The 57671-nt window shown below is 68.2% G+C and carries 40 protein-coding genes and 6 pseudogenes (2 of these 46 running past the window's edge); 30 read left to right on the top strand and 16 right to left on the bottom strand.

Translation table 11 applies throughout. From position 1 onward, the window contains the following. The 6 genes and pseudogenes from ACFV6V_RS02940 to ACFV6V_RS02965 form a co-directional block, all read left to right on the top strand. Window positions 1–1167, top strand: partial view of an APC family permease gene (locus tag ACFV6V_RS02940; protein ID WP_385558170.1) — the 3' portion only. It extends 882 nt beyond the left edge of the window; only the last 1167 of its 2049 coding nucleotides appear in the window; its start codon lies off the left edge, out of view; its stop codon occupies window positions 1165–1167. Between the two features lie 72 nt (window positions 1168–1239). Then, window positions 1240–2568 carry a class I SAM-dependent RNA methyltransferase gene (locus tag ACFV6V_RS02945; protein ID WP_385558173.1) on the top strand — a complete coding sequence of 443 codons (1329 nt, stop codon included), beginning with the start codon at window positions 1240–1242 and terminating at the stop codon, window positions 2566–2568. 427 nt (window positions 2569–2995) lie between these two features. Then, window positions 2996–3881: pseudogene (locus tag ACFV6V_RS02950) on the top strand (DUF5655 domain-containing protein). A 391-nt stretch (window positions 3882–4272) separates the two neighbouring features. Continuing rightward, complete coding sequence (locus tag ACFV6V_RS02955) at window positions 4273–5826, top strand: AAA family ATPase (protein ID WP_385558176.1); 1554 nt, start codon at window positions 4273–4275, stop codon at window positions 5824–5826. Further along, entirely contained in the window at window positions 5826–6689 is an 864-nt protein-coding gene (locus tag ACFV6V_RS02960; protein WP_385558179.1) for an HNH endonuclease, read from the top strand. The genes ACFV6V_RS02955 and ACFV6V_RS02960 overlap by 1 nt, the downstream gene beginning before the upstream one ends. A gap of 212 nt (window positions 6690–6901) precedes the next feature. Next, window positions 6902–7333 (top strand): hypothetical protein, encoded by a 432-nt coding sequence (locus ACFV6V_RS02965; RefSeq protein ID WP_385558182.1) that lies wholly within the window; start codon window positions 6902–6904, stop codon window positions 7331–7333. Between the two features lie 115 nt (window positions 7334–7448). Here the strand turns inward: ACFV6V_RS02965 and ACFV6V_RS02970 are convergent, their stop codons facing one another. Continuing rightward, complete coding sequence (locus ACFV6V_RS02970) at window positions 7449–8270, bottom strand: class I SAM-dependent methyltransferase (RefSeq protein ID WP_385558185.1); 822 nt, start codon at window positions 8268–8270, stop codon at window positions 7449–7451. 610 nt (window positions 8271–8880) lie between these two features. Here ACFV6V_RS02970 and ACFV6V_RS02975 point away from each other — a divergent pair. Beyond that, window positions 8881–9117, top strand: a pseudogene (locus tag ACFV6V_RS02975) (LysR family transcriptional regulator); the annotation flags it as partial. A gap of 113 nt (window positions 9118–9230) precedes the next feature. Here ACFV6V_RS02975 and ACFV6V_RS02980 read toward each other — a convergent pair. Together ACFV6V_RS02980 and ACFV6V_RS02985 are read right to left on the bottom strand one after the other, a co-directional pair. Beyond that, window positions 9231–9587, bottom strand: a complete 357-nt coding sequence (locus ACFV6V_RS02980; protein WP_385558365.1) for a hypothetical protein — start codon at window positions 9585–9587, stop codon at window positions 9231–9233. Between the two features lie 24 nt (window positions 9588–9611). Continuing rightward, entirely contained in the window at window positions 9612–10151 is a 540-nt protein-coding gene (locus ACFV6V_RS02985) for a CHAT domain-containing protein (RefSeq protein WP_385558358.1), read from the bottom strand. 629 nt (window positions 10152–10780) lie between these two features. Between ACFV6V_RS02985 and ACFV6V_RS02990 the strand changes: the two genes are divergently transcribed. Further along, entirely contained in the window at window positions 10781–11062 is a 282-nt protein-coding gene (locus ACFV6V_RS02990; protein ID WP_385558188.1) for a lantibiotic dehydratase, read from the top strand. Window positions 11063–11564: 502 nt separating this feature from the next. Here the strand turns inward: ACFV6V_RS02990 and ACFV6V_RS02995 are convergent. From ACFV6V_RS02995 to ACFV6V_RS03010, 4 genes are read right to left on the bottom strand one after another with little or no spacing between them, the layout of a single operon-like run. Then, window positions 11565–12401 carry a phosphoadenosine phosphosulfate reductase family protein gene (locus ACFV6V_RS02995; protein ID WP_385558191.1) on the bottom strand — a complete coding sequence of 279 codons (837 nt, stop codon included), beginning with the start codon at window positions 12399–12401 and terminating at the stop codon, window positions 11565–11567. Continuing rightward, entirely contained in the window at window positions 12398–16003 is a 3606-nt protein-coding gene (locus ACFV6V_RS03000; protein WP_385558194.1) for an ATP-binding protein, read from the bottom strand. Before ACFV6V_RS03000 ends, ACFV6V_RS02995 begins: the two co-directional genes overlap by 4 nt. Before the next feature lie 2 nt (window positions 16004–16005). Beyond that, a complete protein-coding gene (locus ACFV6V_RS03005) occupies window positions 16006–17112 on the bottom strand; it encodes a DUF4007 family protein (protein WP_385558197.1) in 1107 nt (368 codons plus the stop codon). Between the two features lie 58 nt (window positions 17113–17170). Continuing rightward, window positions 17171–18346 carry a cysteine desulfurase family protein gene (locus ACFV6V_RS03010; RefSeq protein WP_385558200.1) on the bottom strand — a complete coding sequence of 392 codons (1176 nt, stop codon included), beginning with the start codon at window positions 18344–18346 and terminating at the stop codon, window positions 17171–17173. A 744-nt stretch (window positions 18347–19090) separates the two neighbouring features. Between ACFV6V_RS03010 and ACFV6V_RS03015 the strand changes: the two genes are divergently transcribed. Together ACFV6V_RS03015 and ACFV6V_RS03020 are read left to right on the top strand one after the other, a co-directional pair. Then, window positions 19091–19606, top strand: coding sequence for a hypothetical protein (locus ACFV6V_RS03015; protein ID WP_384941534.1), 516 nt, complete (start codon window positions 19091–19093; stop codon window positions 19604–19606). Window positions 19607–19632: 26 nt separating this feature from the next. After that, the gene (locus ACFV6V_RS03020) at window positions 19633–20940 is read left to right on the top strand and encodes a DGQHR domain-containing protein (protein WP_384941532.1); all 1308 of its coding nucleotides are present in this window, start codon (window positions 19633–19635) and stop codon (window positions 20938–20940) included. A 109-nt stretch (window positions 20941–21049) separates the two neighbouring features. On the opposite strand, the gene ACFV6V_RS03025 is transcribed toward ACFV6V_RS03020, so the two are convergent. Together ACFV6V_RS03025 and ACFV6V_RS03030 are read right to left on the bottom strand one after the other, a co-directional pair. Next, window positions 21050–21694: a class I SAM-dependent methyltransferase gene (locus ACFV6V_RS03025; protein WP_384941530.1), complete on the bottom strand. Its 645-nt coding sequence runs from the start codon at window positions 21692–21694 to the stop codon at window positions 21050–21052. A 128-nt stretch (window positions 21695–21822) separates the two neighbouring features. Further along, window positions 21823–22629: a serine/threonine protein kinase gene (locus ACFV6V_RS03030; RefSeq protein ID WP_385558205.1), complete on the bottom strand. Its 807-nt coding sequence runs from the start codon at window positions 22627–22629 to the stop codon at window positions 21823–21825. Between the two features lie 710 nt (window positions 22630–23339). On the opposite strand from ACFV6V_RS03030, the gene ACFV6V_RS03035 reads away from it, so the two are divergent. From ACFV6V_RS03035 to ACFV6V_RS03070, 8 genes and pseudogenes are all read left to right on the top strand, one after another. Beyond that, a complete protein-coding gene (locus ACFV6V_RS03035; RefSeq protein WP_385558208.1) occupies window positions 23340–23546 on the top strand; it encodes a helix-turn-helix domain-containing protein in 207 nt (68 codons plus the stop codon). Window positions 23547–23797: 251 nt separating this feature from the next. Further along, window positions 23798–24658 carry a tyrosine-type recombinase/integrase gene (locus ACFV6V_RS03040; RefSeq protein ID WP_385558211.1) on the top strand — a complete coding sequence of 287 codons (861 nt, stop codon included), beginning with the start codon at window positions 23798–23800 and terminating at the stop codon, window positions 24656–24658. Between the two features lie 1594 nt (window positions 24659–26252). Next, window positions 26253–27472, top strand: a pseudogene (locus ACFV6V_RS03045) (arginine deiminase). 66 nt (window positions 27473–27538) lie between these two features. Continuing rightward, window positions 27539–28540, top strand: a complete 1002-nt coding sequence (argF, locus tag ACFV6V_RS03050) for an ornithine carbamoyltransferase (protein WP_385558214.1) — start codon at window positions 27539–27541, stop codon at window positions 28538–28540. A gap of 303 nt (window positions 28541–28843) precedes the next feature. Continuing rightward, on the top strand, window positions 28844–29542 hold the full coding sequence (locus ACFV6V_RS03055; protein WP_385558217.1) for a hypothetical protein: 699 nt from the start codon (window positions 28844–28846) through the stop codon (window positions 29540–29542). Window positions 29543–29627: 85 nt separating this feature from the next. Continuing rightward, window positions 29628–31072: pseudogene (locus tag ACFV6V_RS03060) on the top strand (YfcC family protein). A gap of 193 nt (window positions 31073–31265) precedes the next feature. Beyond that, window positions 31266–31460: a hypothetical protein gene (locus tag ACFV6V_RS03065; RefSeq protein WP_385558220.1), complete on the top strand. Its 195-nt coding sequence runs from the start codon at window positions 31266–31268 to the stop codon at window positions 31458–31460. A 496-nt stretch (window positions 31461–31956) separates the two neighbouring features. Beyond that, entirely contained in the window at window positions 31957–34356 is a 2400-nt protein-coding gene (locus ACFV6V_RS03070; protein ID WP_385558223.1) for a phosphoketolase, read from the top strand. A gap of 589 nt (window positions 34357–34945) precedes the next feature. On the opposite strand, the gene ACFV6V_RS03075 is transcribed toward ACFV6V_RS03070, so the two are convergent. Beyond that, window positions 34946–35635 carry a CBS domain-containing protein gene (locus ACFV6V_RS03075; protein WP_385558226.1) on the bottom strand — a complete coding sequence of 230 codons (690 nt, stop codon included), beginning with the start codon at window positions 35633–35635 and terminating at the stop codon, window positions 34946–34948. An 8-nt stretch (window positions 35636–35643) separates the two neighbouring features. Continuing rightward, window positions 35644–35868, bottom strand: a pseudogene (locus tag ACFV6V_RS03080) (alcohol dehydrogenase catalytic domain-containing protein); the annotation flags it as partial. Between the two features lie 257 nt (window positions 35869–36125). Here ACFV6V_RS03080 and ACFV6V_RS03085 point away from each other — a divergent pair. Together ACFV6V_RS03085 and ACFV6V_RS03090 are read left to right on the top strand one after the other, a co-directional pair. Next, window positions 36126–36429: pseudogene (locus tag ACFV6V_RS03085) on the top strand (bifunctional acetaldehyde-CoA/alcohol dehydrogenase); the annotation flags it as partial. Between the two features lie 67 nt (window positions 36430–36496). Then, a complete protein-coding gene (locus tag ACFV6V_RS03090; RefSeq protein ID WP_385558229.1) occupies window positions 36497–38221 on the top strand; it encodes a GAF domain-containing protein in 1725 nt (574 codons plus the stop codon). Between the two features lie 170 nt (window positions 38222–38391). Here ACFV6V_RS03090 and ACFV6V_RS03095 read toward each other — a convergent pair whose 3' ends face one another. Next, window positions 38392–38856, bottom strand: a complete 465-nt coding sequence (locus tag ACFV6V_RS03095) for a pyridoxamine 5'-phosphate oxidase family protein (RefSeq protein WP_385558232.1) — start codon at window positions 38854–38856, stop codon at window positions 38392–38394. A gap of 147 nt (window positions 38857–39003) precedes the next feature. Then, window positions 39004–39330, bottom strand: a complete 327-nt coding sequence (locus ACFV6V_RS03100) for an STAS domain-containing protein (protein ID WP_361281858.1) — start codon at window positions 39328–39330, stop codon at window positions 39004–39006. Window positions 39331–39721: 391 nt separating this feature from the next. On the opposite strand from ACFV6V_RS03100, the gene ACFV6V_RS03105 reads away from it, so the two are divergent. Next, window positions 39722–40447 (top strand): response regulator, encoded by a 726-nt coding sequence (locus ACFV6V_RS03105; protein WP_385558235.1) that lies wholly within the window; start codon window positions 39722–39724, stop codon window positions 40445–40447. Window positions 40448–41071: 624 nt separating this feature from the next. Here the strand turns inward: ACFV6V_RS03105 and ACFV6V_RS03110 are convergent. Further along, on the bottom strand, window positions 41072–41941 hold the full coding sequence (locus ACFV6V_RS03110) for a universal stress protein (RefSeq protein WP_361281854.1): 870 nt from the start codon (window positions 41939–41941) through the stop codon (window positions 41072–41074). 351 nt (window positions 41942–42292) lie between these two features. Between ACFV6V_RS03110 and ACFV6V_RS03115 the strand changes: the two genes are divergently transcribed. From ACFV6V_RS03115 to ACFV6V_RS03125, 3 genes are all read left to right on the top strand, one after another. Then, entirely contained in the window at window positions 42293–43162 is an 870-nt protein-coding gene (locus ACFV6V_RS03115) for a universal stress protein (RefSeq protein WP_385558240.1), read from the top strand. A 285-nt stretch (window positions 43163–43447) separates the two neighbouring features. Continuing rightward, on the top strand, window positions 43448–44083 hold the full coding sequence (locus ACFV6V_RS03120; RefSeq protein WP_385558243.1) for a hypothetical protein: 636 nt from the start codon (window positions 43448–43450) through the stop codon (window positions 44081–44083). A gap of 153 nt (window positions 44084–44236) precedes the next feature. Next, a complete protein-coding gene (locus tag ACFV6V_RS03125; RefSeq protein WP_385558246.1) occupies window positions 44237–45133 on the top strand; it encodes a universal stress protein in 897 nt (298 codons plus the stop codon). 460 nt (window positions 45134–45593) lie between these two features. Here ACFV6V_RS03125 and ACFV6V_RS03130 read toward each other — a convergent pair whose 3' ends face one another. Continuing rightward, window positions 45594–48653: a glycosyl hydrolase gene (locus ACFV6V_RS03130; protein WP_385558249.1), complete on the bottom strand. Its 3060-nt coding sequence runs from the start codon at window positions 48651–48653 to the stop codon at window positions 45594–45596. A 365-nt stretch (window positions 48654–49018) separates the two neighbouring features. Between ACFV6V_RS03130 and ACFV6V_RS03135 the strand changes: the two genes are divergently transcribed. The 6 genes from ACFV6V_RS03135 to ACFV6V_RS03160 all read left to right on the top strand — a co-directional run bounded on the left by ACFV6V_RS03135 (window position 49019) and on the right by ACFV6V_RS03160 (window position 56589). Beyond that, complete coding sequence (locus ACFV6V_RS03135) at window positions 49019–50029, top strand: LacI family DNA-binding transcriptional regulator (RefSeq protein ID WP_385558360.1); 1011 nt, start codon at window positions 49019–49021, stop codon at window positions 50027–50029. A gap of 434 nt (window positions 50030–50463) precedes the next feature. Further along, complete coding sequence (locus ACFV6V_RS03140; RefSeq protein ID WP_385558252.1) at window positions 50464–51762, top strand: extracellular solute-binding protein; 1299 nt, start codon at window positions 50464–50466, stop codon at window positions 51760–51762. A gap of 112 nt (window positions 51763–51874) precedes the next feature. Then, complete coding sequence (locus tag ACFV6V_RS03145; RefSeq protein ID WP_385558255.1) at window positions 51875–52822, top strand: carbohydrate ABC transporter permease; 948 nt, start codon at window positions 51875–51877, stop codon at window positions 52820–52822. After that, the gene (locus ACFV6V_RS03150) at window positions 52819–53757 is read left to right on the top strand and encodes a carbohydrate ABC transporter permease (RefSeq protein WP_385558258.1); all 939 of its coding nucleotides are present in this window, start codon (window positions 52819–52821) and stop codon (window positions 53755–53757) included. The genes ACFV6V_RS03145 and ACFV6V_RS03150 overlap by 4 nt, the downstream gene beginning before the upstream one ends. Before the next feature lie 62 nt (window positions 53758–53819). Further along, window positions 53820–55232 carry a GH1 family beta-glucosidase gene (locus ACFV6V_RS03155; RefSeq protein ID WP_385558261.1) on the top strand — a complete coding sequence of 471 codons (1413 nt, stop codon included), beginning with the start codon at window positions 53820–53822 and terminating at the stop codon, window positions 55230–55232. Between the two features lie 724 nt (window positions 55233–55956). Further along, window positions 55957–56589, top strand: a complete 633-nt coding sequence (locus tag ACFV6V_RS03160) for a phosphatase PAP2 family protein (RefSeq protein WP_385558263.1) — start codon at window positions 55957–55959, stop codon at window positions 56587–56589. Between the two features lie 7 nt (window positions 56590–56596). On the opposite strand, the gene ACFV6V_RS03165 is transcribed toward ACFV6V_RS03160, so the two are convergent. Then, a protein-coding gene (locus tag ACFV6V_RS03165) for a glutamate-1-semialdehyde 2,1-aminomutase (RefSeq protein WP_385558266.1) crosses the window boundary here: on the bottom strand, window positions 56597–57671 show its 3' portion. Its footprint extends 260 nt past the window's final position; only the last 1075 of its 1335 coding nucleotides appear in the window; its start codon lies beyond the right edge, outside the window; it ends in the stop codon at window positions 56597–56599.

The following is a 57671-nucleotide window of genomic DNA, read 5'->3' on the forward strand; positions in this document are numbered from 1 at the left end:
GACCTGATCCAGAACGGCACCCCGGTCGGCTCGGGCTACGTCCAGAACCCGGTCATCTCCCAGGTGGCGGCCGCGGTCTTCGGCAACGGCACCTTCTTCTTCGTCGTGCTCGCCGCCGCCACCGCCCTGGTGCTGTTCCTGGCCGCGAACACCGCGTACAACGGCTTCCCGCTGCTCGGCTCGATCCTGGCCCAGGACCGCTACCTGCCGCGCCAGCTGCACACCCGCGGCGACCGGCTCGCCTTCTCCAACGGCATCGTGCTGCTGGCGGGCGCCGCGATCCTGCTCGTCTGGGTCTACGGAGCCGACTCCACCAAGCTGATCCAGCTCTACATCGTCGGTGTGTTCGTCTCCTTCACCCTCAGTCAGACCGGCATGGTCCGGCACTGGAACCGCCATCTGGCGACCGAGCGGGACCCCGCCAAGCGCCGCCACATGATCCGCTCCCGCGCGATCAACGCCTTCGGCGCCTTCTTCACCGGTCTGGTGCTGGTGGTCGTGCTGGGCACCAAGTTCACCCACGGGGCGTGGGTGGCCCTGCTCGGCATGGTGATCTTCTACGGAACGATGACGGCGATCCGCAAGCACTACGACCGCGTCGCCGACGAGATCGCCGCCCCGGACGAGCCGACCGACGACACCGTGCGTCCCTCCCGGGTCCACTCCATCGTGCTCGTCTCCAAGGTCCACCGCCCGACGCTGCGCGCCGTCGCCTACGCCAAGCTGATGCGCTCCGACCGGCTCGAGGCGGTCAGCATCAATGTGGACCCGGCCGAGACCAAGGCCCTCAAGGCCGAGTGGGACCGGCGCGGCATCAACGTGCCGCTCAAGATCCTCGACTCGCCCTACCGCGAGATCACCCGGCCGATCATCGAGTACGTGAAGAGCCTGCGCCGCGAGAGCCCGCGGGACGCGGTCAGTGTGATCATCCCCGAGTACGTCGTCGGCCACTGGTGGGAGCACCTGCTCCACAACCAGAGCGCGCTGCGGCTCAAGGGCAGGCTGCTGTTCACTCCGGGCGTCATGGTCACCTCCGTGCCCTACCAGCTCCAGTCGTCCGAAGCGGCGAAGGCGCGTGCCAAGAAGCGCCAGGACTGGAACGCTCCGGGCGCGGTGCGCCGCGGTCCCGTGAACGAGCGCTCCAAGGAGTCCAGCACCAAGGCGTGAGGCCCTCGCGCACCCACGTAGACTGGTGGGCTGTCGTAGTCGCACCCCCTTGCCCTTGGAGTCCTCCCCACCATGCAGAACGCACCTGAGTCTTCGCTCGTCGGGGAGGAGTACGAGGTCGAGATCGGCCCCGTCGCACACGGCGGTCACTGCATCGCCCGCACCGACGAGGGCCGGGTGCTGTTCGTCCGGCACGCCCTGCCCGGCGAAAAGGTCGTGGCCCGCGTCACCGAAGGCGATGAGGGCTCCCGCTATCTGCGCGCCGACGCCGTCCGCGTACTGGAGCCGTCCAAGGACCGCGTAGAGGCGCCCTGCCCGTACGCGGGCCCGGGCAAGTGCGGCGGCTGCGACTGGCAGCACGCCAAGCCCGGCGCGCAGCGCCGCCTCAAGGGCGAGGTCATCGCCGAACAGCTGAAGCGTCTCGCCGGCCTCACCCCGGAGGAGGCGGGCTGGGACGGCACCGTGATGCCCGCGGAGGGCGACAAGCTCCCCGCCGGCGAGGTGCCCGCCTGGCGCACCCGCGTCCAGTACGCCGTCGACCCCTCCGGCCGTGCCGGCCTGCGCCGCCACCGCTCGCACGAGGTCGAGCCGGTCGACCACTGCATGATCGCCGGGCCCGGCGTGAGCGAACTCGGCATCGAGCAGCGCACCTGGGAGGGCATGGCCTCGATCGAGGCCATCGCCGCCACCGGCTCCCAGGACCGCCAGGTGATCCTCACCCCGCGCCCCGGCGCCCGGCTGCCGATCGTGGAGCTCGACAAGCCGGTCTCGGTGCTGCGCATCCACGAGAAGGACGGCAGCGTCCACCGCGTCCACGGCCGCCCCTTCGTACGCGAACGCGCCGACGACCGCACCTACCGCGTCGGCATGGGCGGCTTCTGGCAGGTCCACCCGAAGGCCGCCCAGACCCTCGTCGAGGCCGTGATGCAGGGTCTGCTGCCCCGCAAGGGTGACACCGCCCTCGACCTCTACTGCGGCGTCGGCCTGTTCGCCGGCGCCATCGCCCAACGCGTCGGCGAGAAGGGCGCGGTGCTCGGCATCGAGTCCGGCAAGCGCGCGGTGGAGGACGCCCGCCACAACCTCCAGGACCTCCCGCGGGTCCGCATCGAGCAGGGCAAGGTCGAGTCCGTCCTCCCGCGCACCGGCATCACCGAAGCCGACCTCGTCGTCCTCGACCCACCCCGCGCGGGCGCCGGTCGCTCCATCGTCGAGCACATCTCGGGCCTCGGCGCCCGCCGCATCGCGTACGTGGCCTGCGACCCGGCCGCGCTGGCACGGGACTTGGCGTACTTCGGCGAGTACGGGTACCGGCCGCGGACGCTGCGGGCGTTCGACCTGTTCCCGATGACGCACCACGTGGAGTGCGTGGCGATCCTTGAACCCGTGCGGGAAGGCGTCTGACCTGCGGTTTTGCCAGTGCGCATTATGTGTACTGTGGGCGTTACGGGCGATATCTTGACGCTCGTTTGACGCTCGTTTTGACGGGGTGTCAGGTGCTTGGGGGTGGCGGTTTGCCGGCCTCGGAGCACCTAGCCCGAAGACCTTGGCAGACGGTTGAGGCCGTCGGTCGATCCCGTTTGCGGGGCTGCGCCGCACGGTCGCCCCGGCCGTTGATCGTGCTGGCGCGGCGGGTGCCTATGGGACTCGAATCGGCCACACGGGGCAACCCCCCACTCTATCAATCTCGGTAGGCATCACGAGCGCGGTCGGGGAGGCGTCCGACTGTTGGGCACGTGCTGCTCTTACGGGACCGTGCAATCCTGATGGCTCCGCCGGAAACAATTCGGGCTCCCTCACCGTTGTGGCCTGCGGAGCACGAGCTATGGGGGTGGCGGGGCTGAGGCTGTTCGACGTGGCCGGGGGGAGCGCGGTGGAGATCGCGGCACGCCCGGCAGAGGTGGAGCGTCACCTGCAGGATCTGGTCGAGGCGAACATGGAGTCCATGCTGGGGGTCCGGTTCCTGGCCAGCGAGTACAGCACCGGACCTGTGCATCGCGGACGGATCGACTCGCTGGGGCTGGACGAGAACGGCTCGCCGGTCGTGGTCGAGTACAAGCGAGGCCGACGCCGGCGTCATCACCCAGGGATTGTTCTACCTGGCGTGGCTAACCGACCACCGGGCCGAGTTCCAGCAGTTGGTCCGGGAGCGTCTCGGGGCGGACGTCGCTTCACAAGTGCTGTGGAGCAGCCCTCGGCTGATCTGCGTCGCGGAGGACTACACCCGCTACGACCTTCACGCCGTGCGCGAGATCCGACGCACCATCGACCTCGTCCGCTACAGCTACTTCGGCACAGGGCTGCTCGCCCTCGAACCGGTGGCCAAAGCGACAGCCGGGGCACAGGAGCGCAGCGAGCAGCGTCGCCGCCGACCGAGTGCGTCGGTCGGCATGCGTGAGGACCCCATCGCCGGGCTGCGCAACGCGCTCGACGAACTGCTTCAGGGGCTGGGAGGGGATGTGAGCAGCGTCGACCGCAAGCAGTACCGCGCGTACCGGCGGTTGCGGAACTTCGCATGCGTCAGTCACGCCCACCGGCAGGAGGTCGTGGTGACGCTCCACCTTGACCCCAAAGATGTGGACCTTGTTGGGGGCTTCACCAGGGATGTCAGCCAGATCGGCCACCACGGCACTGGTGATGTCGAGGTCCGTCTTCGGACGGCGGGCGATCTGGGTCGCGCTGAGCCGTTGCTCCGGATGAGCTACGAGGCTGCCTGAGAACCTGCTGGTGCTGAGCCGGTAGGTGTCCTCCCTGTGTCGCGATGATCAGGAAGGGTGGCGGTGTCCTTCCATTCTGCGGAGAATCCGTGATTTCCGAATTCTCGGATGGAGTGATAGCCCCGGAGGGACGCCAACGCCAACCCAGGAACGGCACCCTTCGGGGCCGTGAAGCCAACAGCTCGTGCCCCATCGTGACGACGCAGCGGCCCCGCTCCCCTTCCTCTGCTCTTTTGACCGCCTCCTCACCCACCTGGTCCCCGCCTCCGCCGCCGATGACATCGCCCTCCTCGCCGACCGCCTCACCGGGCCTCTGACCTCCATGAATGGGCGTGAGAGGCCGCCCGTAGGATCGGCGTAGCCGTCCGGCTGCAGGGGCGGGTGCGGAAGCGTGGAGAAGAGGGGGGCCGCCGTGCGGTTCATGATCATCGACCGTGACGACCGCATGCCGGCCGAGTCTGGCCCGGTCGCGGTCTTGGTGCGGGATGCCTGGGACGACTTCGGGTGGCGCACCATGTTCCACCTGTGGGTCATAGACGCCCGCGGCCGCCACGAGATCGGCCCGGTGAAGATCGGCGCGCTGGGCATGAGCCTCCGCGCCGAGACGGTCGTCCAGCCCCCGGAAGAGTTCACCAGGATTCCGGGGGAGTATTTCTCCGTCGGGCAGGACGACACCTACTACGAGCGCCTCGCCGGCCTCGGCGACGGACTGCGCATCGCCGTCCTCGCGGGCCTTAATGACATGGCCTTCGACGAAGACGTCTTTCAGCTCGCCCAGGGCGAGGAGGTCACCCGCACCGCGCTGTGGCGGTTCCTGCGACCAGCCGCGATCGAGGAGCAGTTCCGCCGCATCGCCCGCGGCGGCGCCCGCACGGCCTCCTTCGACGTCACCTATGTCACGCCCGCCTTCGGCGGTGACGGCCTTGCGCTGTCGTTCAGGGTCACACGCGAGGTGCTGCCACCCAGCAACATCCACGTCCTGACCGGCCGCAATGGTGCAGGCAAGTCCGTGCTGGTCAACCGCCTCGCCCGCGCCGTCGCCGACCTCGAACCCCACCCGGCCGAGGTGGGGCGGATCCTGGAGGAAGACCGCGGAGGCCGGCGCTCCTTCGCCAATCTCGTCAGCGTCTCCTTCAGCGCCTTCGACGACCTGCCCCACCTCCCCGACAGCGATACCTTCCCCACCGTCCACGTCGGCCTGCGCATCCCCTCCGCGACGGGGGCACACCGGATGAAGTCGCCGTCTCAGCTCAAGCGGGACTTCGCCGACAGCATCGAAGCCTGCCTGAACGGCGAGCAGGCCGTGCGCTGGACCGAAGCCCTGCGGACCCTGTCGTACTCCGGCAGCGGGCTGCTGGAGGAGGACTGGCTGGCCTCCTTCGCCGCCATCGGCAGCACCGCCCGCCGCCGTACGGCCGCTCGCAAACTGTTCGCCTCCCTCAGCTCCGGGCACAAGGTTGTCCTGCTGACCGTGACGCGGCTCGTCGAGCATGTTGGCGAGCGCACCCTGGTTCTGATCGACGAACCCGAAACCCACCTGCACCCGCCGTTGCTGTCGGCGTTCATACGGGTCCTGTCCGACCTGCTCACAGACCGCAACGGGCTCGCGATCGTCGCCACCCACTCCCCAGTCGTTTTGCAGGAAGTCCCTGCCCACTGCGTGTGGAAACTCCGCCGCTACGGTGACCGCCTCGCCGCCGACCGGCCCACCATCGAAACCTTCGGCGAGAACGTCGGCGTCCTCACCCACGAGGTTTTCGGCCTGGAAGTCACCGACACCGGGTTCCACCGCGACCTGAGCGTCCTCGTCGATGAAGGACTCACCTACGAGACCATCGTCGACCGCTTCGGCGGCCGGCTCGGCGGCGAGGCACGCATCATCGCGCGGTCCCTGATCGCCGCCCGCGACTTCGACGACACCGCTGGCTTGGAGGACGGCCGCTGATGCTCCCCATCCCCAAGCCGGCCCAGGACGCCAAGTCCGTCTTCGACGCCTGCACCGCCACAGCCAAACCCCTCACCGCCCGCACCAAACTGCAGGCGCTGAAGGACACCGTTGCCAAAGCGGCGGCCGAGTACGACACCGCCGCCACCAACCGCGCCCTGCACAAGCTGACCCATCTCCAAGACCAGCCCGACGGCAAGCCGAAGAAGCCCGGCGGCATCAACGAGCAGTTGAAGAAGACCTACACCAACCGGATGGTTCACAAAAAGAGCCCCGGACGGGACGTCTATGACCAACTCCTCGCCGAGGCGCCCGACGGCCGCTGCGCACTGTGCGGGCAGGGGATCGCCGACACCCTCGACCATCAGCTGCCCAAGACCCACTACCCACTGCTTGCCGTCACCCCCGCAAACCTCGTCCCCGCCTGCCGCGACTGCAACTTCTACAAAGGCGAACAGGCCCCCGCCAGCGCCGAGAAGCAGACCCTCCACCCCTACTACGACGGCCAGGTCCACGAGCATGTGTGGCTGTTCGCACGGATCGTCGGGCCGCCCACCCCGGCCGTCAGCTTCTGTGCCTCCCCGCCGCCCGAAATGCCACCCCTGCTTGCCGCCCGGGTCCGCCACCACTTCACCACCCTCAAGCTCGCCCGGCTCTACAACCCCCAGGCCGGCCCCGAACTGCGCTACCTCAGCCGCAGCCTGCGCCGTCTGCCGACAGCGGCGATCAACGAGCACCTGCGCGAGGGCGCCGCGGACTGGACTGCCATCGAAGGCCCCAACTCCTGGCAGGCCGCGTTGTACCGGGCTCTGGCCGACAACTCTTGGTACACCAAGCACGGATACCTCGAACCCTGGAAATAACGTTCTCTCACGGCCAGGACCGTCATGGGGCGTGTCCCTCGGCGCCAGTGGGACGTTGGGCCAGATGACACGTGCGCGGGCCGCGGAAAGCCTGCATCGACTTGCGCAGGTCGGCGGCCTCCGGTACCGCGCCCGGCGCCAGCGGCCGCAGCAGAGCCGCCTCGTTCTCGTCTCCGCAGGCACCCCTTGGACCACACCACCAGGAGGAACCAGTGTCACACCCGCAACTGCTCACCCCCGAGGAGAAGCTCACCCCCGAGGAGAAGCTCACCTCCGAGGAGAAGCTCGCCGACGCGAAGAAGCTGTTGAGCCTTCCGCGTATCGTCGTGATCTGCGGCTCCACCCGCTTCATGACCGAGATGAACGAGGCCGATCTGCGGGAGACCAAAGCCGGAAAGATTGTCGTCAAACCGGGCTGTGACATGAAGTCGCCGCACGAACTTTGGTCCGATCCTGTCGAGGCCGAGGCCGAGGCGCTGAAGGTTCGACTCGACGATCTGCACCGGGCGAAGATCCGGCTCGCTGATGAGGTGCTCGTAGTCGGCGACTACATCGGAGACAGCACTCGAGCCGAAATCGCCTACGGCCGGTCGCTGGGCAAGCCCGTGCGGTTCACGCACCCCGAAGTCGACCCTGACGCCTGACCGCTCGCTGCCACCTCGACAACCAGGGCCGGCAGCCCGCCGCCTGACCGTCTCGCGGTGGCTTCGGCCGCCGCCCACCCCACACCCTCCGCAGGCATCCCTTGGAATTGATCATCTAGACCGGTCGGGTTCGGGTGATGGCAAGAACGTGGGCAGAGGCGTCGGTGAGCGCAGCGTGAGGTTCTGCGAGGCGCGCGGCGGCGAGGGCTGCGTCGTACATCGCCGTGCCCAAGAGGTTGGTGTCGGTGTACTTCTCGATGGCCTTGACCGCCACCCAGCCGGGTCCTTCGATGCCGTACAGGGTGGGGTCGGCGAGTCCGGCCTCTGTGATTTCCTCGCGGAGCTCGGCGGAGGTCTGGAAGTAGGCGACGGTGAAGCCACGCTGTCCGGCATAGCGGCCCTGGTCGAGGGTGTCGCGTACGCCGGCCTGGACGGTGGGCTCGGTGATACCGGTGGTGGCGATGTAATCGAGGAGTGGCGAGTATCGGGAGATCGCGGCCGCGGCAACGAGACCTCCTGGCCGGACTGCGCGGGCGGCTTCGGTCAGTGCGGAGAGCCGGTCCGGCTTGTCGTGGAGGTGGTACAGGGGACCGAGGAGCAGCACGACGTCGTACGTGCCAGCTGCGGCGGTGAGGTGGCGGGCGTCGCCGAGCTCTGCTGTGACGCCGTCAAGGGCGTCGGCCTGGCTGACGTGCTTGGGTACGGGGTCCACGACGTGCACGGCGTACCCCTCCGCGGCCAGCCAGCGGGCGTGCGTTCCTGGGCCACCACCGACGTCAAGCACCTTGGCCGGAGCAGGTGGGAGGTGGCGGTGGAGTAACTCGCCGGTGCGTGCAAGTTCCAGGGTGCCCGTGGCGGTTGCGTGCAGTCGTGCGGCCTCGTCGGAGCGGGTGTAGAAGTCGATGATCTCCGGGCGTACGACGGGGTTGCTCGTCATCGGAGAGTCCTTGTCCTGAGGGCTGGTTGTGTCCGGCAGGGTAGGGGACATGACGAAGTGATCACCGCAATTATCGGCAGTTTCCGGGAGCAATACGTCGGGCTCCAGGGCCCCTGGTGACGTTGAGTTCGGGGGGACTCTCCGGGAGATCGTGCGATCGGTCCCGTGGGCGGTCGGCGGCCGGATCGATGCCCTGTACCTCAGATTGGGAGGGTGGGCTGCGTGAGGTGCCGGGCTCGGCCACGATGGGCGGAGCGATGGCCCTACGCCATCACCGCGAGAGGAGGGGTACGGATGGAGAAGTTCGTGCCTCGCTTTCAGGGACGTCCGTGGCCGAGCGGGGTGGGGGTACTTCATGTCTACGCCCTGCCTCGTCCGGGAGTCGACGACGAGTTCCTTGAGATGGCTCGTGTGTAGGCTCGCATTTCTGATGTCCCTTTCTCATTGACGGTGGCCTTCTTCTGGCCCAAGGGACAGGGCAGTGAGACGAACTCCTGTCTGATGGTTCGCCCGTAGTAGTGCTGGTCCCGGTCTCGATCTATGCAGCGGTGTTCTCCGCCGTCGTGGAGATGGCCAGAAGCAACACTCGGGCACGTACTGGTCCTCCACGATGCGTGACCATGTCGTCTACGAGTCGCGGCTCGAGCTGACACGCCTGCGGCCGACTCGGCCGGGCGAATTCCTGCAGATCTTCCTGCGCGGCGCCGGCTACCCGACGTTCGCCACCGCCTGTGAGGAACACGGGCTCAGCCGGACCGCGGTCAACAAGGCCTTCAAACAGCTGGAGGCGGACCTCGGCGGTCAATGCGTGGAGCGCGCGTCCAAAGGCCGCTCCACGCGGCTCACCGAATTCGGGCAGCGTGTGGCCCGAGCGGTCCTTCCCCTGGCCGATCAACTCGGAGTGCGCCCTCGGGACCTCACATGCGACAGTCTTCAAGCGGTGTGGCTACGCGGCAGCGCTCAGGATTCGTCGAGTTCGACCCTTCGCTCTCTCGGGATAGCGTCAACGTTGCCGTCGGCATCAAGGGTTTCGTCTGTCCAGGCAATGGTTGCTTCCTTGATCCCGCGTTTCCGGCGGAGGTAGCTCTTGATCTGATCGGCGGCCACGTCAACCGTGATCCCGACAGGCACCGTCAGCAGGAGAGTCAACAGCTGGATGCCTCCTTCCCCTCGCAGCTTGTTCTCGGGATCAATACGCAGGCCGATGCCGCTGTCGGAGACGGGTGCGTCTGCCGCACCAGCCGTTTCCGCGTCCGCCTCGATGGCGGAGATGAGGGCCTCGGCGTTGTCGGTCTTTAGGTCTAGGAAGTAGTCCATCGTTGCTCTCCCAGCCATGTTCGTTCAGATGGTCCTGCGGCTTGTGGTCGCTGTGGGGTCGCCCACCACGAACCAGGGGGACCACCAGGAGGCGTGCGCCGGTCGCGGGTGATCGCAGCCAGCGATGAGGGCCTTGACATCGTCGGCCCGTAGTCTGCGGCGCATGGTCTGTCGTGCCCAAGCGACCGCAGGACCGACCGCGAGCGGTCGATCGGGTGTTCGCCACGGCCGGTCTGGGCCTTTGCCGTTCAGAGCCGACACGAACAGGTCGGCGAAGAGCACGCCGGCCGCGTCCCGGACAGGGGCCATGCTGACCACGGCGGCTCGGGCGCCGGTCACCACGATCAACTGGCGGACAACTCCGAGGAACTCGTTGTTCTCCTCCCCGGAGAAGTCGCCCGCGCTGCATCCGGTCAGCAGGAGGATGTCGGCGCCGAAGGTGTGTTCGGGGACGTTAAGGAGGTCGGTGGGCCTGGTCCAGGTGCCGTCGCGGGACAGCAACAGCCCGTGCGGCTCCGCATGGCATGCAAGGTGTAGCAGCCCCGCACTGCACCCGCGCTCCAGGAACCCGCCGCAATCGGCAGACGCGAGAAAGCCGGACCCGGGTTCTGGTTCGACCCTGTGGCCTCCACCTCCTGGTCCACGAAGACGAGGCCTTTGCCCCCGCCGTCACAGGCCACGCCCAGGTAAGCAGTGTCTCGCCCGCCTGGTTCTGGGCTTGGCCGATGAGCGCGCAGATGACGCAGAACGCCCGCTGCTGGAACGATGGCGATCGTGTAGCGCTCACCGAGCGTGAGGTTGGAATTGGACGGGTCCGGGCTCGGTACCTCGTGCCACGGAACGCCGAGGAGAAGCGAATCGGGAGAGATGATCAGTGTGTCGATCTCGTCCGGGACCGGCCCGAGCAGCCGATCCGCACTAGGGAAATCGCTGCTGGGTAGTACCTTGCCAAGGCGACCAGCTTTGACGGCCGCGGTGGCGAATTCCGAGGTGACGCCCGTGGCAAGCCCGGCGGTCACACTTCCCCGGGTCACGACGGTGCGCAGGGGAGCGCCGTCGTTCCACCGGTAGCTGATGTACGCCTCGCCCGGCTCCAGGTCCTCGACCGCGTGCAGCCGGTCGGCTCGCGTGGCGGCCTGGTATGGGACGACGAGACGGTCTCCGCGACACGGAAACCGGCAAGGCGTTATGGCATGCCAGTCCGGCACTGGCCCGGCGGGTCGACGACGTTCTTGGCCGCTGGACAGCCCCGGCCTCGTGATGTGCGCCGGGCCGTGCTGTCGGTGGCCCGGTACCTGTTGCGGGCGCATGGCCGGCCCACGCCCTTCGGGTCCTCACTGGTATCGGTATGGAGCGCGTTTCCGGTCTGTGTAGATGCTGCCAGAGCGTCTCCCTGCGTCCATCGCGTCGTACCTTGTCCAGGACCTCCAGGGCTATACCGTGCTGCTGCGCAAACGGTGAGGCAAACTCCGTGATGTATCGCAGCGTCCCTGGGTTCTCACTGTCATCCCCCACGTTGGAGAACAGAAAGGTGGGGAAGTCGATGGCGCCCTTCGCCGCTAGGGCGAGAAGTGCTGTGGATTGCACCCCGCCTCCGTATGAAATGACCCTCAGGGCCCGCTCTGGCTCGTGGTCGCTTATCGGAACGCGTTCATATGCAGGCATCAATTCGGTCAAGCTCAGCCCCTCCGCATGTCTCTCGGTCGGACAAGCAAACCGACGTGCGGCGAACGAGTCAACGCCGAGCTGTGCTCCACGATTGAGCTGACGGCGAAGCTGTCATTCAGGAATCTCTAAGTTGTCTGGGCTGAGATGGATTCCGTCTGGGGTGGCGGATTCGCCGTGCAAATAATGGGTTGGCCGTGTCTGCGCCGCCAAAGTATGAGCGCAGCTCACTGTGGCGATCACCGGAAAAGAGAAAGGCCTTGCTGTCTCCGGAACGTACCGGATACAGCAAGGCCTCATCACTTGAGACGTCTACAGGTGGCACACGGCGCAGCCGGCCTCGTCGTCGTCCTCGTCGTGTGCATCCGCGAGTATCTCGAGCAGGGGGCGGTTCGGCTTCACGCGCTTGGCCGCACGGTCGAGTGCAGCCTGGTGCTTGGCCTCGATCTCATCCCGGCGGGCAATGAGCTCGTGCAGGGACTCGCCCTGAGACCACGTGTACTCGCGGCCCTGCATTGCGGTGCGCCGGTAGTTGACCTTCTCTTCGTACGCTATGGCCTTCTCGAACAGCTCTGGGTGACGGTCCTTGAGGCCCACCCACTCGTGCTTGCGCTGGAAGAAGCAGAAGTAGCAGCCCGAGCGAGTGCGCCATTCGTAATAGGCCGGGAGACCGATGCCAGCCTCCTCGAGGATGCGGTCGACGCCGGCTCGGTCGATGCCGTCTTCCCGGAAGGGGAAGACCGCGGAGATGTTCGGCTTGGTGCTGACGTAGCCGAGGCGGTTCTCATCGGCGCGGATCGCGACGTAGGAGATCACCTCGTCATCGCCAACCCACTCCTCCAGGGGCTTGAGCTTCAGGTTCTTGGTGCACCAGCGCATCTGAGGGCTGGGCAGCGTGCCCTGGTAGACCTCGAGCCAGTGGTCGAAATCGCGGGTCGCGTTGAGGCGCACGATCGGCTTGCCGACGGCGGCCTCAAGTCGGTTGAGGTACTCGTACGTCTCCGGCAGCTCGGCGCCGGTATCGCAGAAGAAGTACTCCATCTCCGGGACCCGGTCACGCATGTGAATCGCGAGAGCGGAGGAGTCCTTGCCTCCCGACAGGCCGAGGACATGGCGCTTCTTCTCAGCCAGGCTGTTGGTGTCGGTCACAGCGTCTCCTTCGTCGTCGGGGCCGCGTTGGCGTCCTGCACGGCCAGGCGCTCGGCCAGGGCGGCGAGAAGGATTCGTGCGCCGTCGGGACCCAGTGCTTCTTCAGCCTGCCTGATGACACTGACAACGAGCTCGTCGGCCACCTGGCGGGACTGCTTGGGGACGTGGATGAGGGTGCGTTCCTCGGTCCCCTGAGGGGTGGTGAGCGTCAGCAGATGAGTGTCGATCTGCCGGGTATCGGTCTCTTCCTTGGCCGCATCGGTCGCGGTGTGGGCTTCGTACAGGTGGCTTACACGGTCGAGCGCGCGGGCAACTTCCTTGACCTGCCGCGGGAAGGTCGCGGCGTCCTTGTCAGTCCAGTCTCCCAGGGCTCGGTTCGCCAGGCGGATGATGATCGGGTCGAGCCAGTCCTCGTCCGGCAGGCTCTCGTTGAGAACACGGGAGACGAAGCCCTGCAGGTTGAGCTCGAGCGGCGCGTTGGCGAAACCGAGCAGCCGTTCGGTGAGTCCGGTGCGCAGGCTGGTGATCTCGGCCGGCAGACGGAACTCGCGGCCGATCGTGGCCACGACCTCCTGGCGCAAGGCAGCGCCGGCACCGGTGAGATCGTCAAGTGCTGTGGTCAGGCTGGCGACGAAGGCCTTGGCTGCCTCGTCGTCCCGAGGTGCCGTAGCCCCGATCGGCTCAAAGCCCAACGCTGCGGGCAGAGAGGTGAAGACCAGCTCGTCGGGGTCGGTGGCCTGAGAAAGCACGTCGCGGATCGCGAGTGCCTCGGCGCTCAGCCGACGAGTCTTCAGGGCATAGGGCTCCAGAACCATGACGCGCTCGAGCATCGCCCGCGTCACGCCGAGCAGCGCAGGGTTACGCGCAGCCCGGGAGCGCGGGGTGTCGACGTTGAGTGCCTTGGCCAGACCGTTGACGACGAGGAGGCGCTGCCCGCGGCCCGTCGGGGAAGCCTTGATCGTGAAGCGGTCCGGGTAAGGGACGTTGAGCCTCTCGACGATCTCCGGAGTGAGCCGCTGGCAGTAGTTGCCGTCCTCGAACAGGGCGACGTCCTGAGCCCGCAGGATGAGTGCGGTAACCACGAGGATCGGAACGACGCCGGCCTTGACACCGTAGGGCGGCGCCATGAGCTGCTGGTAGATGTCGACGATCGGCGTGGCTTGCTTGGCGCCGGTCAAGGCTTCCTCGAGGGCTTCCCAGGCCTTGATGATGCTGGGGTTCTTCTCGACGTTGGGGCGCGACAGGCCATGCGTGAGGATGCTCGTGGTGTCGGTTCCAGCCTCCGTCTCGCCGGCGGCGCGGTGCAGCCCGAGGTATTCCAGGACGCCGTGGTACATGGCCCGCTCAGGCGTGTACTTCGTCTTGTCGTATCCGAGTAGGGGGTTGCCCGAACGCTGCAGCATTGAAGTCAGCAGTTCGCGACGGGCACGGGCGCCGTTGCTAGTCAGCTGGTGGCGCCCCACCATCTCATTGCGGATGTGCGGGGTGTGCGGGTAAACCCGGTCACAAGCCTGAGAGGCCAGGTTGGCGTAACTGCGGGCCTCGATGGGCTCGCTGTCATCACCCTGGACCTCGGTTCCCTTGTGCCACAGGTGCCAGTTGGACTGAGGGCTCAGGGGATTGAACGCCTCGTCCAACAGGGCGCCGATGGTCTGCGAGAGATCCGCTGCACGTTCCTCGATCTCGCGGGTGGCGACGTGGTCGATGCTGTCGTCGTCGAGAAGCTCCTCGAGAGCGACCAGGTCGATGCCAGCCTGTAGAACGGCGTCAGGGTTCTTCGTGGTGCCGATGAGCACAGGCAGCGGCGACTGCACCGAGGGGCGGGTCTTCAGTGGCCCGAGGTGGTAGACGATCAGGCCGTCAGCAGCGTCCTGGACAATCTGAGGTCCCTTGAGCTTCTCGCTCTTGTGGCTGACCGTGGTGGAGAAGTAGCGCAGCATGCCCGTGCGCTGGCTGTGTCCGCCAGCCACGACCGCCGCAGGAAGCACCGTCCCGAGGTGCTTGCTGAAGTAGCCCAGGACGTCTGCCGGGGCGATACGCGTGGCCACCTCTCGAACACGCGCATCGATGTCGACGTCTGTGCCCTGCCAGACCCGGTACTCGTTGCTGTAGGCGCGGTGGACGATGAAGCCATCGTCGACAAGCTTGCTCAACCGCTCTTGCAGGGCGGCGAAGCGATCGGGGTCGAGTGCGTCCGTCGGGTCATTCAGAGCGAACTGGATCATGGGCGGGGTGGCGCCCAATGCACCATCGGCATCCATGAGGTTGAGAATGCCGATCACCTTGAGAACGTCTTGGTCCTCCGTGGGCAACCCATGGGCCTCATTAAGGCGGTTATCGACTTCGAGCCAGCGGCTGGCCTTACTCGAGGCGAGGATCGTAGTACGGCCGGAGGCGAAGAAGTAGTCGTACAGCTGCGGCAGGCGCATGGTGCATGCCCGTTCAGGGGCGTCAGACGACAAGGTCTCCAGGGCGCGGCGGACGGTGTTCGGCTCGTCGCTGGCCAAGAAGCCGGTGAGGCTGCGGTCGTGCTGGCCGATCTGTGCAGCGAGCAGAGGCGCGGCAACAGCGGTGAGCGGGTGCAGAGGGTAGAGGCTGGCAAACATCTCAGCGGAGATGTCCACGACGGTGCGCAGGGCGTGGCGCTGCCACGCGTCAGCCGCTGCGTCGGCCTGCTGCTGGATGAGTTCGCGACCAGACTCCGATACCCCGGTCAAGTCGAGGCGCCGGCGCATCAGGTGGACTGCATCGCCGAGGTTCGGAGCGAAGGTGATGTCTTCGAAGCGGCCTTGGACCTTGGCCCATTCCTGGGTCTGGATGGCGCTGGAACGGGCCGCGTAGTCAGTGAACGCAAGGTGCTGCAGCGTGAACATGAACAGCCGCATGCCCGAGGGGCCAGCGCCCTTCTCGGCCAGCATCTGCAGCAAGAACACGTCGCTCGCAGCGCTCCCCGAGTCGCCGGCAGCGGCGGAGTACTCGAGGTTCTTGCCGAACTCGTCGATGATCAGGAGCAGGGGATGCCGGTCACACAAGGCAGCGACGGCGTTGGTGATGCTCTCGTGGCTCGGGACCTCGCCTTCCGCGCAGGTGGCCAGCGCCTGGGCGATCTCCTTGGGAACCCTCTTCTTCCACTTACGATCGACCGCGGTCTGAAGAGCGCGGTGCACAGTAGCGGCGAGAGGTTCGCGCCGAGCCGTGGCGACGGCGCCGAGGAAGCCGGCCTTGTCGCTGAGTTCATCGCGTACACGGGCCAGCCGAGCTGCCTGCCCGGGGTTGCTGGCCCTGACCGCAGCCTCGGCCTCGGCACGCCGGGTTTCGTCGTGGCCAAGGAAGGCGTCGAAGAGGTTCGACAGGGTGGACTTGCCAGAACCGTACGGACCAGTGAACGACCAGGCGCGGGTGCGACGCAGATCGGCCACGGCATTTGTGACGCGATCAAGTACGTCGAGCGCGCGGACTCCTACGTACGGGTCGTTGAGGTGCTTCTCCTCGACATCGCGCTCAAGGTTGGTGGAGCGCAGCTCCGAGCCGACCAGGGAGATACCCGCAGGCAGCTGTACAGGAGCGACCTGCTGAGGGCGCTGAGTGGTCTTCGTTGCCATGGTTACGCGATCTCCTCGATCAGGTCCAGCGCCTCGACCTGCTGGGGCATCTTCTTGCGCGCTCGCTTGGGAGCGTTGCCGTCAAGTGCGGGGTACTTCTTGGTCCATTCCTGGGGCGTGGGGAATCCCTCGCGCTCGCGCACGCGTCCGTAATGTGCGTCGAGGATGTCCCAGGCAAGCGGGAGGGGAGCCTTGGAGAAGGCCAGGCTGCTCTGACCGAGTGCCGAGACGATCTGCAGGTCCGGGTGGTCGCTGACCAAAGACTCGATGGCCTTTGCCAGATCCGGTTCCCGCATGCGGAACGCTCGGCCCGGAGATCCCGGATCCTGCGCGAGGCGGGCCAGCGAGATGGAGCCGGCGTTCGTCGAGGACCGCGCGGCGAAGTCCAGGCAGGCGTAGGCCAGTACGGGCGCCGGCAGGTTCGAGCGCGATCCGTTGGTGAAGCGCCAGCTGCGTTCCTTGCCCTTGCCCTGGCCTTCCAGCAGGCCTAGTTCACGGAAGGGGGACATGAGCAGGTCTTCGAAGCTACCCGGCGACAGGGGGTTGAACTCCTGGTCCAGCGCGTACATCTTGATCATGCATTCCACATCACGCGAGATGGACTCGCCCGCGGGCCAGTCTTTCTCCCTGAAGTTCTCGTGGACGTGGCGCGTGATGAAGCTGGTCATCTCGGCAGAGGTGACCCGGGAGCGGGGTGCCAGGTTGAAGATCATGTACCAGCTCGGCGCCCAGCACTTGGCTTCGGAGTCGTTCGAGAGCAACCACCAGTGCAGCAGCCACAAGCTGCCCGTGTCCTCGAGATAGGGGTCTGCTCCTTCTTCGTCGAGCAGCCACCGGGCCCGCCAGGTCGGAGATGCGACGAGGGCCCGGTAGGAGGGGTCCTCGTGCGGGTGCTCCTGCGTGAGTTTGAACGCCTTCGACCAGTGCCGCATGGAATACACCATGTTCTTACCCACGCCCAGCAGGACGGGAGCGTCCTCGCGGTGGAAGATCTCGCTGTCGCTCTTGACCTGCATATACGCCTTGTGCAGCCAGCCGAAACGCGGGGCAAAGGTCTCGTGGCGCCCGAAGGAGAGCTCCACGGCTTCAGGGAGCCGGCTGTCTGACATGGGAGGGGCCTTTCAAGTGCAAGATCGGAGGGGACGTGTCTATGTGGGATAACGCCGGTCAGGGTTCTGCCGTCGCGGCCATGACCGACCGCACGTGCCGAACGGCCTCGATGGCTGCGGCCGAGGCTCGTTCGATGTCGCGTTCGGTGGTGGCGTAGCCGAGCGAGAAACGCACGGTGGAATCCGCCTCGTCGCGGCTGTGCCCCATGGCGAGAAGTACGTGGCTGGGACTAGGAGCCCCTGACGAGCACGCGCTCCCGTCAGACGCAGCCACCTGTGGCATAGCCGCGAGGACCGCCTCTGCCGGCACGCCCGGGAAGGTGACGCTGGTAACTCCCGGAAGCCGGGGAGCGCGAGCTCCATTGATCCGGCAATTGGCGACCTCGGCGATCAGAGCGGCTTCGAGGGCGCTGCGCAATGCAGTGACCCTGACTGCCTCGGCGGCCAGCTGCCGACGAGCGGCTTGAGCAGCAGCACCGAGCCCTGTGATTCCAGCCACATTCAGCGTTCCGGCCCGCCATCCGCGCTCGTGCCCGCCGCCAACGAGTAGTGGGCGGTGTGGCAGCGGGGTTCCGCGACGCACGAAGAGCGCGCCGACCCCTTGCGGGCCGCCGAACTTATGGGCCGACAGGGAGAGCAGGTCGACCTCGAGCTCTGCAAGGTCCAGCGGGAGGCGTCCGACGTACTGCGTAGCGTCGGTATGGACCAGAGCGCCGGCCTCGTGAGCGGCCTTGCATACCGGAGACAGGTCGATCAGCACGCCGGTCTCGTTGTTCGCGAGCATGAGGGAGACGAGCGCCACCCGCTTGTTGCGGAGTGCCGCGACAAGGGGCTCAAGGTCAACGACGCCATCTTGGTCGACCGGGAGGATGAGGAGGGAGTCGGGGTGCTCCGCTGTGATCGTGCGGGCCGTTTCGATCACGGCAAGGTGCTCAGCGGCAGTGGTGACCAGCAAGCCGCCGCGGGCATAGCCGGCCCTCAGCGCCAGGTTGTTTGCCTCCGTCGCCCCGGATGTGAAGATGATTTCACCTGGAGCACAATTGAGAAGGCCAGCGAGGCTTCGGCGGGCCGTGTCGACCCGGGCGGCTGCCTCGCGGCCGGCGTGATGCATGCTTGAGGCGTTGCCGACGCTTTGGAGGGCGCCGAGCATGGCTTCGAGGGCCTCTGGCCGCAGTGGCGCGGTGGCGTTGTAGTCCAGGTACGCCACATCTGCGCCCTGCAGGTCACCCGCCATCTTCTGCCCCCATTTGTTGCTTGTGTGCCTCGGCCAGTCCTGGCGGCTTTCGTCGGGCCGCACTCAGCTTCCGCCAGGAGTGCACTGAGATCCTAACCAACGCCCCGAGGGTACGGAGACCGCTTTGTGGGCCAAGGATCGACTGAGGCCCTCGGTGAAGCCTGCAGATCGACGGAGTAAACACCCCTTGACCTGCATTTTCCAAGATCATGACGTCTACTGCCGGAGCTCTGTCGCGCGAGAAAGTCGCACTCCTGGTGGACGCCAAGTGCTCGTGTCGGCCATCCACCAGGTCCCGTACATCGTTGGCGCAATCTCCCCGCGCACCCTTTCCCGAATATAGGACATGTGTTCGACATGGGGGCCTCGACGGTCTGGGTGCAGCGCATGCGTGATGTTGTCGGCTGATCAAATCGAGTGGCTCATCGTGGCTCGAAGCGGGGGAGCATCGGGCTGCGGTGCGAGTCGTCGGCAGGCACTGCTCCCATTGGTGCGTGAGGGCGGAACGGCAAGGCTCACGGGAAGTGGCGTGAACCCGTTGTCCTGAAGGCAGCAATATTTGCTATCCCCTGATGACTTGTCAGTGGCACCTGACAAACTGACGATCACCACATCGACGCCATGGGGGGCTCGCCAGGCATGACTAGTTCAAGCATCTCGGGTGCGGACGCGCTCCGCCGGGTCGTTCAGAGGTACCGAGAGGACGACAGCCCTGCCCTGCAGATCGAGGTCGGTCTGCTCCGGATGCTGGACGAGACGAGCTCCGAGCAACTTGCATCTGACTTGCGCGAGTTCGCTAGCTCGTGGGAGATCCACCAGGCGACGGAGGACTTGTCGCCGGCCCTGCCTGACGAACCTGGGCTTTACATGTTCGTCTGGCGGCCGCCGTTCCAGTTCCACGTTGGCGCGATGCCCACGCATGGCAGCTTCCCGCAACTGCTGTATATCGGGCAAGCGGGTGCATCGAACAATGATCGTGGTAACACCATCCGGCTTCGGTACAAGGACTACCGGCGGCATCTGCGGGGCAACCCGGAGGATCTTTGGACCCAGGCCGAGCCCGAGACCCGCAACCAACGTCTCACCCGCTATCTCTCGCTGCGCCCCCTGGAGTTCTGGTGCGCCACGGTCCCCGAGCGCAACCGGATCGAGGGGCTGGAGAAGAGGCTGATTCGCTTGTACAACCCCCCGCTCAACGACCGCGGTCGGCCGAAGCTCCGGGCCCGCCTCGGTACTCCCCGTTCCGCCTGGTCAGCCTGATCACCGCACAGTAGGAAGAGAAAACGATGCCCTCCAAGACGTGGGTTCCTGCCTTCGAGGCGAAGGTTGGGAACTGGACGTACTACTCCTGCCTCATGAGCTACGCGGCAGTGGCGCGAGAGATCAACTTCGCTCATGACCTGGGTGGGAACCAGGATCTGGGCACGATGATCCAGCGCGGCGTTGGCGCGCGGACCACCGAGATCACCAACTACCTGCTCACGAACGAGAATCGGTTCCTGGGCGCCATCATCGTTGCCGCGTGGGGCGGTGCGCCCGAGTACATCCCTCTGGAGATGGAAAAAACGGCTGAGAACAGCGACGTGCTGTCCGGCATGGATGGGAACTTCGGCGTCCTGACCTTCGACGGTACCCACCAGTTCTTCGCCCTCGATGGTCAGCACCGGCTGAAGGCGATCAAGGACGCCGTGAAGCGCAATCCAGAGCTCGGCCGCGAAGACATCAGCGTCATCGTCGTGCCCCACTTCGATAACGAGGAAGGCCGCAGGCGCACGCGTCGCCTCTTTACCAACATCAACCGCAACGCGGTCAAGACGACAGCGCAGGAGAACATCGCGCTGGATGAGGACGACGGCTTCGCGATCCTGACCCGCCGGCTTCTCGACGATCACGAATTCCTGCGGCAGGACGGCGTGGTTCAGGTCTTCAGCAAGGTCGGCGCAGACGGAGAGCTGAAGCTCGCCACACGCCAGGTAGGGGTCACTGGTACTGCTTGGACGACGATCGGCGTGCTGTATGACCTGCTCACCGATCTTGGGTTTGGACTCCACGACAGCATGAGCAAGACGTCACAACGGGCGGCAGACGACGTACTCGATGAGAGCTTCGATGATCTGGCCGTGCGCATCGACGAGCTACTCAAGGCGTGTGGCAACATGCGTGAACGCTACGAGGCCCAGTCGGCGCCCAAGGAGCTGCGTGCCCCGAAGGGCCGCGACGGCGAAGGTCATCCGTTCATGAGGCCCGCAGTTCAGGTGCAGGTTGCGCGGGCTGCGCGCCACATCATTGACCAGAACCTCCTCGACTGGCCGCGCTTGCTGGAGCGCCTGTCCGGGCTGGAATGGCGAATGTCTGCACCCCCGTTCAGCGCCGTCTGGCAGGAAACGCCGGACAGCGCCAGTCGCAAGGGGAAGATGATCGCCGCCAAGGACAACAACACAGCCTTGTTCGAGCTCTTGCTGGCCCACCTGGCGCCCAACTCCAGGGCGCAGATCGACCGTGCAATGAGGACGTATCGCACCGTGAAGAACGAGCGATACCCGATTGCCGCGGACGAGCTCGCGAAGAATCTCCCGTCAGTTGATGCCCCCTGAGTGCTGGGGTGTGCCCTTCGGCAGGCAACGCGTTCGTTGCCCTGCCGAAGGCAGTTGATCGTCTCGATGGGCGTCGCGTGGCGGCTAACGTCTTTGTCCGGAGAGAGGCTTACCTGCTTCCATGCGACGTTGCAACCGCGGGCTTCTCGAAGAAGAGGTTGCTCCACATGACGTCCGCACGCCCGAGCGCGTCGGCCTGTGTGCTCGCGTGAATTAGGCTGAGCCCTCGAGCGGCGGCGAGAGACACCGTTTCCGCCGCAGACACGGGGTACATCCCCCGCTCGGCCGGCACCGGTCCGGTGCGCAGAACCATGCCGAGGCGGCCGCCGTCCTGCAGCAGTTCATGAACGCGGCTCATGGCACGATGCCGCTCATCCTCGTCGAGAAACATCCACACAGCTGTCAGCAGCACCAAATGAAAGGGCTGGTGCTGGTGAACCAGCGTCCCTAGCTCAGGCAGCCTGTCATCTACCCACTGGATGTTGTGACCGGCGTGCGTTTGCTGCCCAACGGCTCTGAACTCCTCCGAGGGTTCTACCGCAACGACTGTGTGTCCCCGGGCCGCTAGGGCGGCGGCGTCCCTGCCGGTGCCGGCTCCGATGTCCAAGACTCTCACCGGCTCTGTCGGAATCAGATGGACTACTTGGCGGTGCACTTCAATGAAGGTGACCTGCTCGTATAGGTTGGCCAAACGCTTGGCCGCGGCGCGCAGCGCTCGGAGCTGTGTCTCACTTCTTCCGGCTCCACCGTGCACTTCGTGCCCTCCTTCCAGCCTCTTGCGTTCCCCTGGTGATCGACGTCCAGCTCTAGCTCGTGATGAACGTCTCGATATTGCATCTAGGTGCCCCGCCGCCAGCCAGCCCAGAGAGAGTGCTGTGTTGATCAGGCGGCGTGCCAAGCTTCGACGAGCGAACGCACTGTGGGGAACCGTCCTTGTGCGTCTAGTGCTGTAGCGCGCTGGATCACGGTGAGCTGGTTGCGGGTACCGCGCCACTGGTCCTCCTCGTCGCCGGCGTCGAGAAGGAGTCGCAGAGCCCTGCCAAGGTTGAACACCGTAGTCCGGATGTCGATGACCGCACCCCGTACGAACTCCTCCGGCGCCATGTACCGGCTGGAGCCTGGGAGCCGGTCGGCGTCCAGGGTGAATGGCCCCCACCGGTACTCGTCAAGGTCACACAGACTCATTCGCCGCTCGTCGAAGTTGTACAGCATGCAGCCGTCATAGAGGTCGACTGCCACGAGCCCCGCGGCCTCCACCGCGAGATGGGCATCCAGAACCGTGTCCAGGGCGGCGTGGACCTCGGGCAGCGGAAGGCCGCGGAAACGGGCCATCGGGCTGTGGGGCGCTGTTCTGCCGCCGCTTCGCGTTCTGGTGGGGTGGTAGAGGACTTCGCCTGGCACCCAGGGGTAGACGAGGGCCAGTCCCTCATCCGTCGAGATGCTGTGCAGCAGGGGCGCGATGGCTGGATGGGTCACGACTTGGTGCACTCCGACGGCTCGGCGTAGCGAGGAGACCGTTGCAGGTGTCGAAGCGTTCTTCACGAACCACTTCCGGCCATCGATCAGGACTCCGTATGAAACACATCCGGAGTCCTGATCGGCGAAAGTGCGAAAGATCGTTCCGATGTCCGCAACGTAGGCGTCGAATGTGGTCACGTGGACGACGTCAAGGAGGGGGTGCGGCGTCATGCTCGTGATGGTGCCAAGTCCGGTCGGACGCCGCAGGGATTTCCCCTTCGCGGCATGAAGCCGCGACCGGCTCGGAGGATCCACCGACGGGAGGCAGTGGCTTAAGCGAGCCACTCGGCTGGTCCAGTTCGCCGGCGGCAGACCGGCAACCTGCCCAAGGAGTGGAGATCGTGCCGTAACTCATGTCAACGTACTCCTCTGACGGAAAACCGCAGGTCAGAGGACGTTTGCATCCCAGATGGGTGTGAGGTCCCATCACTTCCCTGGGAGCTTCATGACACGGCACAAGATCGAGGTCACCGGCAGGCACGGCGACGGAACGGTGTGTCCGCCGGCGCACCAGCACACGAGGGGAGGACGTCCGCTCACCACCGGATGCCCTGGCCGGTCCAGGTATGTGGTGGCTTGTGTCTGTGGGACATGGAGCGGGACGTCGTCCACCAAGTCCTACGCCGCTGAGATGGGCAAGAGGCACCGCGGCGCGCAGGACTGATCGCCTGCACGACGAACTGCCGGGGGACTCGGCCGGACATGCTCCGCTGCGGGCCGTGCAGCGCCTATTTAGCACCCGATCCGTGAATTCGGAAATCCCGGATTCTGCGGACCATTGAATCTGTTCGCGGCGGCTGTGTTTGGCGGTGGAGCTGTGCGGACGGCTAGCTATCCCCTTGCCCGGTGCTCATCTCCCATCATGCCCTCAGGAGCTCTCTGTGCCCTCGCGCCTGCTCTCCATTCCTGCTGTCGCTGCTGCCTTGGATGTCGACCGCCGGACCGTATATCGGTTCATCGCGGCCGGGGACTTGCCTGTCGTCGACCTGCGCACCGGATCAGGGAGATCGCGCGCACGGGTTCCTGTCGTCAGCCTCGACGAGTTCATACACAGCCGGACCGTAGGTCCTGCCGCAGCGCGCCGCTGATTCAGCACGCCCCGTTTACCCCGAACTGAGGAGCAGACCTGTACCTGCGCAGACTGAAGACTGGTAACTGGCAGGCGACTGTCCGAAACCGGGCAGGAGACCGATTCAGCGAATCCTTTCCGCTGAAATCGCAGGCTCGGGTCTGGGGCGCCGAGATGGAGACCCAGTTCGCTCGTGGAACCATGCGTGACCCGCGCGCAGGAGAAATATCCTTCGGCGAGTGGCACGACCGATGGTGATACGCCCGCGTTGTGGAACCCAAAACGCTGCGTGGCGATGCCTCCACCATCAAGAACCACGTTCTGCCGCACTGGGCTGCCTGGGAGATGGCTGCCGTTACCCGCATGGACGTCCAGAGCTGGATCCGCGAGATGGTGGAGCAGGGCGTGGGCGCCTCCGCGATCAAGCGCGCCTACAACCTGACGTCTTCCATCATGCGCGCGGCCGTGGATGATGACGTGCTCGCGGTGAGCCCCTGTCGCAACATTGACCTGCCCGCCATCGCGATCAAGCCGCCGCAGTGGTTCACGCTCGACCAGGCACAAAGCATCCTGGATGAGCTGCCGGCCCCGTGGAAGACCATGTGCCTCATGGGCTTCTACACCGGCCTGCGCTGGGGGGAACTCGCTGGCCTGCATAGCCATCGCGTTGACCGGCGTCGCTCGCGCCTGTTCGTGGTCGAAGTCAACACCAAGAGCGGGATCAAGGAGTATCCCAAGAGCTCGAAGAGCCGACGGGAGGTTCCGCTGCCCGCGCATGTCCTGGAGGCCCTCGAACGTCATCTCCATCAGCTGGACAGGGACGCCTTGGTCTTCACCACGACCACCAAGGGGCGTGCGGGGCGTCGTCTCGATGACGGCAACTGGCGACGGCAGACGTGGTGGCCGGCCGTCGGCAAGGCCTCGTATTTCGACACTGACGGGGATCAGCGGCCCGTCCCGCACTACCCACCCCACTCCATGCGTCACACCTGCGCGTCGTGGCTTGTACAGAAGGGGGTGTCTCTATATGAGGTCCAGCACCTTCTCGGCCACGAGAGCTTCCAGACCACACAGCGCTACGCGCACCTGCAACCCGACGCCCACAAGGCTGTCCTCGGGGCATGGGAGTAGATCGACCCTAAGCCCTGTCCGCCACGGACAGGGCTTAGGCGCATTTGGTTACGTTCTGTGACGACCACCTGGCGGGTCCACGCCTCGGTGCGGGGTACGTCCGCTGCTTTCGGATGGACATTCCTCGGATCTGGCCCGCTCGACGAGCTGCCGCCGGACAGGGCATGATAGGGGCGTTGCTACCTTCTCCCGTGATCGTTTGTGTGGCTGATTGCTGCCTCGCCGGGTGGGTGGGGGTACTCGGGGCCCGGCCACAGGCCTGACATGGCGACAGCTGGCGCCTGCTGACCGTGACGCTCGTTTGACGCTCGGGCCCGAAATCAGCCCACCCGCAGAGCCGGTAAACCGCCTCTGACCAGCAGTTTTTCCAGGGCTGGGCCCTTGTGACGTGTAAACGATGACGCACCACGTGGAGTGCGTGGCGATCCTTGAACCCATCACAAAGGGCGTCTGACCTGCAGGTTTCCCAGTGTGTGTTATGTGCATTGGGGGCGTTGCGGGCGATATCTTGACGCTCATTTGACGCTCGCCGGACGCATTCCCAGATGGGGTGTCATTGTCGGATAGCCGCCTCCCGACCAGGCTGTGTACCAGGTCGCGAGGCGGTTCGGGTGGATGGTGGCGGGCCGGCCCGGGACTTGCCCGGATCCTGGCCCGCTTGTCGGCCGGGGCGGGGGAACGTCCTTCACCTTCGCCCCACCGCTGAGCCGCGATCACGACGGACGAGTCTCTGCTGCTGCTCGACCGCGAGAGTCTGCGGTCTTATGGCGCGGGCTTCCGCCTGCAACTCTTGGTCCGCCTGTTCGCCTGCGTAGATCCGGACGAGGTCGTGCATCCGGTAGCGGCCCGGGCCGCTACTCTCGGCCAGATTTGTGTCGTTTGGTGGCTCACGACGCGGAGCGCATGCTCGGATGGTTGACGGAGCGCACCAGCCACGTGGCGTGGCGCAGATTTCAAGAGCACGGCCGCACTCTCCTGGTGGCCAATGCGAACAGGACGCCGGTGGAGCGTCTCCTCGGGTGCGACATCATCTTCTACCCCCAGATCCATGATCTGCGCCTTCTGTCCGGACTCGCGGCCAGCGTGGGTGCCGGGCGCTCGCAGGTGTACGGGGATCGAGGGGTAGCCCGTGTCGAAGTGCGTGTAGTCGGCAGCCTTGACGCTGCGGACGAAGTCTCCCGAGGGGCGGAATCGCCGCCGCGCCCGCCGGTCGTAGGTCGGCGCCGACCCAGGTTCCGTCACGCACGCCGCTGCACCACTGCGGGGCTCCTGTGGCCGTGGTACCGCGAAGAGGCGCGCAGTGGAGCAGGTCGCCGGGAGCCCTGCGCGGCCAGCGGGGCCGATACACCCAGACCGTGCGTCCCGTGCGCCTGTCCTTCCGTCCGGCACCCAGAGCCGAAGGGCCCTGCGACCTCGGCCCAACGGGCCCTCACCGCCGGTACCGCACGGCCTGCCACCGGGGACTGTTGCCGTCCGGTTTCAGCCGGCCGCGAGTGACAGGGTTCATGTGCTCCCCGGCGTCACGCAGACGCCGGGGAGCACGCCATGTGCCTTGCTTTCCGCGGCACTTCGACACCGACCTCACGGGGGCTCTATGTCTTTTCACGTTGACTCCGAGACGGGCCGTCTGAAGCAGGTCATCCTGCACCGGCCGGACTTGGAACTGAAGCGGCTCACTCCCACGAACAAGGACGCGCTCCTCTTCGACGACGTGTTGTGGGTCAAGCGGGCCCGAGAGGAGCACGACGCCTTCGCCGACACGCTGCGCGACCGCGGAGTGCGTGTCCATCTCTTCGCGGACCTGCTGACCGAGACGCTGGCACTGCCCGCCGCTCGGCAGCTGAGGGTCGCGTCTTCGACGAGCGCGAGTTCGGGGCCTTGGCCACCGACCACTTCCGCGCCTATTTCGACTCCCTCGAGCCGACCGCGCTGACCGCCTGCCTCATCGGTGGTGTCACCAAGGGTGAACTGCTCGAGCGCGTCGGGACCACACCGAGTGTCCGGCTCCAGGCCATGGCCCCCGACGACTTCCTCCTCGCACCGCTGCCCAACCACCTGTTCACGCGCGACACATCGTGCTGGGCGTACGACGGGGTGAGCATCAACCCGATGAGCAAGCGGGCCCGCCGCCGTGAAACGGTCCACTTCGAGGCCGTCTACCGCCACCACCCCCTCTTCGGCAAGGGCGAGTTCCACCGGTGGACCGAGGGTGAGGGGGCCCACCCCGTCACCATCGAGGGTGGCGACGTCCTCGTCATCGGCAACGGCGCCGTGCTCGTCGGCATGAGCGAGCGCACCACTCCGCAGGCCGTGGAGAACCTGGCACTGCGCATGTTCGCCGCGGGCTCCGCCCGGCGGGTGGTGGCGATCAACATGCCCAAGCGCCGCAGCTTCATGCACCTGGACACTGTGATGACGATGGTCAGCGGCGACACCTTCACCCGTTACGCCGGCCTGGGCATGCTGCCGGTGTCCACGATCGAACCCGGCACGGGCGGGCAGGGACTGAAAATCACGGACCACGCACCCGAGTACATGGACCAGGCCATCGCCGACGCCCTGGGCCTGCCGTCCATCAACGTGCTCACACCCAGCCAGGACGTGCGCTCCGCCGAGCGGGAGCAATGGGCCGACGGCTGCAACGTGCTGGCCGTGGAGCCCGGGGTGGTCGTCGCCTACGAGCGCAACGTCACCACCAACACCCATCTGCGCAAGAACGGGTTGGAGGTCATCACCGTACGCGGCAGCGAGCTCGGCCGAGGCCGTGGCGGCCCTCGGTGCATGAGCTGCCCCATCGAACGAGAAGCCGCCTGACGCACTCCGGCGCCCGGACACCCCACCTCTGCCATACCCCTGACACACGCCCCGAGGAGCCAGAGCATGACCGTCGACCTGAGCCACCGCACCTTCCTCAAGGAACTCGACTTCACCCCGGTGGAGTTCCGCCACCTGCTGGAGCTGTCCGCGCGGATCAAAGCGGACCGTCGCAGTGGTTGCGAGGAGCAGAGGCTGCATGGCAAGAACATCGCCGTCATCTTCGAGAAGACCTCGACCAGGACCCGCTGCGCGTTCGAAGTGGCCGCCCACCAGCAGGGCGCGCACGTGACCTACCTGGAGCCCTCGAGCTCACAGCTCGGACACAAGGAGTCGATCAAGGACACCGCCCGGGTGCTGGGCCGCTACTACGACGGCATCGAATACCGGGGTAGCGACCAGCGCCTGGTGGAGGAGCTGGCCCGGTACGCCGGCGTGCCGGTGTGGAACGGGCTGACCGACCAGTGGCATCCCACCCAGTCGCTCGCCGACGTGCTCACCATGTGGGAGCACACCGACAAGCCGCTGCACCAGGTTTCCATCGCCTATCTGGGGGACGCCCGGAACAACGTCGGTAACTCCCTGCTGATCACCGGGGCAATGCTCGGCATGGACGTACGCATGGTCGGTCCCGGCTCTTTGCACAACGCCCCGGAGACAGTGGACGAGGCACGCAAGGTGGCAGCCGGCACCGGCGCACGGATCACGCTCACCGAGGACGTGGCCGAAGGGGTGGCCGGGGTCGACTTCGTCTACACCGACGTCTGGCTGTCGATGGGGGAGCCGCCGGAGCTGTGGGACGAACGCATCGCCCTGCTCAAGCCGTACCAGGTGACCTCCGCCGTCCTTCAGTCGACCGGGAACCCGCGGGTGAAGTTCATGCACTGCCTTCCCGCCTTCCACAACGGCGACACCACCGTCGTCGCGAAGATCGCCGCCCGCACCGGCATGACCGTGCTGGAGGTCACCGACGAGGTCTTCGAGTCCTCCCACTCCATCGTGTTCGACCAGGCCGAGAACCGGCTCCACACCATCAAGGCGGTTCTCGTCGCCACCCTCGCCGACTGACCCGGCCGCCCCTCACCCCCTGGAGAACACTCATGCGTGTCGTCGTCGCCCTGGGTGGCAACGCCCTGCTCCGCCGCCAGGAGCGCCCGGACGCCGCCGTGCAACTCGCCAACGTCCGCGCCGCCGTGGCGGCCCTCGCCCCGCTCGCCCACGAGCACGAGCTCGTCATCACCCACGGCAACGGGCCCCAGGTCGGCGTCCTCGCACTGGAAAGCGCCGCAGACCGCTCCCTGAGCAGCCCCTACCCCTTCGACGTCCTGGGCGCGGAGACCCAGGGCATGATTGGCTATTGGCTATTGGCTATTGGCTACTGGCTACTGGCTCCTGCAGTCCCTGCAGAACGCCCTTCCCGGCCGCCAGGTGTGCGCCCTGCTGAACCAGACCCTGGTCTCCGCGGCCGACCCCGCCTTCGCCGACCCGGCCAAGTTCGTCGGCCCCGTCTACGGACGGGATGAGGCCGAACGGCTGGCGGCCGACCGGGGCTGGACGGTCAGGCAGGACGGCACGCACTGGCGGCGTGTCGTACCTTCACCCCGCCCACAGAGGGTCATGGAGACCCGCCTGATCCGGCTGCTGCTCCAGTCGGGAGCGGTGGCCGTGTGCGCCGGAGGCGGCGGCGTACCGGTCGTCCGGGACGGACAGGGGCAGTTGACCGGAGTCGAAGCGGTGGTGGACAAGGACCTCACCGCGGCCCTCCTGGCCGAGGCGCTGGACGCCGACGCCCTGCTGCTGCTCACCGACGTCCCCCACGTCTCCCTCCACTACGGCACCCCTGAGGCCGAACCCATAGGACGAACCACCCCCGCAGCGCTGCGAGCCCAGCACTTTCCAGCGGGATCGATGGGCCCCAAGGTCGACGCCGTGTGCCGGTTCGTGGAACTCACGGGGGGGCACGGCAGCCATCGGCGCCCTCCAAGACGCCCGCGCCATCCTCGACGGGACCGCCGGCACCGTCGTCACACCCACCGGCCGCGACCTCGACGGCCGCCTCGACGCACATGAGGACCTGACATGAGCCTCGGCACCACCCCCCAGAGCCCCCGAGCCCACCGCCGACACGGCCGGCACCGCACCCACGAAGCGGCGCTTGTCGTTCCCCTCCGCGTTCACCGTCCTGATAGCGGTCACCGTCGCGGTCTGGGCCCTGACCTTCGTGCTGCCCGCCGGACGCTACGACACCAAGGACGGGAGCCCCGTCCCCGGCACCTACCGGTCGGTGGAGGTGACCACCGGCTTCTGGGAGCGGCTCAAGGACCTGTTCCTCTCACCGGTCAACGGCCTGTACGGCGTCACCGACACCCAGAGCGGTCTCACCACACCCGGTGGCACCGGAACCTTCGCGGGCGCCGCTGGAGTGTTCCTCTTCATCCTGGCCGTGGGGGCCTTCATCACCGTCACCATGCGCACCGGAGCCCTCACCGCCGGGGTGGCCCGTCTCGCTCAACGCCTGCGCCACCACAGAGCGGTGCTGCTCGTCGTCCTGCTGGCGGTGTTCTCCCTCGGCGGCACCACCTACGGATGGCGGAGGAAACCCTCGGCTTCTACGGGCTCATGATCCCCCTGATGCTCGGCCTGGGCTACGACCGCATGGTCGCCGCGACCGTCATCATGGTCGGCGCGGGAGTCGGCACCCTCGCCTCCACCGTGAACCCGTTCGCCACCGGAGTGGCCTCCGACAGCGCCGGCATCGGCACCGGAGACGGCATCCTGCTGCGCCTGGCGATGTGGGCCTGCCTGACGACGCTGGCAGCCGCGTACCTGCTGCGCTACGCCCGCCGCGTCACCGCCGACCCCTCCCGCTCCCTGACCCTGCTCACCGAGGACGACCGTCGTCTCCAGACCGAAGGCGGCGACCAGGTGGAGCTCACCAGTCGTCAGCGCGCCGTCCTGGGCCTCTTCGCGGCCACCTTCCTCTTCATGATCTTCGCTGTGGTCCCCTGGACGGATCTGCACGTCACCTTCCTGCCTACACTCGGTTGGTACTTCCCCGAGCTCGCCGCCCTTTTCATCGTCGCGGCCGTCCTCGTCGGGCTGATCGGAGGCTTGCGGGAGAAGGGCACCGCGGAGGCCGTCACCGCCGGAGCGGGAGACTTCATCGGCGCGGCCATGATCGTCATGCTGGCAAGGGGTGTCACCGTCATCATGAACAACGCCAGCGTCACCGACACCATCCTCAACACCCTGCATGGGGCGGTGTCCGGCACATCGTCCGGCGTGTTCGCCGTCCTGATGTTCGTGGTGAACCTCCCCCTGGCGTTCTTCGTCCCCTCCTCCGGCCACGCCGCGCTCGCCATGCCGATCCTCGCGCCGCTGGCCGACTTCGCCGGAGTCAGCCGAGCCCTGGTGGTCACCGCCTACCAGTCGGCCTCGGGATGGGTGAACCTCATCACCCCCACTTCCGCTGTCGTCATGGGCGGCCTTGCCCTGGCCAAGGTCCGCTACGACCAGTACCTGCGCTTCATAACGCCCCTCATGGGCATACTGCTGGTGGCGGTAGCCGGCTTCCTGGCACTCGGCGCGGCCCTGAGCTGAGTCCCGTCACGATGTCCCGGGCCTGGCAGCCCGATTCTCGGCCTGCCAGGCCACCACTGTGTCCACCGCGCGTTGCGGGCCTCATGGGCGCGCCGGACGGGCCATCAGGCCCTGGGAGCCGCTCCATTGTTCGGTGACAGTGAGATCTGGCAGGGGCAGGGCGCCCATCAGCCGTTCCAAGGAGGTGGGCCACATGCTCGGACTGCTGGTCATCGGAGCCGTCACATCGATCGGGCTCGGCGCGATTCTCGTGTTCGCCGTCGACTGGCAATGGGACGGTGCTGACCGGCCACTGGTGGGACTGATCATGATGGCGGTCGGGATGCTCGCCCTTGTCGCCGCCACGAACATGTACGGCCACGACTCCCACTCCGGGAAGGCGTCGTGAGCCCGCCCCCTCCGCGCGGAATGGACAGTGCCGGTGCGGATGCCGTCCTGATACCCAACCATGGCGCAGGTCCAGTCACTTGGCCCCACGCCCAGTTCCAAGACTGACTCCCGGGAGTCACGGGGCAGGTGCACTTGCTCTGACGCTCCACGGCGCGACTCGTGTGGGTGACAGCCCCGGCTCCACGCCCGGCGTCGGGGCGGTGGCTCGTGCCGGTGTCCATCCCGTCTGCCTCGTACAGAGCAGGCACGTGGCTGTGGTCCGCCCGGGCGGAGCAGGGTGGGCCCATCCGGCCCTTACCGCGCGGCTTTTGCTGTGTCAGTGTCTGAGGCGGCGGGTGCACTTCCGGCCGTGGGGTCGGTGGACTCGCGGGAGGTCCCATGCCCCGGGGCGCTGCTGAGACGGTCCGCACTCCTGCGGCGCGGCGCGTCGCATGCTTCGGCTACGCCGGCCCGGCTCCCGCCTGCCGCCCGCGACCACACATGACGGAGGAAGCATGCGCAAGGACGAGCGGCCGGACGGCGTACCGCTGACCGACGAGGAGCTCAGTGCGCTGGATGCGCACTGGAGGGCCGCCAACTACCTTTCGGCGGGCCAGATCTACTTGATGGACAACCCTCTGCTGAAGAAGCCGCTGGAACCGGTGCACATCAAACCGCGGCTGCTCGGCCACTGGGGCACCTCCCCGGGGCTCAATCTCGTGCACACCCACCTCAACCGGATCATCAAGCGGCACGGCATCGACGCACTCTGCGTCTGGGGTCCCGGACACGGCGGGCCGGCCGTTCTCGCCAACTCCTGGCTGGAGGGCAGCTACAGCGAGGTCTACCCGGACGTGAGCCGTGACGAGGACGGCATGGCGCGGCTGTTCCGGCAGTTCTCCTTCCCCGGCGGAGTGCCGAGCCATGTGGCGCCCGAAACCCCCGGCTCGATCCACGAGGGCGGCGAACTGGGCTATTCCCTGTCGCACGCCTACGGCGCCGCCCTGGACAACCCGGACCTGCTGGTGGCGTGCGTCATCGGCGACGGCGAGGCGGAGACGGGACCGCTGGCCGCCTCCTGGCACTCCGACAAGTTTCTCGACCCCGTCCACGACGGAGCGGTCCTGCCCATCCTCCACCTCAACGGATACAAGATCGCGAACCCCGCCGTGCTTGCGCGGATGCCGGAGACGGAGCTCGACGAGCTGCTGCGCGGCTATGGCCACGATCCCCTGCACGTAACCGGTGATGACCCGCGCCAAGTCCACCAGGCCATGGCCGCCGCGATGGACACGGCCCTCGACCACATCCGGCGCATCCAGCACCAAGCCCGAACCGGCGCCCCCGCCGGACGGCCGCGCTGGCCGGTGATCGTCCTGCGCACTCCCAAGGGCTGGACCGGCCCCGCCGAGGTCGACGGCGTGCCCGTCGAGGGCACCTGGCGTTCCCACCAGGTGCCCCTGGCGCAAGTCCGCGACAACGACGACCACCGGGCCCAACTGGAAGCGTGGCTGCGCTCGTACCGTCCCGAGAAGCTCTTCGACGAGACCGGCCGGCCGAGCCCCCAGGTGCTGGAATGCGTGCCGGAGGGCGAACGGAGGCTCGGTGCGACACGCCACGCCAATGGCGGCCTGCTCCTGCGGGACCTGCCCCTGCCTCCGCTCGAAGGCTTCGCCGTCCCCGTGGACCGGCCCGGCGCGACCCGCCACGAGCCGACCGGGGTACTCGGACAGTTCCTCGAAAGCGTCATGGCATCCACCGGCGAGCGCCGCGACTTCCGCCTCGTCGGCCCCGACGAGACCGCCTCGAACCGCCTCCAGGCCGTGTACGAGGCGAGCGGCAAGGCATGGCAGGACCCGGTCCTGGACACTGATGAGCATCTCGACCGGCACGGCCGGGTGATGGAGATCCTCTCCGAGCACACGTGCCAGGGCTGGCTGGAGGGCTACCTTCTGACGGGCAGGCACGGGCTGTTCTCCTGTTACGAAGCCTTTGTCCACATCGTGGACTCCATGGTCAACCAGCACATCAAATGGCTCAAGACCTCACGCGCCCTGCACTGGCGCGCGCCCATCGCCTCCCTCAACTACCTGCTGACGTCCCATGTGTGGCGCCAGGACCACAACGGCTTCTCCCACCAGGACCCCGGCTTCGTCGACCACGTCCTGAACAAGAGCCCCGAGGTCGTCCGCGTCTACCTGCCCCCGGACGCCAACACCCTGCTGTCCGTCGCCGACCACGCGTTGCGCAGCCGTGACTACGTGAACGTGATCGTGGCCGGCAAGCAGCCGTGCTTCGACTGGCTCTCCCTGGAGGACGCCCGCGCGCACTGCGCCCGCGGCGCCGGCGTGTGGGAATGGGCAGGCAGCGAGCACGGCACGCGCGAGCCCGAGGTCGTCCTTGCCTGCGCCGGCGACGTACCCACCCAGGAGATCCTCGCGGCGGCCGGCCTCCTGCGGCGCCATCTGCCCCAGCTCGCCGTGCGCGTGGTGAACGTCGTCGACATGACCCGGCTCATGCCCCACGAGGAACACCCGCACGGCATGACCGACCTGGAATACGACGCCCTGTTCACCCGCGACAAGCCGGTGATCTTCGCCTACCACGGCTACCCCTGGCTCGTGCACCGCCTCGCCTACCGCCGCGCCGGACACCCGAACCTCCACGTCCGCGGCTACAAGGAGATGGGCACCACGACGACCCCCTTCGACATGGTCGTACGCAACGACCTCGACCGCTACCGCCTCGTGATGGACGTGATCGACCGCGTTCCCGGCCTCGCCGTACGGGCCGTGAGCGTACGGCAGGCCATGGCGGACGCCCGCGTCCGCCACCACGCCTGGATCCGAGAGCACGGCACTGACATGCCCGAAGTCGCCGACTGGACCTGGGGCTACGACCGGTACCCGGCCTGATCCCACCGTCCACACGCCGTAACCCCGGACGTCTCGGGCAGGCCGCCGCAGCACCCCAGCGCGGCCTCGCCCGACCCGCAGAATCGCTCAGGGGCGGGAGTCGAGCCCGCGCTTGCACATCACGTCAGCCTCCCCTGCGGAGCGGGAGGCGACCGCGACGCGGCGGCGGGTGCCGCCGCTCGTGCAGTGCCTTCCGGCGGCTGCGGGGGTCCAACGGCCCTGGCACCCCCCCACCCGGCTCCCGGCATTCTCAAGGACTTGGGGGCATCCCGCGTGCCCGCAGCCACACCGGGCCGTCCGGCTCGCCGCACGCGCCAGGCCGACCGCCTGGTGCCTCTCGGTGAGAGCGGCACATCCCTGATGAGGTGTGACGCGTGGCGCACCAGCGGCAGAACCGGGTACGGGCTTCGACGATCGGCAGGGTGTGGGCGGTCAGGGGGGGCAGGCGTCGAAGCGGTGGACGAGTTCGGCGCTGCGCCTGGGGCGGGTGATGATCGGCAGCGCGCCTTCTTCCATGGCCAGTTCCTTCCATGGCCAGGGGCTCAGCATCCGGGCAAACTTGCCCCCAGCGTTCCGGAAGGTCCAACTGCTATAGCTCGCTCGGCCATACGGACGAGGCGTCTCGCCGGTCGGCCGCCAGCCGGTTGACCACGCCGACGACGCCGTCGACTCGCCATGCGGCCCGGATCAGCGCCATGGTGTTGATCTCAGGTCCGGCGGCGCCCTCAATGGTGACGACCCCGTCTCGGACATCTATGTGGAGTTTGCCGGCGTCGTCAGCGGGACCGTGGAGGCAGACAGCGCCTGCTATGTCTTCGCGGATCTCCTCGTCGGTGCGCAGGAAGACGCTCAGGAGGTCGCGGCGTGTGGTGATGCCGATGAGACGGTCCTCCTCGTCCACGACGGGTAGCCGGTCGATGTGGCAGCGTTCCATGATGCGCGCCGCGTCGACCACGCGCTGCTCGGGATGCACGGTGACCGCGGGACTCGACATCAGCCCGCCGGCCGTCAGGGCCGGGGCGGTGGGGCGAGCGCGGGCGATCCTCCTCAGGGCTCCCAGCACGCGGTCCCGGTCGGCCCCGGTCCGGCCGCGAGCCGCCTGTCGCCGGGTCAGGTCGGTCTGCGAGACCACGCCCATGACCTTGTCGTCGTCGTCCACCACCGGCAGACCGCTGATGCGGTGGGACGTGAGCAGGCGGGCCAGCTCCTTGAGGGAGGTGTCCGGATGTGCCTTGACCACTTCGCTCGACATCACTTCGCCCACAGTCCGGTGCTTCACCACGGTTCTCATCTCCATTCGCCTGACAAGCTCTTGGCCTCCGCCCGCGGCACCACGGTCGTCCCCGGCACAAAGGGAATGTGTCCCGGGGCGATCCCGTTCCCGAGTCCTCGATAGACGCCGACGGCCTCGTGCCCGGCTACGAACGGAGAGGGCTTGACCGGCCGGTCACCGTGGGCCGCGTCAATGTCCGTATGGCACAGCCCGGACGCCTCGACGCGGATGCGCACCTGCCAACGGCTCTCTCAGGGTCTTCACCACTGCTGCCTCCATCGCCCGTTCCTCCTGCTTGTCGTCGCCACCAGCGTGGGCCGCGGTGGGGAGGGCGAACAGAACCGGTCAGGACCTGTACCGCGGGCCCTTCGGCCCGTGATCTGTCGGGCCACTCGGCGTGCGGGAGACGAGGGCCCAATGGCACTGGGACAGCCCCCTTCGACCCCTGCCGCGGGGCAGGCGGGAGCCCGCACGCTGGCGCCACCTGCATCGGCACCGGGCCTCCGAACGCTTCCAGGACGTCCCCGCTTACTGGGCCTGCCCGCCTCCATCCCCGCGGAAGGCGTCGCCTCCTACGCGGCCGCCGTGGAGCGCTGCGCGACGCGGTCGGTATCGCCCCGTCCTTCCGCGCCCTGGGCATCGACGAGACGGCATACATCGGCGATCTGCCTCAGCCGGCGCTGAACGCCTACGAGGACCAGTGAGCCCCGGCCAACCCGCGCATGCCGATGCTCGACGATATGGAGGACATCATGCGCGCCGCGTACTACGCCGGGCCCCGGCCACTGCCCTTGACCTGACCCTCCGTCCACCCACACGGCCGATAGGCTGTCCCGGTACGGGCGGGGGATCGACGGAGGAGGCCCGGTGGGTGTGGAGGAGCCGCTGTCGCGGATGCCTCAGATGCGGCTCGACGAGCTGCTGGAGGAACTGCAGGCGCGTATCAACGCCGCGCGCGGCACCCGGGACCGGGTGCACAGCCTGCTGGAGGCGGTCGTCTCGGTGGGCCGCGAACTGGACCTTGCGCAGGTGCTGCGACGGATCGTGGAAGCCGCCGCACTGCTGGTCGATGCCCAGTACGCGGCGCTCGGAGTGATCGGCCCCGACGGACGGAGCCTGTCGCAGTTCCTCACCGTCGGCCTGACAGAGCAGGAGAGCGCCGGGATCGGGCCCCTGCCGGCCGGGCACGGCATCCTCGGCGAGCTCATCCGCAATCCCGAACCGCTCCGCCTGACCGACCTCGGCGCCCATGAGGCGTCCTACGGCTTCCCCTCCGACCACCCGCCGATGCGGACGTTCCTCGGCGTGCCCATCCGCGTCCGCGACGAGGTCTTCGGCAACCTCTACCTGACCGACAAGCACGGGGGCATGGACTTCGACGCTGAGGACGAGTCGGTGATCTCCACGCTGTCCGTCGCCGCCGGGGTCGCCATCGACAACGCCCGGCTCTACGAAGCCTCGCAGCGCCAGCAACGCTGGCTGCAGGCGAACGCGGAGATCACCAACAGCCTGCTCTCGGGCAGCCCGCGCCTGGAGGTCCTGGAGCTGATCGCCCGCCGAGCCCGGGAGATCACGGAGGCTACGCTCGCCGACGTGTCCGTGCCCGTGGCCGGTACGGACGACCTCGTCGTCGAGCTGGCCATCGGTGCCGACGACGACACCCGCCGCGGCCTTGTCGTACCGGTCGAAGGCACCCTTTCCGGCGCCGCCTACCAGGCCGGTGCACCCGTGACCACGGCCGGCCTCGCCGAGGACGACCGGTACAGCGCCGGGCCCGGCCGCTTCGACGGCCTGGGCCCGGCGGTCGCCGTCCCCCTGGGCACAGCAGCCAAGGACACCCGGGGAGTGCTGCTGCTGGCCCGCCACCAAGGAGAGCCGGTCTTCACCGGAGCCGAACTGGAGCCGCTGCTGGCCTTCGCCGGACAGGCCGCGCTCGCCCTCGAGCTGGCCGAACGCCGCAGCGACGCCGAGCAGCTCGCGCTCCTGGAGGACCGCGACCGCATCGCCCGGGACCTGCACGACCTCGCCATACAGCGCCTGTTCGCGACCGGCATGACGTTGCAGAGCGCCGCACGCCTCGTGCAGCACGAGGGCGCCGCCGAACGGGTCTCGCGCGCCGTCGGAGACCTCGACGAGACCATCAAGATCATCCGTTCCACCATCTTCGGCCTGCAAGCCCGCGAGGAGGACACGGGACCGAGCCTGCGGGCGCGCATAGCCCGCACCGTGGGCGAGACGGCGACTGTGCTCGGGTTCCCGCCCCGCCTGAGCATGGAGGGCCTGCTGGACACGGACGTACCGCCGCAGGTGGCCGATCACGTCACGGCAGCGCTGACCGAAATGCTCAGCAACGCCGCCCGCCACGCACACGCCACCCGGGTGGAGATCGTCCTGCAGGCCACCTCCGACGAAGTCCTCCTCACCGTGACGGACAACGGCAGAGGCATTCCTGCCGACGGCCGGCGCAGCGGCCTGAACAACCTCGAAGAGCGGGCCCGAAAAGTGGGTGGCACCGTGGAGATCGGGCGCCCGGACGAGGGTGGCAGCCGGCTGGTGTGGCGCGCGCCTCTCGCCTCCGGCCCTGGCGATTGATCGCCCGCTTCCCAGCAGGCGAACATCCGATCCTTCCGGTGCAGGCCGGGGACGGCGGCCCGTCTGCGGCCCCACCCGACGTTCTGAGGGCCGCCGTGGAACAGGCGCCCGCAGTCGGGGTGACAGCGGCGTTTGCCGTCGCAGGACTCGGTCATCCGGTGCGACTGGCTCTACGCGATGACCTGCAAGCCCGTCACCAGGTCCGGCCGGATACGCAATGCGGCATACATGGCGGGGTGTTGCGCCCACGGGCGCAGACGGGCTGCGAAGCGCGCGAGTTCCCTCTCGTCGGTGACCCCGTGGGCGTAACCGGTGACCACCACGCTCCAGCCGACGTGCGTCTCGAGGTCGATGACATCAGCCTCGTAGGCCACCACGACACCTGCGGCCTGGTTCGGCGTCACGATGGAGGCGAGCGTGGCGCCGTCGTGCAGCTGGACGATGATGTCCTCGCCGTCCATGAGGTGGTTCACCGGGCGGATGGCCGGCAGGGCCTGATGGGTGAAGACGATGCGCCCGAGCGAGACGCTGCCGAGCAGCCGCAGGCCCTCGACACGGCCGAGCTGTTCTGTCCGCCGGGGCGCCACCGCCTCACGGTGGCCGTCCACCATGGTGTGCGTGGCTTCGTCCTTCATCGTGCCCACCTTCTGCTCCAGCTCGGCCCTGGACGACTTCGCTGCCTCCAGCCAGCGTCTCCCGCTGCACGCTGCCTCAGTAGGGCCGAACGGACCTTTCAGCCGCGCCGGTTCGGCCATCGCCGCAGGCCGGATCTCTCCGAGGGGTCAGGCGAAGGAGCAGGGCACGACGTGGTGCACACCCAGGGCGCGGACGACGCGAGCAGTAAGCCACTGGATGCGGCACAGGCTCAAGCGCACACCGGCAGCCACGCACCGGCGGTGCATGCGCAGGAACAGCGCCACGCCGGAACTGTCGCAGAAGGTGACGTCTGCCAGGTCGAGCACCAGTTCGCGCGCGGTCTCCCGCGTGAGATGGGTCAGCTCCGCCTCGATGTGCGCAACGGTGTACAGGTCGAGCTCCCCGGCCAGGGCGACCGCCGTCGTACTGTGGTCCAGCGGGGTCGTGGTCAGGCTGATCTGGGGCGTCGTCATGGCGGCAGCCCTGCTTTCTTGATCCAAGCGGTGTCCCGGGGCCATTGCCCCGGCCGTGCCGGCGCACGCGGGGAAGTCAACCGGACCGCGAGCGAAGGCAGCAGGTCCGGCGGGTCCCTCACCATGGGGCCGAAGGCCCCTCGCCAGCGATGCCTCGTCGTCGCAGCGGGAACGGAGGGCCGCACAACGGGGGCGCCGACGGATGCCGTTCATCCGGCTCGTGATCGTCGTCCACAGGGGGTGCGCCGGCCTTTGCGGCATCGGGTACCGGCGATTGCCGGGCCTGGCCGGGGCATGGGGGCCGTCCGGCCCTGGGCGATGGTCCCGCTCGCGCGACAGGATACCCAGGGAGCCCCTCGGGGCGGAGAATTCGGCGAACACGGAGTGTGCGATGACAGACAGCAGCGGCGGCCTCACCGAGAAGGCACCGATCAGGGTCTTCCTTCTCGACGACCACGAGGTGGTGCGTCGCGGTGTGCACGATCTGCTGGACGCCGAGCCCGACCTGACCGTGGTCGGGGAGGCCGGTACGGCCGAGCAGGCACTGGTGCGGGTGCCAGCACTGCGCCCGCAGGTCGCTGTCCTCGACGTGCGGCTGCCGGACGGGGACGGCGTGAGCGTGTGCCGGGAACTGCGGTCGCGCGTGCCCGACCTGGCCTGTCTGATGCTGACCTCGTTCGACGACGAGGAGGCGCTGCTCGACGCGATCATGGCCGGCGCATCCGGTTACGTCCTCAAGCAGATCACCGGCACGGACCTGGTCACCGCCGTGCGCACGGTCGCCTCGGGCCAGTCCATGCTCGACCCCGGCGCCACGGCACGGGTGATGGCCCGGCTGCGTGGCGGATCCCCCCAGGAGGAGCAGCGCCAGGGGCTGCCCGGATTGACCGAGCGGGAGCGGGAGATTCTCGCTCTAGTGGGAGAAGGTCTGACGAACCGGGAGATCGGCAAGCGCCTGTATCTGGCGGAGAAGACCGTCAAGAACAACATCTCGCGGCTGCTCGCCAAGTTGGGTGTCGAACGCCGGGTGCAGGCCGCCGTCATCGCTACCCAGGCACTGGCCGCCCAGAAGGACCAGGCCGGTTCGGCCGGGCGGGAAGCCCGCCCGCGAGGCTGAACGCCAGTTTCGTACGCGGATGCGTACTGATGACAGGGCCCCTGCTCCGTGACGCGCCGGAGCCGAGCAGGGGCCGCTGTCGGCATCCCGGCCTACGAAGAGCACGACGGGCGCGGCCGCCGGACTCCTTCGCGCCCTGACATCCGGCGACGTCTGGACGGGCCACCTGTCGTGGATGTCGTTTCGAGGCGGGTCCGGAAGTCCCTTTGCCGCGCCGTCGCATGATTGATGTCGGCGAGTCGCTGATGGCGACCGGCCAACTCGGCAGTCGTCAGCGTCATGCGGAATCCGGCCTGTGGTCAGGCGGACGCCTGCTGAGCTCGTTTCACAGGCGAGCTCTGCCCCGGGTCAGGTCGGCTTCGATGTACTGGGCGCCCCTGACGCCTACACGCCGGGGCTGCACATGACCCAGGTGATCGAGGGCGCTTTGGCCCGTTGGCGGGTCTCGGACGGGTTGACCTCGCTGGTGCGCAGGCTGGCTCTGCGGCGAGCGACGACAGCTCGGCCCGGAATGCGTTCCTGGTCGTGGAATCGCCTTGCGATCCGGCCGCTTCGGCGGTCCCGGCGGTGTCGTCTTCATGGCGGGGGCCGGCCATGTGCTCGGCCCCCGCCACCGGGAGACGGTCAGTCGTGCGGAACGACAGCGACGGGGCAGGGCGCATGGTGCAAGGCGGCGTGAGCGACCGATCCGATGCGGGTACCGACGGGCGCGTGGCGCGTCCGTCGGCCGACCACGAGCAGCTGCGCGTTCGACACGGCCGACAGCAGTACCTGTCCCGCGCTGCCGATCTCGACGTGCTCGGTAACGGGGACGTCGGGGAACCGCTCCCGCCACGGGGCGAGGGCCTCCGCCAGCGCCTTCTTCTCGAAGGGCTCCAGTCCGCCCGCCTCGTCCGCCAGGCACATCGAGCCGGGGCTGTAGGCGAAGACCGGCGGCAGGTTCCAGGCCCGTACCGCACGCACGGCCGCGCCGCGTGCGGCCGCCTCCTCGAAGGCGAAACCGAGCACAGCGTCGCTGTCCTCCGGCGTGCCCTGCTGGCCCACGACGATCTCGCCGCCCTGCGCCTGCGTCTGCCCGCCACGGGCGCGCACGGAGATGACGGGCCGTTTCGCGGCGGCGATCACCTGCTGACCGTAGGAGCCGAGGAGGAAGCCGACGAACGCCCCGTGCCCCCGCGAACCCAGCACCAGCATCTCGGACGCTTCGGCCTCCCTCAGCAGAGCGGCGACCGCGGTGTCCTGGACCACTTCGGCGGTGACCGTGAGAGCCGGGTGACGGCCAGCGATGTGAGTCTCCGCTTCTCGGAGCACCGTGTGGGCGGACTTGGCCTGCGTCTCCCTGTCCTGGACGACCGGGACGTCCAGCGGCTGCCAGAGCCAGGCGTGCACGATACGCAGCGGCATCCCGCGCAGTTCGGCTTCGCGTGCCGCCCAGCCGGCCGCTGCCAGGCTCTCCGCGGAACCGTCCACTCCTACGGTGATGTTGCTGGTCATGAGGGTGCCTCCATACGGTTCGACGGGCACGCCGCTTTGGCCGCCCTTTCCCGTCCTCAGCATCCGTGCGAAGGCGGCGATCCGCGGAGGGCCCATCGGCCCTGTCTCCCGGCCGTTCGGTCACGGCGTCGGGGCCGTCCAGCCGGTGATGCGCGGCCGGGAGGCCCACTGGCCCATGACAGGGACCTCCGGCCCCGTGCGCGAACCACCCTGGCCGACCACGGTGTGAGGGCAGGCCCGCCCAGCATGGCGCCTCGGAGTGCCGGACGGCCAACTCCCTTGAGGGGCTGTGCAGTTCAGTCCACGTACGCCGCATCCGGCTCTGCCGGCGGCCAGACTTACGGAGTCCCCATGTCCCGCACCGTCACCGTCGGCCTCGACGGATCCCAGGAGAGCCTCACCGCCACGCAGTGGGCCGCCCAGGAGGCACTGCGCCGCGCGGTGCCGCTGCGGCTGCTCCGGGCATGGAGCAGGGACGAGGACCCGCGCACTTGTCTGGTCGACCCGGCGACGGCGCGCGGATGGGGCGAGCGTACGCTCGCCACCGCCGAAAGGCGGCTGCGGCGCCGCCATCCGGGCCTGGATGTCGAGACGAAGTGGGTGGCCGCCGACCCGGTGGAGCTGCTGTGCGCCGCTGCCGACGAAGCGGAATTGCTGGTGCTCGGCTCCCGCGGTCTGGGCGGCCTGGCCGGCTTCTTCGCAGGGTCGGTCTCCATGGCCGTGCTCGCCCGCACGCGGCGACCTGTCGTCCTCGTTCGCCCGCACGACCCCCTGGAGCCCGAGCAGGACCTTACGGGGGATGTGGTGGTCGGTCTGGACGTGTCCGCCCCCAGCGACGAGGTGCTCGCCTTCGGCTTCGGTGCGGCCGACCGGTACGGCTGCGGCCTGCGGGTGGTGCACAACTGGGCTGTCCCCGCGCTCTACGGACCCGACATGGGCGGCGCACTGCCACTGCTCATGACGGAGGTCGCCGAGGACGCACGACGGGCGCTCGACAAGGCGCTGGCCGCCTGGACCGAGAAGTTCCCGGGTGTAGTGGTGGCGCGCGACTGCCGCCAGGGTCGGCCGGCGCAGGACCTGATAGAGCTGTCGCACGACGCCCGGCTCGTCGTCGTCGGCCGCAGGGTCCGGCGCGCGCGGATCGGTACCCACATCGGGGCCGTCACCCACGCGGTCCTGCACCACTGCCTGGCCCCGGTCGCGGTCGTCCCACACGACTGAACGGGCCCGACGGCCGGGCGGGGCACGCCGACGCTGCCCGCCGGTGCGGCATCTGCCCAGGGCAGATGGGGCAGCGCAGCCGAGCCGCCCACGCTGGTACCTCCCGGCCTCTTACAGCGACGACGACGAAAGGCGCCGCGTGGACCGTGAGGGCGGGCGGGGTCCTCACCAAGGGCTGTTCAGCCCACCGCCGTGGACCGTTGGCGCCCGGCGCGGCCCGGCGCCGGCCGGGAGAGTCCGCGGTGTCAGGAACTCGAACGGAACGTCATCGAAGGGATCATCACCATGGCCGGGCACCAGCACCCCGACCCGAAGGCCCGATTCCACCTGCCGTCCATGCGCAGGAACCAGGCCGCCTCCGCCCCGGAGTCCGCAGCGCCTGCACGCATCGACACGGACACGGACACGGCACGGGCCTACGTCTTTTCCTCGGTCCGTGTGCTGATGGGACTCGTCTTCCTGTGGGCCTTCCTCGACAAGACCTTCGGACTGGGCTACGCCACCCGGTCCGGCAAGGGCTGGATCGACGGTGGCTCGCCCACCGAGGGGTTCCTCGGCCACGTCGCCGTCGGACCGATGGAATCCGCCTTCCACTCCTGGGCCGGCGCCGCCTGGGCGGACTGGCTGTTCATGCTCGGTCTGCTCGGCATCGGCCTCGCCCTCACCGCCGGGGTGGCGCTGCGCCTGACGGCCCTCGCGGGCACCGTGATGATGGCGCTGATGTGGATGGCCGAGTGGCCACCCGCTCAGCACCTGTCGGACGGCTCACGGAGCATGTCGACGAACCCGTTCATCGACTACCACCTCGTCTACGCCGTGGTGCTCATCGCTCTCGCCGCCGCCTCGGCCGGCGACGCCTTGGGCCTGGGGCGGCCGTGGGCCAAGCTCCCCTTCGTCCGCGACCACAGGTGGCTGCGCTGAACGCCGCCGGAGCGGTGGGCCCGCTGACGGGGCCCACCGCTCCGGTCCGCCAAGAGGGCCTGCCGGCCCCCATCCGGGACCAGCGGTCCCTGCCCCGGTCGGCCACTGACCGAGATGCTCGAAGCAGATCAGATAACGCAGGAGGTGGGCTCTGTGCCCGGAACGATTGTCGTGGGACTCGACGGCTCGACCGAGAGCCGTGCCGCCGCGGAATGGGCCGCCCGTGAGGCGGAGTTGCGCGATCTGCCGGTGAAACTGGTCCAGGTGTGGCAGCCGGTGCCGATGGCGCAGGCGCCGCTCCTCGGGGCCGAGACCGGCCAGCACTGGACCAAGCGCGTCCTCCGCGAGGTCGCCGAAGAACTGCGGCTGCGTCACCCCGGCGTCGAGGTGAGCACCGAACAACGCAACGGAATCCCGGCCGGTGTCCTCCTGGACGCCGCACTGGACGCGGAGTTGCTGGTCCTCGGCTCCCGCGCGCTGAGTGGTATCGGTGGCTTCCTCATGGGGTCCGTCGGCCAGTCCGTGACCGCCCACACCGAGGTGCCCGTGGTCCTGGTCCGGGCGGGTGGGCAGGCCGCCGAGCACCTCGAGGACGCCGTCGGCACCGCGTCCGGTGCCACCGGCTTCCGGCCCGTCGTCCTGGGGCTGGACACCGGCAGCTCCAATGTCCAGGTGATCTCCTTCGCCTTCGAGGAGGCACGGCGTCGCAAGGCCACCCTCGCCGTCGTCCACAGTTGGGACCTGCCGCCCTCCTACGCGTACGGCATGGCCGGCGGGTACGACCCCCGCGCGGACATATCCCGTGCGCAGGCAGGCGCCCTCACCGAGGTGCTCCTGCCCTGGCGGGAAAAGTACCCGGACGTCAGGGTGGGCGAGATGTCCCGTATGGGTAGCCCCGCCAGCCACCTTGTCGACGCCTCCCGTGACGCCTCGCTCGTCGTCGTCGGCCGTTGCGTGCGCCGTGCACCGTTCGGCATCCACATCGGTTCCGTGGCGCACGCGGTATTGCACCATGCCGCCGTCCCCGTCGCCGTCGTCGCCCACGACTGACACGGTTGAGCGTGCAAGGCGATAGACCACGACGGTGGCTGTCGTAGGGGGCTCGGCGACCGCGGCTCGGTCGCCATCTGGTTGGTCGGGACGCACACCGCGATCCGCTCATGCGGGACACCCGTGTCCGGGTCCGCGTCCCACTTCGTGATCAGAGCGGCCGCACCCCCCTCCCGCTCGGCGTCCCAGTCCGGGAAGGCGTGCCCGGCCGGGCGGCGACATCCGCGGCCGGTCTGCGCTCGGCCCTCGGAGTCCTGGGCGATGTCGTCGCCTTCTTCAGCGGGCGTGCGCAGGGATGCACGAATCGGGCCGGATCCGTCGGCGGTCGGATCAGCGCGGTGAGGGGTGCCGGTTCGTTACGGCACCGGGCGGGGCGGGAGCCGTTGAAGGTGCGGGCCTTGGCCGGTCGTACGGGCGGCCGGGCCTGTGGGGCATTCCCACAGGCCGGGCCGGGTTCCCGTCAGGCGAACGGGGTCGTGAGGACGGAACCCGTGCCCACCTGGATGGTGGAAGGACCGTTGCCCAGGGCGCTCCAGACCTCGACGCGGATGGTGCCGCCGTTCAGGTCGCCCAGCGTGCCCGAGGCGGAGAGTGCTCCCTGCCGGGCGGAGGAGTAGTCCTCCCAGCCGGTGATCGGGTCGGTGGCGAAGTAGCGGAACGTCTCGACACGGTCGAAGGTGCCGTCGCCGGTCAGGTCGTAGGAGACCCGGGCCTGCTGGGCGTAGCCGACGTGGGTGCCGGCGTCGACCTTGAAGGTGAAGGCCGTGCTGGAGCCCGACTTCAGGGTGCCCCTGACCTTCTTCACCTCGTAGACCAGCGGGTTGTACGGGGTTCCATCATGGTTGGTGCCGCCCGCTGACGGGATGGTGTCCGAGGAACCGGTCGAGGCCGCCTGGGTGGTCAGCCGGCCGCCGGAGTGCAGATAGAAGATGCCGCCTGTGACCGGCGGGGGCCCGGAGGTGGTGACGGTCATGGGGGCGCTGGCCGGCCCTACCTGATCGGCGGTGTCGCGGGCCTTGACGCTGTAGGTGTACGGGGTGCCGGCGGTCAGCCCGGTGTCGGTGTGCGTGGTCCCGGTGACCGTGGCGATCCTGGTGGTGCCGCGGAAGACGTCGTAGTCCTTGATGCCCTTGTCGTCGGTGGCCGCTCCCCAGGTCAGCGTGACGGAGGTGTCGGTGACGGCACCGGCGACAGGGACGCCGGGTGCACTGGGCTTGGCGTCCCCGGGGGCGCCGCACAGGGTGCCGAGCCCGGTGTCGTCGCCCGCGCCGGACGCGGTGGACCTCGCCGGGACGTTCAGCACTCCGCCGTCGGAGAAGACCACCGAGCACGCCTCGGCCGTGTAGTTGTGCGCGGCGTAGGTCTTGGTGCCGTTCTTGTCGAAGACCACGGCTGTCGGGGAGTTGGCCGTGACGGTCATGTCCGGCGATCCGATGGCGTTCATCGTGGCGACCCAGTGGTAGGTATGGGCCTTGGTCTCGCCGGCCTCGGGGACGTAGCCGCCGTTCCACTGGTTCCAGTGGCTCATGGCCTTGGGTGGGTCGTAGAGAGCCTGGACCTGCCAGAAGATGTCCTTCCACTCGGCGGCCGGGCCGCCGTTCTCCCTCTCCATCTCGTCCACGCTGCGGTTCAGCATGGCCTTCTCGCGGGCCAGATGCAGCGAGCCGCCGGTCATCGGAAGGAAGTTGATGCCGTGGATCTCCTCGGGGTTGGCGGTCCACCAGGTCGCGTACGCGCCGCCGCTGCTCCAGACCATGCCGACGACGTCATGGGTGAAGCCCTGCGGGTAGACCTGCTGGTCGGCGTCGAACCAGTACTGCGCGATCGACTCCGACTCCGTCATCATCATGTAGACGCCCTGGTCGCGCAGTGCCCTGTCGCCCGTCGCCGAGCCCCACATGATCAGGCCGGCGCTGAGGTTGATCGACTCCGAGGACGACTCCTGGTTGTTGCCGGCCGCGAACGCCTCGTGGCCGGCGGCCCAGCTGTGGCCGGCGTAGACGTCGAAGCCGCGCAGGAACGGGTACTTGGTGTCGTTCCTCGCCGGGTTCGCGGCGTCCTTGATGAGCTCCTTGACCATGCCGCCCCACTCGGAGTCGGCGGCCCACCCGGGGTCGTACTGCGCCACGATGGCGGCGGCCATCACGTAGTACGAGTAGTGGAAGTGGTGGTCGTTGAGCTCTTGGTCGCTTCCGTACGAGGCCGGGTACCCGATGAGGGTGCGCCAGTCCTTGTCGTAGGAGAACTCGGAGGGGCCACCGACCGTGAACCATTCCTCCATACGGCCCTTGAGCAAGGTCAGCAGCTTGTCCCGGTCGGCGGTGTCCCCGACCTGGTCCGCGAGGGGGACGAGCTGGGCGAGCTTACCCAGGGCCTTACCGGTCCAGTAGGTGTCGATCGCGCCGCTGAAGGGATCGCCCTGGGTCAGCACGTCGTTGATGTAGGTCTTGAGCCTCGCCTTGTCGACGCCCGTTGCGCTCGGCAGACCGGGCAGGACGCCGTTCGCCTTCTGCGTGGTCGTGAAGGAGGTGCCCTCGCGGACCTTCATCTCGCCGCGTGACGAGACGTAGCCGTAGGCGGTCAACGGGTCGGTGGTGTGCAGCCACTGGTGGCGGTAGAGCGCCTGCAGGGTGCCGGTCTCGGTTCCCTCCATCGCCTCGGTGGTAAGCGAATAGGTCGCCCTGACCTCGCCGTCGCCCTCCCTGTACTCCCACGCCACCTCCGAGCCGGTCACGAAACTGAAGGCGTACTTCTTGTAGTGGGAGAGTGCGTCCTTACGGGGAAGGACCGCGAGAGAGAAGTACCTCTTGGAGCCCAGGTCCGCCCGGATCTCATGGCCGGAGACGGTCCAGTCGCTGCCGCTCGGAGCGAACAGCGCGTAGTCATGACCCGAGATGGTGAGACCGAGGACGTTGCCCTGGTCGGCGAAAACGGTCGGCGGGGCCGCGGCGCTGATCTGTGCCGCCCCGCCGGTGCCTTCCGCGTACACGTACGGCAGACCATGACCGATGGTCGTCCGCAGACTGCGCGCTCCGTCGTTCCAGTACGGGGTGACGGTCCAGTCGCTCCACCCGTCCGCCTTGGCGTCGGGGGAGTTGAGACCTGCGAGTCCCAGGGTCAGGTCGGCCTTGTGCGGGAACTCGTACTGACGGCCGTCTCCCACGACCTGGTGCGTGGTCGGGTAGCCGACCTCCAAGCCCCCGGAGACCGCCTTGTAGGTGAGGGGGTGGCCGTACATGTTCTCCGACCACGGGTTACCGGAGAAGCGCTGGAAGGCCAGCGAGGACCACCAGTCGTTCGTCGGGACGGGGGTGCCCGCCGCGGAGAGGGTGACCTTCGGCTTGACCTCCTGGCCACCGTTGTTCGACGGCCCCTGGCGGCCGGCGGGCCGTACGTCGCTGTAGCTGCCCTTGCCCACCTCCACGGTGGCGGCTGAAGCGGCACCGCTGCCGACGGTGCTCAGCGTTGCAGCGGCAAGAGCAACCGTCGTCAACAACGACAGATTTCTGCGAGATCTCATGCGCAGCCCTTCTGAGAGCGCTCTCAAACCGCCGACAACGTAGGGCGGCACTCCGGGGCGGTCAATACTTTGAGTCAAGACCGCTTGTCGGCTGCTGGGTCTTCAAGGGGTTGAAGGGTGCATCGCGACGCCGGGGGATCAGGCTCGGTGCCCGCCGGGGGCGCTGGAAGGCTCGCTCGCCCAGAGTGCGCGAATCGCTTCGTATGCCAACGGGGCGCGGCGTTGCAGAGGAAGCGCCGCGAGGTGCGGAGAGGGGTCCTCTGGCTGGGAGCGCTCTCATGCTTCCGCCCTGCGGGACTATGCTGCAACGGCAGCCCGCCGGACTTCAGCGCGTGGAACAGGAGAGCCTCTTGCCCGAGCAGACGATGACGTCCCGCCCCACCCTCGAAGAGGTGGCGGCTCGCGCGGGCGTCTCACGGGCGACGGTGTCCCGTGTGGTCAACGGGGGGTCCGGAGTGCGACAGCCGTTGATCGACAAGGTGCGCAAGGCTGTCGACGAGCTCGGTTACGTTCCCAATCGGGCGGCGCGATCCTTGGTGACCCAACGTACCGGCGCCGTGGCCGTGATCATCGCCGAGCCCGAGTTCCGGGTGTTCTCTGATCCCTTCTTTGAGCGGCAGGTGCGAGGGATCAGCAGGGAGCTGACGGCAAACGATCTTCAGCTGGTGCTGCTGTGGGTGGAGGGAGAGTCCGACCACGACCGGATCGCCCGATATCTCTCCGGCGGGCACGTGGACGGCGCTCTTGCCTTCTCCCTGCACAGCGACGACAGGCTTGCCCACCTGATAGCCCACAGCAGGGTGCCATCCGTGTTCGGTGGCCGCCCCCCTGCGGGCTCCTCTTCAGGGGTCCCCTACGTGGACTGCGACAACAGGGGCGGGGCGCGGGCAGTGGTGTCACACCTCGTTTCCGCAGGGCGCCGGAGAATCGCGCACATCGCCGGCCCACCTGACCAGACCTCCGCGGTGGACCGTGCAGCCGGCTACCGCGACGTCCTCATCGACGCCGACCCCGCACTTGTGCAGCTCGGCGATTTCACTGAGGAGAGCGGCGCCAGGGCCATGAGAACGCTGCTCGACCGATGCCCCGGACTCGATGCCGTCTTCGCCGCGAACGACCTGATGGCACGGGGCGCGCTGCGCACCCTTCTGGAGCGTGGCCTGCGTGTCCCCGAGGATGTCTCAGTCGTCGGATTCGATGACATGGAAGACGTCGCCAGCGGTGCGTCCCCTGCCCTCACCACCGTTCGTCAGGACATCGAAGGTATGGGCCGCCTGATGGTCAGACTCCTGATGCGCCTTCTCCATCACCCTGAGCAGGGGCGGGCCGATTCCGTGATCACCCCGACCGTGCTGGTGCAGCGCCAGTCCTCCTGAGATCGCAGGTGGCCCGTCCACCCGTCGCGTCCTGTCGCCCCGCTGCCGGTGCTTGTGATGCGCTGGACGGCATCGGATGTCCGCCCTTTCAGGCGTCCGGCGCGCCGACTCGATGAATCGGTGAGAAGAAGCGTGGTGCCGGCTGTCGTCCGGACTCGGATGGGTGGCGAACCGCCTGCATCGTCGCGCAATTTCGGTGGTTGACGGCTGCAGCCCTCTCCGGCGTGCCTCCAGTCGGGCATCCGCAGCCGACCGATCGCCGCAGGGCCGAGTCGCCTTCGCGGCCGAATCTCCCAACGGCCCCCTCCTGTCGGTGAATCCAAGCCGTTACTGCTTCACGTCTTGACGGTGTGCAGCGCACCCCGGCAGGCTCCACATCGCGTCTGAGAGCGCTCTCAAGCGTCTCGTGTTCAACCGAAGCCCAGGAGGCCGTCATGACTACTGCCAGAGCCGCCAGGAGAGCGATCCTCCGCCTCGGCGGAGCAGTGCTGGCCGGAACACTGCTCGCCGCCTGCGGCTCCGCCGACTCCTCGTCAGAGAGGGCAGGCGGCAAGGTCACGATCACCGTGGACCTGTTCGGCTCCTTCGGTTACAAGGAGGCCGGGCTCTACGCGGAGTACGAGAAGCTCCACCCCGGCGTCACGATCAAGCAGACCGACACTCAGGACGAGGCCGACTACTGGAAGTCCCTGCAGACCCGGCTCGCCGGCGGCGGCGGCCTCGCCGACGTCCAGGGCATCGAGGTGGGCCGGATCGCGTCCGTCACCCAGCAGCAGACCGACCGCTTCGAGGACCTGCGGAGGTACGGCGCGGACAAGCTGAAGGGCGCGTTCGCCGAGGCGAAGTGGGCGGCCGCGACCGGGGAGAACGGTGAGGTCCTCGGCCTCGGGACCGACGTCGGCCCCGAGGCGATGTGCTACCGCACGGACCTCTTCAAGCAGGCCGGCCTCCCCGTCGACCGCACCGAACTGGCGAAGCGTTGGGCCACCTGGGACGGCTACCTGGAGCTCGGCACGCAGTACAAGGCCAAGGCCCCGGGCAAGAGCGCCTGGATGGACAGTGTCGGCAGTCTCTACTCGATCATGATCGGACAGCAGGAGGAGCGCTATTACGACGCCTCCGGCGAGCTGATCTGGGAGACCAACCCCGCGCTGAAGAAGGCATGGGACGCCTCCGTCAAGGCGAGTGACGCCGGTCTCAGCGCCAAGCTCGACCAATGGTCCCCCCAGTGGAACCAGGCTTTTGCCGCCGGTTCCTTCGCCACCATCCCCTGCCCGGCCTGGATGCTCGGCTACATCAAGGGCCAGGCCGGTGAGAGCGGCAAGGGCAAGTGGGACATCGCCAAGCTCCCGGGCGGTATGGGCAACTGGGGAGGCTCCTACCTCTCCGTCCCGAAGGCCGCGAAGCACAAGAAGGAGGCGTACGAGCTGATCGCCTGGCTCACCGCCCCCGAGCAGCAGGTCAAGGTCTTCGCCAAGCAGGGCAACTTCCCCTCGGCCACGGCCGCGATCGCCGAGATTGCCCGCACCACGGACCCGTACTTCTCCAGCGCGCCCATCGGGCAGATCTTCGGACACGCGGCCGAGTCGGCCCCTGTCCAGGTCCTCGGGGTGCACGACCAGAACATCGCCCAGCAGATCACCAACGCGCTGAGCGAGGTGGAGCGCAAGGGCCTCGCCCCGGAGAAGGCGTGGGAGAACGCGAAGAAGGGCGTCGCGAACACCCTCGGATAGAGATCCGCTCAGCGCCCGTCTGCAGCAACCCGTCCTTCCTCCGCCGCCGCACTCGACCCCGCTCGGCGGCGGAGGAACTCCTCCTTCACCTCTCACGTCGAAGGGCCGTCAAGTGACCCTCACCGCCCCGGCAGAGATCGCGAAGCCGCGTAGTCCCTCCCCAGCGCGTCGCCTTCGCCACACGCTCGCGCCATATGCCTACGTCGCCCCGTTCTTCACCCTCTTCGCCGCCTTCGGGCTCTTCCCGTTGATCTACACGGCCTTCGTCTCGCTCTACCGGGTGGAGCTTCAGACTCCCGGTGACATGGAGTGGCGGGGCTTCGGCAACTACGCCGCACTGCTGAACGACCAGTACTTCTGGACCGCACTGCGCAACACCTTCACCATCGGCGTGCTGTCCACCGTGCCGCAGCTGGTCATGGCGCTCGGCCTGGCGCACCTGCTCAACTACAAGCTCCGCGGGCGGACGTTCCTGCGGACGGCGATGCTGCTGCCGTACGCCACCTCGGTCGCCGCCGCCACCCTCGTCTTCGCCCAGCTCTTCGGCCGCGACTTCGGGCTGGTCAACTATGCTCTCGGCCTCGTGGGCATCGGGCCGGTCGACTGGCAGACCGGCACCCTCGCCTCCCAGATCGCGGTCTCGACGATCGTCATCTGGCGCTGGACGGGGTACAACGCGCTCATCTACCTCGCCGGCATGCAGTCCATCCCGTCGGAGCTGTACGAGGCGGCCGAGATGGACGGCGCCTCCCGGTGGCGGCAGTTCTTCCATGTGACGCTGCCGGGTCTACGGCCCACGATCCTGTTCACCGTCGTGGTCTCCACGATCGGGGCGACCCAGCTCTTCGGCGAGCCGCTGCTCTTCGAGGGCTCCATGTCGGGCGGCATCTCGCATCAGTACCAGACCCTCGGCCTGTACATGTACGAGCAGGGCTGGGGCTTCTTCCACCTGGGCCGGGCCGCGGCGATCGCCTGGATGATGTTCCTGCTGATCCTTGTGCTGGTCGGTCTCAACGCCCTGATTACGCACCGCCGTTCTCGCAAGGAGGCCGGCCGATGACCGTGCATACCGGGCCCGCCCCGGTCCCGGCACCCGACAGGCCGGCCGATCTGGCGACCGCTTCACCTGCCCACGCACGCACGCGCCTGCCACGCCGCAGGTCCTCCCGGGCGGGCCGCACCCTGCACGCCGGTCCGCTCGCCTACGCGATCCTCATCGTCGCCGTGGTCCTCTCCGCCTTCCCGTTCTACTGGACGATCGTCGCCGCGAGTCGCTCCAACGCCGATCTGGCGAAGGTCCCGCCGACCCTGTTGCCCGGACCGAACCTGGTCCGCAACTTCGAGGCGGTCCTGGAGGAAGCCGACATCGGCACGGCCCTCCTCAACTCCCTCGTCGTCTCCGGCTCGATCACCCTCGGCACCGTCCTGTGCTGCACCCTCGCCGGGTTCGCCTTCTCCAAGCTCCGCTTCCGGGGCCGGGGCGCGCTGCTCGCGGTCACGGTGGGCACGATGATGATCCCGCCGCAGCTCGGGGTCATCCCGCTCTTCATGCTGATCGCCGAGCTCGGCTGGGTGAACCAGCTCCAGGCAGTGATCCTTCCCGGCCTGGTCTCCGCCTTCGGCGTGTTCTTCATGCGCCAGTACCTGCTCCAATCGCTGCCCGACGAACTCATCGAGGCCGCCCGGGTCGACGGCGCCTCCACCTCCCGCATCTTCTGGTCGATCGTGGTCCCGATCGCCCGCCCCGGCATGGCCGTCCTCGGCCTGCTCACCTTCATGGCCGCGTGGAACGACTTCTTCTGGCCCATCGTCGCCCTGTCCTCCTCCGAGCCGACCGTCCAGGTCGCCCTCCGCCAGCTCGGCGGCGGATACGTCCAGGACCAGTCCGTGATCATGGCCGGCACCCTGCTCGGCACCCTGCCCGTGCTGGTGGCCTTCGCCTTCCTCGGCCGGCAGGTCGTCGGCGGAATCATGCAGGGAGCCGTCAAGGGCTGACCCGAGGCCGGTTCCGACAACGCTCAGCCTTCCGTCCGACCTTGATTCGGAGCAATCAGCCCATGTCCGCACTCGACATACTCACCAGCGACACGACCGACCTTCGGTTTCCCAGTGGCTTCCGGTGGGGAACCGCCACCGCCGCCTACCAGATCGAAGGCGCCGCCACCGAGGACGGCCGCACCCCATCCATCTGGGACACCTTCAGCCGCACCCCGGGCAAAGTCCACAACGGTGACACCGGCGACGTAGCCGCCGACCACTACCACCGCATGCCGGAGGATGTCGCCCTCATGCGGCGCCTCGGCGTGACCGACTACCGGTTCTCCATTGCCTGGCCCCGCGTGCAGCAGACCGGGCGAGGGCCCGCTGTCCAGAAGGGCCTCGACTTCTACCGACGGCTCGTCGACGAACTCCTCAACGCCGGAATCCGTCCGGTCGCCACCCTCTACCACTGGGACCTGCCCCAGGAGCTGGAAAACGCGGGCGGCTGGCCGCAGCGGGAGACCGCCCAGTGCTTCGCCGAGTACGCCGGCATCATGGCCGACGCTCTCGGCGACCGGGTAGGGACCTGGACGACTCTCAACGAACCGTGGTGCGCGGCGTTCCTCGGGTACGGAAACGGCGTGCACGCCCCTGGCCGCACCAGCCACCTGGACAGCCTGCGCGCCGCCCACCACTTCAACCTGGCCCACGGCTGGGCGGTCCGAGCATTGCGCGAGGCGCTGCCGGACACGTCGGAGGTGTCGCTGACCCTCAACCTCCACGCACTACGACCGCTCACGCCGTCGGCCGACGACCTGGACGCCGTCCGCCGGATCGACGCCGTCGGCAACCGGATCTTCCTCGACCCCGTCTTCCACGGCCGCCTCCCCGACGACCTGATCCGGGACACCGCCGCGATCACGGACTGGTCGTTCGTACGGGACGGGGATCTCGCCGCGGCATCGACGCCGATCGACTCGCTCGGCATCAACTACTACTCGCCCACCGTCGTCGCCGCCGGAGAGTGCGAGTCGCCGTCGCCCTGGGCCGGAGCCGAGCGGCATGTCCGCTTCCTGCCCGCACCTGGACCGCGTACCGCCATGGACTGGCCCGTGGACGCCGGCGGACTGTACGAGCTGTTGACGCGGCTGCGCGACGACCTGCCTGGCGTCCCCTTGCTGGTCACCGAGAACGGCGCGGCCTACCACGACTACTCGGATCCGTCCGGCCGCGTTCACGACCCCGAGCGCGTTTCCTACCTGCACAGCCACCTGACCGCCCTGCACCGGGCGATCGAGGCCGGCACCGACGTGCGGGGCTACTTCCTGTGGTCGCTCCTGGACAACTTCGAATGGGCCTACGGCTACAGCAGGAGGTTCGGCATCGTGCACGTGGACTTCGCGAGCCAGCGGCGCACGCCCAAGGAGAGCGCGGACTGGTATGCGCAGGTCATCGCACGCAACGCGGTGGAAGGGCGGCAGGAAGGCTGAAGCCGTCTGCCGCCGAGCCGCACCGCGTCGCAGGTGATGACCCCACCGTCATCTCCATGCGCCAGGCACGACGGCCGTGCCGTGGGGCGATGCCGGACGCCGCACGATGCGCAACGGTGGGCTTGACCCGCTTCGGCGGACACCGTCGGCCGGTGGTCAGGAGTCGGCGCCGGCGGAAGCTGGCCAGCGTCACTGGGGTGGGATCGCTTCGCCGGAGTGGCTTGGATGTCCGCCCGGCCCAGCTCGCGCTTGACGGGACGGCCATCTTCTCGGTCCAGCCGTGCGTGGCCGGTACCTCTGAGGATCCCGGCCATGTCGGCGGGCGGCAGCGGGCAGTTCTCGGTAGCGTGGCATCGCCGTAGCGGCGGGTGACCTGGCGTCGGCTCCGACGGGAGGGGGAGGCGCTTCGCGTCTGCCGGATGGTCTGCGACGGTGTGCGGCGAGTGGTGCACGCGCTCATCGGCCCGGGCGGTGGTGGCCGCGACCATGCCGTTTCCGACCTGCCCGCGGGAACGACCGAAAGCAGGCCGGGCAGTCTTCAAGAGGGCCTGGAGCAGGGGAAACAGGAAGGCGCTGATTCATGACCGTCCACCGGTCGGATGGAGGGCAGTACCCTCACCCTGTCTCGAGAAGGCAGGATGCGGAACGGCATCCACCGATCACGGAAGAGCGCCGCAGGCCGACCGGACGCGGCGGGCGTGCGACCGGCCGACCGGCGCACGCGGTGCTGCCTTCGTCGCTGCGCTCGTGGCTCGGGCCGATCGCGGCGCTCGCCGCGCTGGTGGTCGTCGGGCTCGGGGTCCTGCATGCCGGGGAGAGCGAGCCCGGAACGGTGGACGCGCGGATCGGGGCCGCCCTGGACGGCGTGGGGCCGACGTGGCGGCACATCGCTCTGGCCGTCGACTTCCTGGGGGAGCCCGTGGGTGCGGCGACGCTGGTCGTGGCCGCGGTGACGGGCTGCCTGCTGTTACGGCGTCCTCGTGTGGCGGTGCTCCTCGTTGCCGGCGCCGGCATGACCGTCGGGACGGCGACGGTGCTCAAGCCCCTGGTGGGACGCACCATCCACGGCGAGAACCTGTCCTACCCGAGCGGGCACACCGCCTTCGCCACCGCGTTCGCCCTCGTGGTGGCGCTGCTCGTGACCGGCCGGCTCGGCCTCGGCAGGACGGCGGGCACGTCCATCGTGCTCGCCGCGGCGCTGGTTGCCGGCGCCGCCATGGGCTGGGCGCAGGTCGCCCTGGGCGCGCACTACCCGACCGACGTCCTCGGCGGCTGGTGCACCGCGCTGGCGGTGGTACCGGCGACCGCGTGGCTGGTCGACCGGATGGCCGGCGCCGGTCGGTGGGCGCGCCGCTGACGTCACGTCACGCCAAGCGCCGGAATACGGGCTTCACCGGTCGTCCGGCCAGCCAGGGGGTGGGGTCGGCGGCGTCCAGTGCCTTTCGGTACACCGCACATGCCTGGGCCACCACGTCGACGGTGTGATCGATGTCGGCGTCGTCGAGCGCGCTGCTCACCACGAACGACGGGGCCAGCACCCCGCCCGCGAGGAGTCGGCGCAGGAACAGGGTGCGGTACTCCTGCGACGGCTGCCGGTTCTCGTCGAGGGTGGCGAAGACCAGGTTGCTGGCCCGGCCCCGGACGACGATGTGGTCACCGACGCCCATGGCGTCCGCGGCGTCGCGGACTCCGGCGGCCAACCGCTCGCCGAGGGCGTGCAGCCGCGCGGTGACGCCCTCTTCGACATAGGTGGTGAGCACGGCCATCGCGGCTGCCAGGGAGTGTGTCTCCGCACCGTGCGTCGTGGACAGCAGGAACACCCGGTCGCCGGGGTGACGCAGCCCGCCCCGCTCCATCAGATCGCGGCGCCCGGCCAGCGCGGAGACGGCGAATCCGTTGCCCAGCGCCTTGCCGAACGTGGAGAGGTCGGGGACGACGCCGTACAGGCCCTGGGCGCCCGCCTCGGACCAGCGGAAGCCGGTGATCATCTCATCGAAGACCAGTACGCAGCCGTGCCGGTCGGCCAGCTCGCGCAGGCCGGCGAGGTACCCGGGGGGCGGCTCGCCGTGGGTGGCGGGTTCGAGGATCAGACAGGCGACCTCGTCCTGGTACCGGGTGAGCAACTCCTCCGTGGCGGCCAGGTCCCCGTAAGGGAACGTCACGGTGAGCTCGTTGGTCGCCGCCGGAACACCGGCGGACATCGGCGTGGTGCCGATGAACCAGTCGTCGACGGAGAAGAACGGATGGTCGGCGCAGATGGCCACCCGCGGGCGCCCGGTGGCGGCGCGGGCGAGGCGCACGGCGGCGGTGGTGGCGTCGGAGCCGTTCTTCGCGAACTTCACCATCTCGGCGGTCGGCACCGTGGCCAGGAAGCGTTCCGCGGCTTCGACCTCCACGATGGACGGCCGGACGAAGTTGCTGCCGCGGTCGAGTTGCCGT

The sequence above is a fragment of the Streptomyces sp. NPDC059828 genome (genome assembly GCF_042731955.1).
In the GTDB taxonomy this organism is placed as follows: domain Bacteria; phylum Actinomycetota; class Actinomycetes; order Streptomycetales; family Streptomycetaceae; genus Streptomyces.

What these genes read in the sequence shown, in the direction of transcription:
- ACFV6V_RS02970 (WP_385558185.1), bottom strand. Translation starts at nt 8,270, where the DNA reads ATGACGAGCAACCCCGTCGTACGCCCGGAGATCATCGACTTCTACACC.
- ACFV6V_RS03005 (WP_385558197.1), bottom strand. Translation starts at nt 17,112, where the DNA reads ATGTCAGACAGCCGGCTCCCTGAAGCCGTGGAGCTCTCCTTCGGGCGC.
- ACFV6V_RS03140 (WP_385558252.1), top strand. Translation starts at nt 50,464, where the DNA reads ATGACTACTGCCAGAGCCGCCAGGAGAGCGATCCTCCGCCTCGGCGGA.
- ACFV6V_RS03015 (WP_384941534.1), top strand. Translation starts at nt 19,091, where the DNA reads ATGCTGGACGAGACGAGCTCCGAGCAACTTGCATCTGACTTGCGCGAG.
- ACFV6V_RS03155 (WP_385558261.1), top strand. Translation starts at nt 53,820, where the DNA reads ATGTCCGCACTCGACATACTCACCAGCGACACGACCGACCTTCGGTTT.
- ACFV6V_RS03110 (WP_361281854.1), bottom strand. Translation starts at nt 41,941, where the DNA reads ATGACCAGCAACATCACCGTAGGAGTGGACGGTTCCGCGGAGAGCCTG.
- ACFV6V_RS03000 (WP_385558194.1), bottom strand. Translation starts at nt 16,003, where the DNA reads ATGGCAACGAAGACCACTCAGCGCCCTCAGCAGGTCGCTCCTGTACAG.
- ACFV6V_RS02990 (WP_385558188.1), top strand. Translation starts at nt 10,781, where the DNA reads ATGCCAGTCCGGCACTGGCCCGGCGGGTCGACGACGTTCTTGGCCGCT.
- ACFV6V_RS03130 (WP_385558249.1), bottom strand. Translation starts at nt 48,653, where the DNA reads ATGAGATCTCGCAGAAATCTGTCGTTGTTGACGACGGTTGCTCTTGCC.
- ACFV6V_RS03010 (WP_385558200.1), bottom strand. Translation starts at nt 18,346, where the DNA reads ATGGCGGGTGACCTGCAGGGCGCAGATGTGGCGTACCTGGACTACAAC.
- ACFV6V_RS02945 (WP_385558173.1), top strand. Translation starts at nt 1,240, where the DNA reads ATGCAGAACGCACCTGAGTCTTCGCTCGTCGGGGAGGAGTACGAGGTC.
- ACFV6V_RS02960 (WP_385558179.1), top strand. Translation starts at nt 5,826, where the DNA reads ATGCTCCCCATCCCCAAGCCGGCCCAGGACGCCAAGTCCGTCTTCGAC.
- argF (WP_385558214.1), top strand. Translation starts at nt 27,539, where the DNA reads ATGACCGTCGACCTGAGCCACCGCACCTTCCTCAAGGAACTCGACTTC.
- ACFV6V_RS03065 (WP_385558220.1), top strand. Translation starts at nt 31,266, where the DNA reads ATGCTCGGACTGCTGGTCATCGGAGCCGTCACATCGATCGGGCTCGGC.
- ACFV6V_RS03135 (WP_385558360.1), top strand. Translation starts at nt 49,019, where the DNA reads ATGACGTCCCGCCCCACCCTCGAAGAGGTGGCGGCTCGCGCGGGCGTC.
- ACFV6V_RS03150 (WP_385558258.1), top strand. Translation starts at nt 52,819, where the DNA reads ATGACCGTGCATACCGGGCCCGCCCCGGTCCCGGCACCCGACAGGCCG.
- ACFV6V_RS03030 (WP_385558205.1), bottom strand. Translation starts at nt 22,629, where the DNA reads ATGACGCCGCACCCCCTCCTTGACGTCGTCCACGTGACCACATTCGAC.
- ACFV6V_RS03120 (WP_385558243.1), top strand. Translation starts at nt 43,448, where the DNA reads ATGGCCGGGCACCAGCACCCCGACCCGAAGGCCCGATTCCACCTGCCG.
- ACFV6V_RS03095 (WP_385558232.1), bottom strand. Translation starts at nt 38,856, where the DNA reads ATGAAGGACGAAGCCACGCACACCATGGTGGACGGCCACCGTGAGGCG.
- ACFV6V_RS03100 (WP_361281858.1), bottom strand. Translation starts at nt 39,330, where the DNA reads ATGACGACGCCCCAGATCAGCCTGACCACGACCCCGCTGGACCACAGT.
- ACFV6V_RS03020 (WP_384941532.1), top strand. Translation starts at nt 19,633, where the DNA reads ATGCCCTCCAAGACGTGGGTTCCTGCCTTCGAGGCGAAGGTTGGGAAC.
- ACFV6V_RS02980 (WP_385558365.1), bottom strand. Translation starts at nt 9,587, where the DNA reads ATGGACTACTTCCTAGACCTAAAGACCGACAACGCCGAGGCCCTCATC.
- ACFV6V_RS03115 (WP_385558240.1), top strand. Translation starts at nt 42,293, where the DNA reads ATGTCCCGCACCGTCACCGTCGGCCTCGACGGATCCCAGGAGAGCCTC.
- ACFV6V_RS03105 (WP_385558235.1), top strand. Translation starts at nt 39,722, where the DNA reads ATGACAGACAGCAGCGGCGGCCTCACCGAGAAGGCACCGATCAGGGTC.
- ACFV6V_RS03070 (WP_385558223.1), top strand. Translation starts at nt 31,957, where the DNA reads ATGCGCAAGGACGAGCGGCCGGACGGCGTACCGCTGACCGACGAGGAG.